This is a genomic window from Treponema sp. (assembly GCF_051883275.1).
GTDB lineage: Bacteria > Spirochaetota > Spirochaetia > Treponematales > Treponemataceae > Treponema_D.
This window is the reverse complement of record NZ_JBJETK010000068.1, coordinates 57,672-112,707: the sequence shown is the minus strand read 5'-3', so window position 1 is coordinate 112,707 and position 55,036 is coordinate 57,672. Positions and strand designations below refer to the sequence as shown.

Genomic DNA, 55,036 nt, shown 5'->3' with positions numbered 1-55,036 from the left:
GTAAAGGCGGACGACCTGCGCTACAGCGATGACGGCGTACGCGACGTTATCAAGAGTATTATTTTGCCTTTGTGGAATTCTTATTCGTTCTTTGTTCAGTATGCGAATATTGACGGAGTTGTCTGCACCGGTCATGAATTTGACAGCAAGCTTCCTGATAATCCTCTTGACCGCTGGATTATTTCTGTTTCTCAGAAAATGGTCAAGGAAGTTTCCGAAGCCCTTGACGACTATGATCTCAGCGCGGCAATAGATCCTATGCTTTCATTTATTGACCAGATTAATAACTGGTATATTCGCCGCAACCGCCGCCGCTTCTGGAAGTCCGGCAGTGATGCTGATAAGCTTGAGGCATACGGTGCGCTTTATTTTGCCCTGAAAACTTTTGCCCTGGTTTCAGCGCCCTTTATTCCGTTCCTTTCAGAGGAGTTGTGGCAGAATCTAAAGACAGCCCAGGACAAGGAGTCGGTGCATTTGATGGATTATCCTGTCTGCAATGAGTGTTTCCGCGACAAGGAGCTTGAATTCCAGATGGCAAGTGTCCAGAAAGCTGTTTCTATGGGAAGAAGCCTTAGAAATCAGTTCAACTTGAAAAACCGCCAGCCACTGGCAAGTGTCGCGCTTGTTACCCGTGATGCCGAGGAGAAAAAAGTTCTTTCCAGCATGCAGGATGCAATCGCTGAGGAGCTGAATGTAAAAGAGGTTGTCTTCCATGAGCGCGAGGCTGAGCTTGTTGAATACAAGGCAAAGGCAAATTTCCGTGTGCTTGGAAAGCAGCTTGGCGGAAAAATGAAGGCTGCGGCATCGGAAATAGAAAAACTTCCGGCTGCCCAGATTGAGCAGATTCTTGAAGGAAAGTCTGTTGATTTGCAGTTTGAAGGCGGAAGCATTTCCTTGAACCAGGACAATGTTATTGTTGAGCGTTTTGAAAAGGAAAATTTGAAAGTTCTGAATGACGGAACGCTGACGGTCGGTCTTGATACACGGATTACTGACGAATTGAAAAAAGAAGGCTATGTCCGTGACTTGGTTCGCGGAATTCAGAATCTGAGAAAAGATAGCGGATTTGAAATTACAGACAGAATTGAACTTTCTGTAGGCGGCTCTGAAGTGCTGAAATCTGCCTTTGAATTTTTCAGGGATTTTGTATCAAACGAAACACTTGCTTCCTCTATTATTTGGAACGAAAAAATTTCCGGCACAGAGATTGACTGCGAGGATGAAAAGTGGGTTGTCGCTGTTAAAAAAATATAGCTGATTTTTGCGAGGTTGTTTTTATGAAGAAACTTTTTCCTGTTTTTTTGCTTGTGTTGTGTTTTTTTGGATGCAAATCTTCTGAGGTGACTACTTTTGTCCCGGAGATAGATCCCCTTTCGCTGCTTGAAGAGGATTCCAGCATTTATATAAGTATTCCTGCAAGCAAAAATCAGGAGCTTGTTTCCGGAATTTTATGCGCGCGTATTTCGGGGCTTGCGCAGAAGGATGCGATGTCCATTGCGGAGAGGACAAAGAATTTGTATGCCGGAGTTGGAACTGTTGAGGATCGTTCGCGCCTACAGATTGTATCAAAAACTTCAATTCCGCATATTGTGCTTCAGTCTGCGCTTTCCAAGAAAAATGGCTGGGAGCGTTCCTATTTTCAGTATGAATCAAAAAACTTTGAAAAATTTATCCATGCAAAAAGTGAATTTCAGGCGGCTTTTCCAGCTTCCAATTTGATTTGCTCTTCACAGAATGTGGATTTGCTTTTGGAAAATTTTGCAGAGAATAAGCCTGCTCCTGATGCCGCATGGAAAAAGTGGATTTCCCAGGAACAGCCGCAGGGCGAAATATTTTTCTACATAACCAGACCGGGGCAGTATCTGCGCAGCCTCATAGGTCAAACTGTGAATGTCGGCACTGATGCTATTTATGGCACTTTGAAACATTCTGCGGAAAAAAATTCTCCGGGACAGTACGAGCTTTCGTTTTTTACCCATCTGACAGACAAGAGAAGCGCTGTTGCATTGAAGGCGCTGCTTAGCCTTTCTTTTGCGATGACGGGCGGAACCATTGAGCAGCCTGATGATTTAACCTTGAAAATATCCGGCATTGAGATTTCTGAAACCAAAATTGCTGATTTGTTCCTGCGCGATCCTATTACAGGAAAACATTACAAAGTTGTGGACGATAAGGTTATTGAAGAGTCTGTGAGGAAATGAAAACTCTGAAAATCTGTTTTTGCCTTCTCTTGGGAATGTTGCCTTGTTTTTTTTGCTGTACTTCAATTCCCTATGAGCGTTCGCTTGCAGAAAAGAATCTTTTTGAAGAATATTTTTCGCTTGCGGAGGCATATAAAAAAATCGAAAAATATGAAAAGGCTGTTGTCTATTATGAAAAATCGCTGGCTTCAGAATCCTTTCATAAATACGCTTTTTATGAAATTGCAGTCTGCAATGTCTATTTAAAAAACTGGGAAAAGGCGGCGGCTTCTTTCAATGAGCTGCTCGAAAATGACCCGGAAAATATAACCTTAAAAAGCTCCCTGGCCTATATAGAAGCGATGCGCGGAAATTTAGCCGGAGCGCAGACTCTTTATTCTGCTCTCTATGAAGAAAATCCTGATGATTCTTCTGTTTTAAAAAATCTTATTTTAGTTCTTATAGCTCAAAAAAATTATACTGAAGCAAGCGAAAAGCTTGTTGTCTTTGAAGAGAGATTTCCTTACGAAGACTCTCTTCAGGAGCTGAAAAAAGCTATTCCGGAAGATTCAAAATAACGTAAAAAAAGGCAGCTTGAAAAATCATCCGCAACGAATTTTCAGGCTGCCAATTTTATTTGCGTGTTTCTATAAAAACTCAAAAGCAAAGGTCTTAGAGTTCCTCTTGAACATTCTCTTTTGAATCTGAATCCTGTTTTTCATCTTGAAATGATTCGGATGCAAGATAATCCTTGTACCGCTCAGGATTCACTCTGAATGCAATTATCGGAGAGTCATTTGTTGTTCTGCTGAGAGCTTCTTCGCTTTCATTTGCAAGTCTTGTTGAAGATATAAGGCGAAGTGATCTGGAAGAAATTCCTATGCCAATAAAGCGGCTTTCATTGTACTTTGAAAGCACTGATGCAATATCCGCATGAAGCTCTTCCGCTATGACAAGAGATTTGTCTGTGTTCTGGTTCTGGAAAATAATGCTTGCGCCGTCTTCTTTATAGTTGAAAACCAAGTCATTGAATTTTATCTTTTCAAGAATCACCCTGCTGATTTCCTTTCCACATTCGGAAGTCCAGCTTATGCCTTTTATTATTATAGTAAACAGCGACAAATCCTGATCGCCTGAAGCGGAGCGTATAAGCTCACTGTCAAGCCTTGTGAGCATATACTGTTCCCATCCAAATCCCGTGTCAGGACAGAAAAGCCCGGATGGCTCTTCTTTTTCATTCTGGCTTTCCTCTGGTTCTGGCTGCTCCGGCTCTTCATTCAAAAATGCAAGGACATCTTCTTCTTCCGGCTGCTCCGGGGACTCTTGCTGTATTTCATCGGATTCCAAAGAAGTTTCATTTTCCTGCGGCATTTCTTCTGTGTCTTCAGGAAAATCGTCATAGGATTCAATTTCAGGATATTCAGTGCTGTTTGCTTCGGCAGGGGCTGGAACTTTGCTGTTCCTTGTGAAAAATACAAGATATACGGCTGTTGATACAGTTGCCAGCAGAACGGCTATAAGAGCAATGCGGCCTCTGTAAAAAATGGAAACAGGCTTCAAAAGATATATAGAAGACATAAGAGAAACAGGTATTCCGTTTTCAGAAAACACTGTTGTTGTATACATTTTTACAAGCGAGGAATTTATCTTTTCCAAATCAGAGACTTTCCCGGGGTAAGAGAAAATCAATTCCTCTCCATATTTTAGCTGAAGTCCCGCAATGTCTGATACGTTTCCAAGTGAAAACAAAAATTCGTCATAGAATTTTTTACTCTGCGGTGTATAATTCTTGCTGATTCTGCTTAAATCCCTGGTAATAGAATTAAAGCGATTTTGAGAATAAAAAATTCCACGCCTGTATTCAGCGGCAAGTGAAACAACGAAAAACAAAACTGACAAGATGTAAACAGCACAAACTGCCGGTATAAAAAATGAACTTCCTTTAGCTCTCATAGCGTATAATTATAACGCAGAGCTTGTTTGTATGCAAGTTTCAAACGCTCAAAAAGTGTGCTGTTTTTAAAAAAAGCAAGTACAGGCAGAATGGCCCGCCCGGTGTTGCTTTGCAAAATTATGTCAGGCTCCGGATTTTCCATAAGAGTCTTCATTTCATCTAAAAAACTGGAAATGAATTCTGAATATATGAATTTTTTCTGCAAAGGCTGCTGAGGCACTTTTCTGTCTGAAATATAGATTCCGTCTTTTATGGAAAAACAATTTGCTTCTGCCCATTCTTGAAGCGAAGCCTTGTATTTTTTTAGGACATCGCTTGTGTAGGCTTCTTTTTTTTCCGGGATTTTTTCAAGCTCGGTTCTGAACATGAGGGCGCAGTATTTTTCTTCAAGCGGAAAAAGTCTGCTGGAGTTTGACATAAACTGGCTTTCAAGATATGTGCCTTTTGCATAAGCTTTTCCGCGGTAGTATGAAAAGTCTGCTCCAAAGAATTTCAGCTTTGAGAATCCGCAGTTTTTTGCCCAGTCAGCAGCGGCGATTGTTACAGTGCCTGCTCCTGAATTTATTTCAGGTATTCCAAGTTCTTTTGTTGCGAGCGATGAAAGAGGGTGCCGCCCTGGACAAAACTGAATTCTTTTTCCGCTCTGAAATGCATGCCTTGCGAATTCTGGATTTGCGGATAAATCAAAAATAAATGCCGTGTCTGATTTGTTTTGACCGCACAGAAAATGTTCTGAAGATATATGCTGTGAGTCGATGCTGATGACTGCGTTTGGAATTATGCCGTGCTTTACAAGCGTGCCGAAAGCGGTGTCGGTTGACACAATGAAAAAATTTCCGTTCCTTATTTCCTCTATGGAATTATCCAATGTCGGGCCGGCTGCTATTATCGCTGCGGTCTTTTTTGTTTCGCTTGAGCTGACGGGAAATGCAAAAAAATTCTTTGCTTCAAAGTGATCTGAAATAAATTTAAGATTCAAGAGAATATTTCTGTTCCATATTTTTCCAAAATGCGCCTGGGTGGAATAGTCGAATAAAATCTGCTCGGCTGAATCTTTTACAATGCTGGCTGTTTCCTGTGCAGTTTCAGCGTTTTCATTTTTCCATGCCCTGTTGAAAACCAGCGTTAGGTTTTTATACAGTGCTGGAAAGTATCGTGTGCACAGAATTTTCTTGAGGGTTTTGTTTTCGCACATCACAACTTTTTTGCATTCTTCAAGTTTTTTTACAGCCGGAAACTGTCTGCAAAATTCAAGGCTTTCGTTGTCTGCTTCTACTGCAATCACAAGGCTGACATTCTCTTTGTTCAGAATTTTTTCTATATGAAATCCGCCTGCGATTCCTGCAACTACAACACAGCCCTCCGGTTCGCTTTCAAAAAAAATCTGCTCCGCATCAGGATTATATTTTGAGGCTGATGGTTTTCCGTTCTTGAATAATGGAACTACGCTTCCGTTTTTTGCGGTGACTGTGTTATCTGAATAAATCATATCGCTGTGCCTTTTCCCAATGCTCCCATTATATCGCAGAAAAATATTTTCATTTTTTCCTGGATTTTTTTTCTTTGCTCTTCTGTTTCCTCTGGAGTTCTGCATCTTTCCAGTGCCACAGTTTCAGAGGGGAGCGCATTTTTTATCCATTCAGGATTTGACATATTTGTTATGATGATGTCACGCAGAAGATTCATTCTTTTTTCTCTGCTGAAATGAGATTCTGACTTTATGATTTCCGGCATTTTTTTTCCGCTGGCTGAATTCCTTTTTTCAAAGAAATCCCAGCTGACGTCCTCTATTTTTCCAAGCCTTGAGCTGTAATAAAAATGGTCGCTTAGCCTGTAAATCCGCCCCTGAAAATCAAAGGACGAAAACCAGTTTCTGTAGATTGCAATGGAGGCCGCATTTATTTCACAGGCGGCGATTCTTGTTTCTGCCGTGTTTATCCTGTTTTCAGCTGCCGCATTCCTTTTTTCAAGCTCATTGGGCTGAACATGAGCAAATCCTTTGGTGTACGCAAGATCAAGTCCGCAGTAAAAAACATTTCCCTCTGTGAGTGAAAGGGCAAGAAGCGCGGCTGTTCCGCTCACACTTCCGTTTCTGACTGCCGAAAGCCCCTGGTACCCTGAGCCTTTCAGAATTTCCTCCGAGCAGCCGTCCCCGTAAAAAAGAGGAACAACAGCGGAATTGCACAGAATGGAAGCAAAGCATGAAGCTTCTCCGGGCAGCGCAAGCGGAATGTTTTTTAGTGCGCACAGCGGAGCAAGATGAAGCTTTGCCCAGTATCCTCCGTCAGTGGAAATGCATAAGTCCGGCTCAATTCCATAGTGAACGAGCGGAGCTGCCGCTGAAGAAACTGCGATTAAAAAGAATTTGTCCCGGTTTTTTTTTAAGAACGGAATGTTTTGCATTAGGCTAGGGCCGCTTGCGCAGACAACAATGTCTGCTGTTCCTTTTTGAATCCGGGCTGTTTTTTCTGTGAACAGGGAAAATCTTATTGCGTTCCTTGTCCATCTTTTGCTGAAAAAAGTTCTGGTTGCAAGAACAGCTCTGCTTTTTAATACTGCGGATTTTATCTCATTCCAGGTGAATTCGTGCAGCTCTTTGAATGCCTTTTCGCTTGGCTTCCATGAAAGAAATAGACAGGCGGAAATTCCTTCGTCGCCCATAAAGCTGAAAATTTCTTCTTCAAGCCGTGTGTTCTTTTTTCCGTCCTCTCCGGATGCATGAAAAACTTTGTCCCAACATTCGTCTGTGCTTGAAAAATCCATTGAAAAGCGGACACAGCATAATATCGCGCCGCTGAATTTTTTTCTAAGAAAGGAACTGCAATAGGATAGCGCCGGTTCAGTTACAAGAAGATAATGCGGGTTAAAATTACATTCTATGTTTTCGCAGAAACGCTCCGCTTCCTTTGTGGGGTTGTATAAGGAATGAAGCTGGAATCCGTTTTCGCAACAGGTTCTTTCTCCGTTCCGTGCTGTTGAAAACTCCATAGTTCCTCCTGAAATTCTTTAGGAAAGCCCTAAAAATTCCAGTAAAATCGCTTGAAATTGCCGTTAAAAGCAAGAGCCACATTTCCTTATAGAAACATGGCTCCTTTTTTAAGTTTCCTTATGCGCTTTCTAAAAATGCATCAGGAAAGACCAAGCTCTGCAAAAAGCTTCTTGTATGTTTCAAACTGCTCTGACTGTGCGAATTCTGCAATCTTTTCCTCTGGAAGATTTTCCAAAAGCTGATCCATGTAGGCAAGAACAGATTTTATTTCTTCCTTTATGTCGCTTGGAATTTCGTTCGAGCGGTCTCTGATTTCTTCTGTTGCAGCAGATTCGGTTTGCGCTGTTTCTTCCTGAACAGGAGTCAGATTCTGCTCTGTTTCCCAGTTTGAGAACACATCTTCCACTGGCTGTTCGCTGATTCCGGTTTCCAGATTTTCATCTTCGTCTTCTTCCTTTATTTCTTGAAGCTCCTCTGGAATTTCGCTTGTGAGGTATTCGATGTTTCCTTCTGTGAGCGGCTCTTCGGAAGCATTTGAATTCTCAAAATTCAGAGATTCAAGAGTAGGGGAAGGAATATCATCATCTGTTATAGTCTGATTTTCATCTTCCGCTGGGGTTTCTTCTGAAATCTGCTCTGGAAGCTCCGGCTCCTGAATGTCCTCTTCTTCTGCGGCTGGAACTGTTATTTCTTCCTCCAGCTCTTCAGCTTCTTCCGCTTCCGGCACTTCTTCCAGTTCAGGCTCAGGCTCAATGTTTTCTGCGTCACGGGAAGTGAATTCAGCTGAATTCAAAATATTGCTCAGCTCATCGCCGCTCAGTGCGATTGTATCATCCTCGTCAGTATTATTGAAGAAACCTGTGTTCTGAGATTCCTCCACAACAGGCGCCGGCTCGTTGATTAGCTCTTCTGTTTCATCGAGAACTTCCTCCGGCTCAGCGATTGGTTCCTCTGGCTCGGCGGATTCAAGCTCCTCTTCCTGCGGCGCTATATTTCCGCTGGCGGAAACACCGTTTTTCTTGAGCTCCTCGAATTCATCTTTTAGTCCGTTTATTTCAGATTTCAAAGAAGCCAGTTCCTCTGCAATTTTATTGAGTATTGCAGAGTTATCAATTTTGTCTACTTCATTCTCAATGTTTTCTGTCTGCATTTTTTCCTCCAGCGGCTGTATGTCTTCAGTTGCCTGGATTTCAGAATCTGTATATGCGGAGTCATTTTCATCCATATTGACTCCATTGTCTGAATTTTCTTTTACCGAAAAGACACTGTATGTCTGCTTTTCTGTCTTATCGCTTCCAGTGTCAAAATTCTCTTCCTCTGAAAGCGAAGCGGCCTCTTCTTCAAATGTGTCTGGAACTGATTCCTCTGCTGGTTCCACGCATTTTTCAAGGTCATCAGGGGTTACCGTTATGCCTGTCATATCATAACTTGGAGGCTCATCTATGTAGTCGCTTGCATTGAATTCTGCTTCCGCTTCCGGCTCTTCCTGCGGCTCGCTTGATTCAAAAATATCAGGAGTTTCAAGAGGCTCGGTTTCTGTAGTTTCAGGAATTTCAAGCTCATCTTCAGAAATTGCAGTTTCCTCCATGATTTCAGGAATTTCTGCAATTTCAGGTTCTTCCAAGTTTTCCATGATTGCTGGCTCTTCTATAGCTTCGGGTTCTTCCAGAATTTCCGGCTCTTCCAGATTTTCCATGATTATTGGCTCTTCTATAGTTTCGGGTTCTTCCACGATTTCAGGCTTTTCAAAATCTTCCACGATTACTGGTTCTTCTATAGTTTCGGGCTCTTCCAAGTCCTCTATGATTGACTCTTCTATAGTTTCAGATTCCTCTGCAATTTCAGGCTCTTTTTCTTCCGGGTTCTGAATCATTGTGCCGTCTTCATTGTACGGACCGGTTACACCAGGGCCTCCGTCGGTAAAGCCTTCTTCTCCCATAAAATCATCAAGTGGAATTTCACTGTTCTGTTCTGAAATTTCAGGCTCTTCCAAGGGTTCAATCTGCTCTGCCTCAAATCCTGTATCGGCAAGCTCAACCGGTGTTTCTGCAAATTCAGCGGAATCTTCAGAGTCTAGTTTTTTTTTCTCTTCATCAGATGAAGAAAAATCTACGGTCTGTCCGTTTTCGTCTTCGATATTGCTGAAAATTGAATCAATGTCAAAGCTGTCGTCCGGGGAAGAAAGGTCTGTAGCCTGTTCTTTCTGGACTGGCTTTTCTGAGTCCTGCGAAATATCAACCTGAATGTCATCGTCCGAAGATTCTGATTCCACAGTGGCCTTTTCTTTTTCCGGCTGCGGCTCGCTTTCTTCCTCGATGTCAACGTTCATTTCGTAGTCAACAGGACCTTCCGGCTGTTTCTTTGTGCCTTCGTCCAGAACAGGATTCAGGTTTTCGCTGCTGTCTTCAAAACCAAAGTCAGAAAGGTCTATCTCTTCTGAAACTCCGGAATCAGACGGGGCAGGGGCTTTTTCTTTTTCATCTGGCATGTCAAAATCAGAAACTTCCACTGTGGTGTCTTTGAGGTTTTCAAAGAGTGAGTCGAAGTCTTCGTTGTCGTCTTCCGCCGCGCCTGCCTGCTCCTGTTCGCTGGAACTTCCCTCGAGCACAGGCTCTTCAAAGTCAAGGTCAATGTCAAGCGGATCGGCTTCTTCTATTTCTGTCTGCTCTTCTTTTTCAGATTCAAATGATTCGCCGTCCATAAACGCATCAAGGTCGATATCTCCGTCGCCAAAGTCAAGGGATTCAGTTGATTTTTCAGACGGCGAGCTGCTTTCCATGAATGAGTCTATGTCAATTTCGCCGTCCTGGAATTCCTGGATGTCAACAGCGGTATCCGGGCTGGCTTCTTCAGCAAGTCCGCTGAAGCTGTCGTCAATTTCTACGGTTTCATCAGAAAGCGGCGCGGCTTCTTCTGCTTCCGGCTCCGGCACTGCATCCGGCTCTGCAAAGTCCACCGGAATATCATCAAAGCTGCCGAGCTTGGAAATTTCATCTGCTATTGCGCTGTCTCCGCTGTCGGAAAAATCCGGCTCCGGCACTTCAAAGGAGTCTTCCCCGATGTCCACTGAGCTTTCAAGGGTTTCTTCAATATCCTGTTCAGGGGAAATTTCAGGAATTTCTATATCTTCCAGCGAAACTGGTTCTGTCAGTTCTTCTGTTTCTATAATTTCAGGTATGTCTTTTTTTTCTGCCGGTGCGGAACTTTTTAGAAATACACCGTATTCATCGAGTTCGCTCTTTTTTTCTGCTGCTTCGCTCATCTGGAATCCTCTTGGTAAGAAATTTCATTTTATAAAAAAAATCTATAACATTATCGGATTTATTATTGTAAATCAATACATTTATTTTACTATATATTGAAAAAAAAATCCACAGAAAAAAAACGCCGCCGCATTTCAGTTTTGAATGTAAAGTGCCGAAATTTTAGGCATAATGGAAAAGTTCAGACTGCTTTCAGCATTTTTCATAGGCACATTTTTCTACACCGTCATGTCATTTATCGGCGGAAGCGACGGAATATGGGCCATGAAGCAGCTTCAGGAGCAAAAGCAGGTTTTGAGCGCGCATACAGCCGCCATCGAGAAGACTTACAGCGAGCTTTCTCTTGAGCAGATTGCGCTGCAGAAAGACCTAGATGTGATTGCCTCCTACGCAAAAAAACTGGGATACGTTTCTGAAAGCGAAAAGCTTGTGAAGATTTCAGGGCTTGCCTCGCGCGAAACTCATATTTTTGACCCCGGAACTGTTGTGCGCCATCATGATGTAAAATTCATCCCCGAATGGCTGTGCAAGTCTGCGGCGTTCACCATAATGATTCTTTCATATTTTGTCCTGTTTCTTGCTGATGTCCAGAAAGGGCTGATTAGATTTCCTGCGGGAAAAAAATGCGCCGGAGGGATAGCAGTGTATGATATGCAATAAGGATGAAAAAGGGATTGAGCTTGCCTCGGAATTTCTGAGGGAAGGCAAAATCTGTGTTCTTCCTACAGACACTGTTTACGGGTTCAGCGGAATTGCGGAAAACACCGGCGCTCCTGTGTTCTACACGGATTCAAAAATCAGAAAAATAAAGGGCAGGGACTGTAGAAAACCGTTTATTCAGCTGGTTTCTTCAGTTGAGGAAGTGGAGCGGTATTCGGCATGCAGAATTCCCGATTTCCTTGCGCAGAAATGGCCCGGAGCACTGACTGTGATTGTTCCCGTGAACCTGTGCTTTGATGAAAGGACGGAAAACATCGCATTCCGCTGCCCGGGGGACGAGTGGCTGAGAAAGCTTATAGAGGAATGTGGACTGCCGATTTACAGCACAAGCGCAAACAGAAGCGGACAGCCTATATTGGAGTCAGCCCGCAGCATTGAAGAGGAATTCGGGGATGAAGTGTCCCTTATTGTTGACGGCGGCGAAAAAAAAGGCGGTGTTCCTTCCACGATTGTTGCTCTTGAGGGCAGCGGCTGGCGTGTTGTAAGACAGGGCAGTGTCACCGTTTAGTCCAGCTGACTTCTATTTCTCCCTCTTTTATTCCGGTAGGCGAATTTTTGTCTTCCACAAGCGTGGTTTTCTTTCCTGAAAGTGTGTTGCCGCTGAGCGTCATGTTCCATTCAATAGGGGAGGCTGTCTGTGCGTTTTTCAGGGCTTCCTGCCGCGGTATTTCCGGGAAGAACGATGCGTTCGGTCTTCCGTTCTGGCGTATTTTTATGGAATCATCCTGCACTGTCACAGAAATATTCATGCTTGCGCCGTTCTTGAAAATCACAAATCCCCGTCCGCCCCTTAAAATCAGAACTTTTTCTATGAGCTCTTCGCCTGTCCATGTTCCTGCTATCGCATCAAGCTGAGTGTCGCCCGGAACAGTGCTCTTTGCGCGCTCCTCCTGGGCTGCTGTGCGCTCCTCGGGAATCTGGATGTTGCCTGTGAGATTTGTCAGCAGGTTTTCCAGCGAGGGTCTTGCGTCAAGGAGAATTTTATAGTAGCTGTCATATTTTTTTGTTGCGCTCACATTCTGCTTTCCGTCCGGCTTGATGGCGTTCAGGGTGCAAAGCCAGCCGCCGTCAGGGTCTTCCTGTATTTCCGCAAAAAATGAAATGTTGGCTGTGCTTGCCCCGGAAATATAGGTTTCGTTGCGCCTGTCTCTTACTGTATATCCGTCCACAGTCTGAAACTGGTTGAAAAGAAGGTCTGTGGTCATTTTTATCATGCCGGTGTCTTTTGAAGATGATACTGTGGCAAAAAAATCCACTGTCTCCGCCGAAAAGCTTCTGGAAGAAGTCAGCGCGAAGAACGCAAACAGGAGAATAATCAGTTTTAAAGCAGGATTTCTCTTTTTCTGCAATTATCTCTCCGTGGCTAACTGTTCAGCCGTTCCCGGAATTCTCTTGCGATGTCGCGCTTTATGTCCCTGTCCTTGATGGATGCGCGCTTGTCGAATTCCTTTTTTCCCTTGCAAAGTCCGAGGCAAATTTTCACAAGCCCCTTTTTCAGGTAAACTTCAAGAGGAACAAGGGTAAAGCCCTTTTCTTCAGTCTTTCTTTGAAGCCTTTTTATTTCCTCTCTGTGAAGAAGCAGCTTTTTTTTTCTGTCCGGCTCATGGTTGAACACCGAGGAGAATGTATATTCTGATATATGGAAATTCTGAAGCCAGACTTCTCCGTTTTCTATAAGAGCAAAACTGTCGCCGAAAGAAATGTTCCCTGCTTTTATTGATTTAACCTCCGACCCCTCAAGCGCGATTCCGCACTCAAAAGTGTCAGTTACAATATAATTGTAATGAGCTTTTCTGTTCTGGGCTACAGTTTTTTTTGCTTCTTCCATAATCATTAATAGTATATTTTTTTTTAAAGATTTTCAACAAGCACCTGCCGCACCGTCTGTGCACGATTCGTGGCATGTCATCACTGTCATTCCGAACTTGTTTCGGAATCTATGTGTGTGCACAGTACAGATGCTGAAACGAGTTCAGCATGACAAGTTCTCAAATGTCGCATGACGGGCACAGTCATACCCTGTCATTCCGAACGAATTGATACTGTCATTCCGAACTTGTTTCGGAATCTATGCGGTGTGCACAGTACGGATGCTGAAACGAGTTCAGCATGACGAGGGGGAAAATGCCGCATGACGAGGTTTTAAACAGCGAAATGACGAGGGTGTAGTCAACGGAATGGCGAGGGTGTAGTCAGTGGAATGGCGAGGGTGCAGACAGTGGAACGGGCGGTTTGGCATTGCTTGATAATTAGATTTTTTTCTGCTATTGTATTTTGCATGAAGCAGAATGTGGGAGATTATTCATTTGAATACAAGAAAAGACAGCAGGTCAAATTTATGCATGCCGTTGTTTTTTTTGTTTCAGTCTTTGTTTTTATTTCTATTTTTTTGAACTGTATTTTGTTTTCGGTTTTTGTAAATTCCTCGTCAATGGAAACTGATATTTGCAGGGGCGGCATTGTTTTTGTTTCTCCTTTTATGCGGAACCCTTCGCGCGGACAGGTGGTCTATCTTTCCAGAATAGACGGACAGGGAGTTTCGGCAGGAAAAAGACTGGTGAATACTGCTGTGAGTTTTTTTTCGCTTTATAAATTCACGCCCTTTGGAAGAAATTCCAGAATGACGGGGAATGACAGCATAAGGCGGGTTGTTGCGCTTCCCGGAGATTCATACTATATGAAGGATTTTGTGCTCTATGTAAAGCCAGCCGGCCAGCCGCATTTTCTTACTGAATTCGAGCTTTCCGCAAGGCCCTATAATATCAGCATTTATTCTGTTCCTGTGGAATGGGACGGAATGGGGTGCTCGGGGCAGATTCCAGAGACAACCCTGGGAAAAGACGAATATTTTGTTCTCGCCGACAACCGCATAGAGGGGCTTGACTCAAGAATTTACGGCGTTATTTCATCCTCGCGGATAAAGGGCCGTGTGCTCTGCCAGGTATTCCCGTTTGGAAAGGCAAAGCTTTTTTAGTTTCTGATGGACAGCGCGGCTTTATACGTTCACATTCCGTTCTGCCTGAAAAAATGCGGCTACTGTGATTTTTTCAGCGTGGAAAGAAGCGGCGGCATAGAGGATTTGTATCTTGACTGCCTTGTGAATGAGGCCCGGTTTTATGCAGAAAAATACAGCATTGGCTCGTGGCGCACGATATACATAGGCGGCGGAACTCCAAGCCTTTTGTCCGCACAGCAGATTCTTCGCCTTGTGCCTGCGTTGAAGGGAGCATGCCTTTTTCCTGAAAATTCTCCTCTGGAAATCACAATGGAAATGAACCCCGAGTCTGTTTCGGCGGAAAAGCTTTCTGCTGCATGGGAAGGCGGAGTTACAAGGCTTTCGCTTGGAATTCAGTCGCTGAGCAGGGAAGCGCTGTGCGCCGCAGGAAGACATTGCAGCGCATCTGTTGCCGCCGGCGCGCTGGAGCTTGCAGGCTCTGCATGGAAAGGGGATCTGAGCGCGGATGTTATTGCCGGGCTTCCCGGATGCGGCGCAGAAGATTTTATTTTTACCCTTGAAAAATGCCTTTTGCATAATGCGTCCCATGTTTCTCTGTACACGCTTACACTTGAGGACGGCACACCCCTTGCGGAGGCTGTTGAATCCGGGGCGGTTCCGTTTGATTTTGACGAAGCCGACTCGCAGTGGATTCTGGGGCGGGATTTTCTTTTAAGCCGCGGATTTGTCCAGTATGAGGTTTCAAATTTCTGCCGTGAAGGGAAAAAAAGCATTCATAACAGCTCGTACTGGGAGCAGAGGGATTATGCCGGTGTCGGATGCGGCGCGTGCGGAACGTTCTACGGAAAAAAAAGCTTCAGGTGGACAAACACAGAGGATATTGCAGCCTACGAAAATTTCTGGGGAAAGGGCAGCCCCTGTGAATCTGGAATTCCGCGCAGAACTGAAATTCTTGGCTTAAAGACCCGTGAATTTGAATTTCTTATGACAGGGCTCAGGACTTCCTGCGGAGTTAATTCGCTTGTCTATAGAAGCAATTTTTCAGACCTTGAGCCGTGGAATGGGAATCTGGAAAGCCGCCTTTGCCCGGCTCTTAAATACGGCATTGAGTCCAGAAAAAAATCAGACGGCTCTGTGAATTTTTTCCTTGGAAGGGATTCCCTGCTGTTTTTAAATAAGGTGCTTCTCTGCCTTTAGAAGTTCTTCCTGAATAAGAAAAACTGAGGTTTTCGCATTTCACTTCTTGACTTAAACTCTGAAATTCCGCATAATAAGAAAACTTATTATAGTAAGGAGTTCTGTTGTGCCTTGTGGAAAAAAAAGAAAGCGCGCAAAGATAGCGACACATAAGCGTAAGAAGAAGCTTAGAAGAAATCGCCATAAGAGTAAGTAAGACGGCTTTGTAACTTTTGCAGGGTTGTCGGATTATTTCGGAAGGCCTTTTTTCATTAAGACCGCGGTTGTTTTTACATTGACTGCGGTCTTTTTTTTCTTTTTTGTGTTGTGGGGAACTTTTGTTTGATTTTAAATGATATTCATTCGCCTGAGGACTTAAAGCTTGTTCCAAAAAAGCTTCTGCCTTTGCTGGCTAAGGAAATACGAAGTAAGATTATAGAGGTTGTGGGGCATAACGGAGGACACCTTGCGAGCAATCTTGGTGTCGTGGAGCTTTCCATTGCCCTTCACCGGAGTTTTTCCAGTCCGCAGGATGCCATTATCTGGGATGTAAGCCACCAGTGCTATCCGCATAAAATTCTTACAGGCCGCTACGGTTTGTTTTCGTCTATACGCATGAAGGACGGAATTTCCGGTTTTACAAAAATCAGGGAAAGTCCGCATGATTATTTTGACGCGGGACACGCTTCCTCTTCTATTTCCTCGGCGCTGGGGCTTTTGTCCGCATGGGAGCTTCAGGGAAGAAACGACAAGGTTGTGGTTGTTATAGGCGACGGCGCGCTCACAGGCGGAATGGCGTTTGAGGGGCTGAGCCATGCTGGGCAGCTTGCCAAGAATCTTATCGTGGTTGTGAACGACAACCAGATGTCAATAGACAAAAATGTGGGTTCTATTTCCCGGTATCTTTCAAAGCTTGCGTTCAGCACAAGCTATCATGGCTTCCGCTACAAGGTTGACAGGCTTATAGACAGAATTCCTTATTTCAACCGCTGCCTCGGAAAGCTTGTGTTCAGGCTGAAAAGAGGGCTGAAGGGCGTGTTCTTTACAAACAATCTCTTTGTCGACCTTGGATTTGAGTACACAGGCCCGATGAACGGGCACAACATAGATGAAATGGAGCGTGTGTTCAGCCGCGCCAAGAAAATTCCGTATCCGGTTGTGATTCATGTTGTTACAAAAAAAGGAAAGGGCTACAGTCCTGCGGAAAACGATCCTTCCGTTTTTCACGGTGTGGGGCCGTTCAATATAAGCGACGGTCTGGTTGAAAAATTCGACACTTTAAGCTTTACGGAAAATTTCAGCAACAAGATGATTGATATGGCGGAAAAGAATCCCCGGATAATAGCGGTGACGGCCGCGATGTCAAAGGGAACAGGGCTTGATGCGTTTTCCAGGAAATTTAAAAGCCGCTTCTTTGATGTGGGAATCGCCGAGGAGCACGCCGTGACTTTTGCCGGGGGACTTGCCGCCGGCGGACTTGTTCCTGTTGTGGCTATTTATTCCACCTTTATACAGCGCAGTGTTGACCAGATTATTGAAGACATTGCGCTTCAGAACAGGCATGTTGTTATAGCCCTTGACCGCGCCGGGGCGGTTCCTTCTGACGGAGAAACACACCAGGGAATTTTTGACATTGCGCTTTTCAGGCCGGTGCCGAATCTGTGCATTATTTCAGTCGCAGGAAAATCCGACATGGACTGCTGCCTTGACTGGGCTGTGAACAGCGCGGACTGTCCTGTTGTGATACGCTGGCCCAAGATGACCTGTCCGTCTGAGCTTGAGCCTTTTTCTGCTCCTGTGGAACCCGGCAAAGGCATTCTTGTGACCAATTCCGACTTTGCGCCTTCAATCTCTTCTTTCGGGCAGGAGGAAAATTCATGGAAGCGGAAAATTCTTCTGGTCTGCACAGGAAGCATGTTCTCTGAAACTCTGACGGCTTCCCGCGCGCTTGTAATGGACGGTATTGACGCGGACATTTATTCGCTCAGATTCATAAAGCCTTTTGACATAAAATATTTTATTTCCATTGCAAAGCTGTATTCCGGAATTGTTCTTGTGGAAGATGGCGTGCGGCTGGGCGGAATTTCAGAGTGGATTGAAAACTGCATAAGACAGTCCGCGGAAACTTCGTTTTTAAAGACCGCGGTGCTGGCGTTTCCCGATTCCTTTGTTGCAAACGGAAACAGGGAGCAGATTCTTGAGGAGGCAGGGCTTTCTCCTGAAAAAATAAGACAGACTGCCCGGGAGCTGATCAGACTATGAGAAATTTGGATTTGGCTTCAAGAAAAATCACGACTGATTTTCCTGCTTTTATAATGGGAATTGTCAACTGCACACCTGACAGCTTTTTCAGCGGAAGCAGAGGTGGCGCGGAAAGAGCCTTTCAGCTTATTGATGAGGGCGCGGACATTCTTGACCTTGGAGGGGAATCCACAAGGCCCGGCTCCGAGTATGTGGATGCGGAGGAGGAAATCCGGCGTGTAATTCCTGTTATAGAGGAAATCCGGCGCAGGAGCGATATTCCTATTTCTGTGGACACAAGAAAAATGTCCGTGATGAAGGCGGCGTTTGATTCCGGGGCGGATATTTTAAATGATGTTTCGGCTCTGGAAGATGATCCGGATATGGCTTTTTTTGCGGCGGAAAAAGAAATTCCTGTTATCCTGATGCATAAGAGGGGAATTCCTTCAACAATGCAGGCTTCCACTGAATATGAGGATGTTTTCAGGGAAGTGAATTCCTATCTTGAGTCAAGGGCTGGTTTTGCGCTCAGCCGCGGCATAAAGAAAAATAAAATCATCGTTGACCCCGGAATCGGCTTCGGCAAGAGCCTTGAGGGAAATCTGCGTCTTATTTCTGGCTGCGGCTCTCTCTGCGGCGGAAAATTTCCGGTGCTTATGGCTCTTTCCCGCAAGTCTTGCATAGGACAGCTCACGGGCAGGGATGTCCAGGACAGGCTTTGCGGCACGCTCGCCGCTGACCTTTTTGCTGTGCTGAAGGGGGCTTTTATGCTCCGTGTGCATGATGTTGCTCCTTGTAAAGATACCCTCGCTGTGTTAAAATCGCTTTTAGAATATGAATCAGTTTTCAGCTTTAATAAGAATATATGATTTTCTAAGACCGGCCATTGATATAGGTGTAATTACATTTCTTCTGTATAAAGCGTATCAGCTTATAACAAAGACAAATGCGATTCAGCTTATCCGGGCTGCTGTTGTGGTTGTGATTTCCTATGCGGCCGCGGTTATCTTGCAGCTCAGGACTCTGCTGTGGGTTTTTTCCGTGATTGCTCCCGGGCTGATGATGGCGTTTGCGATTGTTTTTCAGCCGGAGCTTAGAAAAGTGTTCCTTAAGCTTGGGCAGGCCGAGTGGTTTACGTTTGGAAGCCGGGCAAAACATTCCTATGTTGATTCTGTTCTTATTGCCGCGGAAATGCTTTCCAAGCAGAAAAGGGGAATGCTTGCTGTCTTTATGCGGCGCACAAAGCTTGATAATATTCTTTCCACTGGAACGCGCCTGAATGCGGATCTTTCCTCGAGCCTTCTTGTTACGATTTTCGGGCATAATACACCGCTTCATGACGGAGCCTGTTTTATCCAGGGAGGAAAGGTTATCGCCGCCGGGTGCTTTCTTCCTGTAAGCGAGCAGTACGATATAAAGAAAACTTTCGGAACAAGACACCGCGCTGCTCTTGGACTTTGCGAAGTGAGCGACTGTGTTGTTCTGGTTGTGAGCGAGGAAACAGGGGCGTACAGCCTTGCCTATGACTCAAAGCTTCATTATGACCTTACAATGGATCAGGTTACCAGAATTCTGGAGCGCCAGCTTGATATAACTCCTGAACAGCAGATTATAGAGGATACTATTGATGAGCATAAACCAATTACTGGCAAAAATAACTAAGAACTGGCCTGTAAAAGCAATATGCTTTGTTCTGGCTGTAATGATTTGTTTTTTTCATCAGCTTTCACTTCTTGACAGAAAGACATTTTCAGTTCCGCTTGAAGTCCGCGCAAACGGAAATATGGTTCCTGTTTCGGGGCTTGAGCAGGTCAAGTATATAAGGGTAAAGGTCAGAACAAGACGGGATCAGATTGCGTCGATAGTGGAGAAGGATTTGAGGGCCTTTGTGGATGTGTCCGCGCAGATAAAGGAAGGTGTTTATGATTTTCCTGTTTATATCGAGCTTGACGACAAGATAGTCCAGCTGGATCTGGAGCCTCTGGAAATTTATAATCAGCCTGACATCGTGAGGCTTCAGATTCAAAAGAAAGTCACTAAGCCAGTTCCTCTTTATTCCTCTGTTCTTGGAAAGGCGGCGCACGGATATAAAGCCCTGAGCGCGGAGCTTGAGCCTTCGTTTATAACCTTGTGCGGCCCTGAGTCAATGCTGGAGCAGATAGACAAGATTCCTGTCGGAGCAGTTTCAATAGAGGGTGCGGACAGCAGCGTTTCAAAAATTGTAAGCCCCCTGAACACAAATGCATATATTTCATTCCTCGGGGAAAAAAATTCCGTGAGGGTTTCGGTTCCGGTTGTGGTTGAAGGCAGTGTCCGGGAATTCACAGGGGTTCCTGTTTTTCTTGACAATCTTTCTTCGCAGCTTGCGGTTTCGGGAGAGGCTGTTACGATTGATTTTTCTGTGGAAGGAAAGCTTCTTGATGTTGAAAAGCTTTCTCAGTCTGACTTCCGGGTGTCTGCGGACTGCGCCTTTATCACGGAGCCTGGAATATATGAAGTTCCGGTTCACATAGAGCTTCCGGGGTCGATTTCTGTTTCGTCCCAGAGCCTTACAGTTTATGTTTTGAATATTGTCCACCGGGAGCCTGACGAGAATTTTCCCATGGATAACGGCGGGAGCGAGCCGACAGGTTCCATGCTGAAAATTCCTGTTCTTTCGTGATACGGGGAATCGCTTTTTTTGAATTTTCTGTCTGCTGTTTTTATTTCTTTGAAAGATTTCAGAACAGCGGATATTATTGTGGAATGCTCGAATCTGAAAGTTCGAGAAACTTCCGGATGAATGAGGAAAGAGGAATACATGATTTTTGGTGTCGGCTGTGATATAACAAAAGTGTCCCGGTTTGAAAAATGGGTTTCGTCCCCGGAGCTAATCCGCCGCTTTTACAATGAAAATGAATGTATTTCTGAAAGCGCGGGGCTACAGAGGAAGTGCGAATTTTACGCCAGCCGTTTTGCCGCCAAGGAGGCATTTTCAAAGGCTCTGGGAACTGGAATTTTCGGATTCAGCCTGAGAGAGATTTTTGTTTCAAAGGATGGCAACGAAAAGCCTGAAATGAAAATCATAGGAAATGCCAGAAAAATCCTTGAGGAAAAATGCGGAAAAAACTATAGGGTTCATGTTTCGCTGAGCCATGAGCGTGAGTATGCAATGGCTTATGTGGTTATTGAAACTGATGACCGCCTGGTCTGAATTTTCAGGCGGCGTTTTCATAGATTGCCTTAAAAAACTGAAGTTTTTCGAGGTTTCCATATAAACAGTTTGCGGAGGAAAATATGGCATCGCAATTCAACAGAAAAACTTTTTTATCAGAGCCGGAAAAAAAGCCTGCTGTTTCTTATTGGGCAAAGGAGGACGCTTACTGCCCGGTCTGCCGCAAGAAATTCAGGCAGGAGCTTATGCACCAGGGCGGAGGAAGAACCATCGCCGGAAATCTGACTGATGAGCTTCACAGAAATTATGAGCCGTCCAAAAAATACGGAAGAGTTTATCCGCTGATTTATGAAATCGGCTGCTGTCCGCACTGCCATGCCGCTTTTTTCTGGAAGGACTTCAAGGATATAAAAGATCCCGAAACTTTCGACAGGATAATGCAGGATGAAAGCCATAGAAAAAAGGAAGTGGAGGCAATTTTTCCGTATTACAATTTGAATGACGAGCGGACACTGTTCGATGGCACTGCCATGTATTATCTTGCGCTTCTCTGCTACGAAAAGGTCGATATTGCTTATGCCCCGACTTTTAAGCGCGCGCAGATTTCCTTGCGCCTTGCATGGCTTTGCTCTGAAATTGAGCGTGTTTGCCCTGAGCATAATTATGGCTACATTGCGCAGGTGTTTTACAGAAAGGCCTTGTTTTTCTACCAGCAGACTTTGATAAATGAAACCGGCCGCATAGAGTCCATTGAGTCTGTTGCGAATTTCGGCCCGGACACAGACAAGAACTATGGATATGACGGAGTGATTTACCTGAGCGGACTTCTGGAATTCAAGTACGGCCAGAGGGAAAATCAGGAGCTGAGGCTGAAAAAGCTTGATGAAAGCAAAAAGGCCATCGCAAGAATTTTCGGTCTTGGAAAATCCAGCAAGGCAAAGCCGGGGCCGCTCCTTGAAGTTGCAAAGTCGCTTTACGACAGTATGACTTCCGAGCTTTCTTCAAATAATATTTTCAGCGAAGATGACTAATATACTGCTGAAAATTTCCTACGATGGAACTGATTTCTGCGGATGGCAGCGTCAGGACAAGTCTGACAACGGAAAGCCTGTCCGTACTGTCCAGGGGGAAATAGAGGCGGCTCTGTTCAAAATGTTCCATTCGCCGGTTGCGCTTTACGGCAGCGGAAGAACAGACAGCGGAGTTCATGCGGCGGGGCAGGCTGCCAATTTTATTTCCCCTGTTGATTCTATTCCCGGGGCAAATTATGTGCGCGCCTTGAACGGAATGCTTCCTCCCGATATAAGAATTCTTGGGGCAGCCCCGGCGGCAGATGGATTCAGCGCAAGATTCAATGCGACTTCAAGGGTTTACCGTTACTTTATCCAGACAAAAAATCCGCCTCTTGCAAGCGAAAGCCGATATAGGTGGTTCATTCCATTCCGCCCTGATGCCGGCACTCTGAATGAAATGTGCTCCTGCCTCCGCGGGGAAATTGACTGCGCCGCTTTTGCAGCCGCCGGGGATGCGAGTCTTTCAACAATGCGCTATATAGATTCCGCTTTTTTCAGCTGGGATTTGCAGAATCCTGACCTTCTTGTTTTTCAGATTGAGGCGAATGCCTTTCTGTGGAAAATGGTGCGCTCTGTGACTGGAACTTTGATTCAGCTGGCTCAAAAAAAGGCCGGGGCGGAAAGCTTTAAAGAAATCCTTGAATCCAGAAACCGCTCCAGGGCTGGAATGACTGCACCTCCTGCCGGGCTTTTTCTCTGGGAAGTGAAATTTGACGGAATCCGCCGCCATGTCTGAAATGAAAAAATGGCAAAAGCGCTTATGTGTTTTGTGGAACGGCAAGGCGCATTTGTGTTCTTGATGAAACTCTGCAAATCTTTTATTCTTTTTGTGTTATGAAGCTTGTGAAAAAAATTTTATTTTCCGTTGTTATTGCGGCTGTCTTTTTGGGCTGCAGAAAGGGAAGGGTTGTTTCTTCTGTTGAAAAGGAGAATATTTTTAACTTGAATTATGGAACCTTTGAGGATGAGCTTAATGTCTTCAACCTTGGTTCCGCCGGAAATATATCTATTTCAATAGCCATGCGCGACGGATTTTTTTACATCCTGAATGGCGAATCAAACAAAATAATGGAAATGAACAGCTACGGCGATCTGCTTTCCCTGTACTATAATCCGCAGAAAAATCCCTTTCCGTCTTTTGCAGAAAGCGGCACTGATGTAAATTCAACCCGTGTGGCCGTTCCCTATGCCTTTAATGAGATTTCCAAAATTGCAGTTGATTCCAGAAAATATCTTTATGCGGTTGACAAGCTTCCCTTTGCAAGGCAGGAAACTGACAGCAAAACAAGCCAGGTTCTGAGCCAGGTAATTGTAAGGTTCGACGGGGCGAAAAAATACATGAACTACATAGGGCAGCAGGGGCCCGGCGGAACACCGTTTCCGTATATAAAGGACATTTTTACAACTGACAGAAACGAGCTTGTTGTGCTTTGTACAACTTCCTCTGGCTCCGTGGTCTACTGGTTTTCCATGGACGGCTTTTTGATGTATACGATTCCTATTGAAAAGGAAAATGTCCCGAATCCTTTTGCAGATGAAAAAACTGAAACCTTTTTTTCAGTTGAAAATATTGTGCCCGACTACAGGGAGCGCAAGCTTTATCTGAAAGTGGATTATTTTTCAAGCTATATTGATGAATCAAGCCGCGTTCAGTCCGGAGTGGAATATGTAACGACACTGATTCATACATTCGATGTTGAAAACAACCAGTATGATTTTCCAATCACAATTCCTCCGTATGACGAGCCTGTTTCAGAGGGTTTTTCCAAGGAGAACTATGAAATCCCCTATGATTTTCTTGGAATCACGGACAGCGGCTGGCTTTATTTTATAGTCAGCACGGAAAATGGATTCAGCCTTCAGATGGTTCAGGAAAACGGACAGAGAATTCTAAAGCGGAAAATTTCTCTGGACAGGGAATCCTGCCTGTATTATTCATTCAATCTAAGCCGCGAAGGAATAATTTCCGCCATTGTTGTGGAAAACGAAAAAGCTTCAGTCTGCTGGTGGCGCATTGACTCGCTGATTCAGGCTGTTATAAAAAACTGAATGTAGCAGGAAGCAAAATGGAAATTTTCGATGACGAAAGCAATCCTGAAACACTCAGCCCCGGTGAAGATCTTGTTTTTCATTATAAGCGCGGAGAATTCAGAAACCGTGAGCAGGACATTTTCCGTAATCTTGCCACAGGAAAAACTACGGTAAAACGGGGGCTTTTTAAGGTTCTCTTTTCCACGCGCGGAAATAAAATCGCATTTTTCACGCTGGTGCTGTGCATGGTTTTTCTTTTTATTTTTAGAATCCTGAACGGAGGCGCGGATACAAATTCAATAGCCGGGGTTTCTGTAAAAATTTCAGCCTTTGCTTTTGACGGAAGGGTGTACGCTTCTGCTGAATTTTCAAATTCCGGAGGCAGAGTCCGGGAGGCTTCTTCTGTGCCCCTTGAAATTCAGTTTGAATGTATAAATGAAGAGGGCAGCGTTGCGGACAAGCAAAAAATACTTGTTGATTTTAATCCCGCTTCACCAAAGCCTGTATATGCTGTTTTCAACGATTACGACCTTGTTTCCGTGTCCTGCATTTTAACATGCAATGACGAAAAGGCTGTTGTCCGATGCAGAATTTTAAACAGGGGCGCGCGCTGAAAAATGGCTGGCTTCTGGAATTTATCAGCGCCAGCGGATTTGTCTTTGGCATTTACAATTTTCATGTTTTCATTTATTCTTTAAGGAATCTAGAAAAAGCGATTTTTAGAAGTACCTAATGAGAGGATTTATTTATGGTTCAGTTCTATTTTCTTTCTGTGCTGCTCAATATTTTTGCAGGACTTATTTTGGTGTATGGAAAAAATCTTATTGTGCAGAAGCAGGATTCTTTTGATGATGAAATTGAAAGTGACAAGCGGATTTCTTTTGGCGGTTTGAATTTTGACAGTCCGGGATTCAGGCTCGTTGTTGGAGTTCTTTGTGTTTTTGTCGGTGTTATGAAAATTCTTTCTGTCTTTAGAAATGATGTTCCTGTGGTCGGGGATTTGCTTCCTGTGGCAGCCGGCTTTTTTTCCGGCGCATCGATTCTTCTGGAATACTATATATACACCAGCTCTGAAATTGATTCTGTTCCTCCTGCTGTCTGCAAGGTGTTTATTGACTCAAGAAAAATTATCGGGGCTGGATGTATACTTATTGGCATCCTGCATTTTGTCTTTCCGCAGGCCATGCTTTTGTAGAGGTTGATATGCCAAAAATTTCTATTGCTTGCATTGCACTTAATGAAAAAAAAGTTCTTGTTGCGCGCCGGAATCCTGTAGGACAGATGGGCGGCCGCTGGGAGTTTCCCGGGGGAAAAGTTGAGCCGGGTGAAACCGAATGTGAGGCCTGTATCAGGGAAATGAAGGAAGAATTCGGCGTTGATATAAAAACCGGAGAAATGATAGCGGAAAATTCTTTTTTCCATAACGGTGAAACAGTTCTTTTGCATGCCTACCGGATTTTTTTTCCCCATGACGGAATTGAAAAGAAATTTGCTTTGTCTGAACATTCCGAGTACCAGTGGATTTCGATAGATGATGTTGAAAGCCTTTATTTTGTGGACAGCGATATGCTTATATATCCTGCCGTAAAATCCTATATATCGGGGAATCTTGGAAAATGAAATTTCCTGTTGCTGCTTTGCTTTTTTTGTATATCGCGCTTTTGTGCGGCTGTGTCCAGAAAAAAATAGACCTGGATTTTCAGGAGCAGACAAGCATTGTTCCGGATCAGGAATGGCTTGTTGTGACAGTTCCTTATGCGCCTTTCAGAGTTTCCGCGGATTATTCAAGCGAGGTCTGCTTTCATGCTAGAAGCGGCGATGTTTTTTTGATTTGCGGCAAAAAGAGAGTGAAGTCTGAAGCGGCAGATTCCAAGGAAATAAAGTATAATCTTTGGTACAAGGTTGAACAGGGATGGATAGAAAGTTCTCTTGTCTCGATATATGATACAAAACTAAAGGCTCAGTCGGTGTCAAGGAAGAACTATGGCAGCAAGGACTGAAAAAAATATTGCTGATGTTTTTGCACGGAATTTGAAATTTTTCCGCCAGCGCCGCAGTTTATCACAGGAAAAGCTTTCCGAGCTTATTGGAGTTTCTCCTGTAACAATTTCAAATTACGAGACTGGCGTTATATGGCCTTCACTTCAGAATTTAGCCGGGCTTGTTGAAGTTCTCGACGTGCGCCCCTATCAGCTCTTTATAGATTTTTCACAGGATTTTGATTTATTCAAATGCGACCTTATCGAAAGAGTAGAGAAGGCATTTAGCGAGCCTCTGAAAAATAATTAAATTGAGTTTTTTATCCAGAGCTTTAGAACAGGACAAAAAAAATGCTTTGAATATTAATTCAAAGCATTTGGAGATGGCGGGAGTTGAACCCGCGTCCATGCAAGCAAACCAGGCATCTCTACAGGTTTATTGAAGCGAGGTATTTGTCGGGAAAAGGTAGCGGCTTCAAAGGCGTCTTTTCCTTATCTTGAAAAAATGTCTTGAATAAGACTCAAGATTCTTACTCAACAAGTTCCTGTTAGCAACAGAATATTTCAGCATTAGGAACAGCATGCTGAATATTCCGGCACTGCTTAAGCAGCAAGTGCAAACTGTTCGTTTTCAGACTGTTCGTCTTCTTTACGTTTTGCAGTTATTTTTTTGTCAGTTTAAGGCACCTTCACGCCTACCTGCAACACAAGATTTCTCTTGCTTGTCGAAACCGGGACATCCCCGAAAAAGCACAGTAAAACAATGGAAAACTCTAAAAAACTGCCTTCTGTAATTTTTAGAGATTCCTGCGGCTTTTAAATTGAATTGCTCAACTTAAAACACCGCTTTTTTACTGCCTAAAAACTTAAAGTTTCCAGGCAGTAAATAAATTATTCTCCATCCACAGCAACACCATGGCGTTTCTGCTGGAATCTCTTCAGCATTGCAACACCATTTCTCTTGTCATTGTAGACAAAACCGCCGTTCCAGTATTCCAATGCAGCAAAAAGAGCGTTTCCACCATCCTGCTCATCTGACTTTTTAGTCCGGAATGAAACGTAATTTGAAAGCTCTTCAAAGTTGGAATTATGAAGACAATCCAAACGTTTTTTGTTGAATTCATTCCATTTTTCCAGGTCTTTGAAACCTTCACCTTCATCTTCAACAATTATATGTGCATGTGTCGGGCTGAAAGAATACCATACATGAACCTGCTTGTTTAAGTCGCAGTTGTTTCCATGCTTTACAGCATTCTTTATTACTTCACTTATCTGCTGCTCAAGCAAATTTATTTCCTTTATTTCAAGAGGCGCAGACTGCACAATTAAAAGTGTAAAATATCTTATTTGCCTGAAATTTGAAGGAAATGCTTTGTACAGCATATTTGTTTTATCAAATAACGGATCATTGCCATCTGAACGGAGTTCTTTGAATTCTTCCATTTCAATCCCTCTTATTCATTAATCATTAACAAAGCTTCTTCAACACTATTTGCAATAGGGAAGTAGCCCATTAATTTTGTAAGTTCAATAACTTTCTTTACAGAGCCATGTACATTTGAAATATAGAGCTTCAAATTCATCTTCTTGATTGTAGAACAGATATAAATAAGAGCTCCAATTCCAGATGAGTCAATATAATCTACTTGCTCCAAGTTGATTACAAATGACTTAACATTTTTCTCAAGCATCTTCATTACAAGTTCCTTGAGTTTGTAAGAATTGTACAAGTCCATTTCACCATTTACATCAATGATGTAGACTTCTCCATTCTTTCGTATTTTAAGTTCCATAAGATGTCTCCTTACTGCTGATTTACTTAAAATTTTATTACTAGCAACGACTGATCATCATGTAGAGTACTGTTGCCTATAAACTTCTTAATATCAGACTTTACAAGATTTGCAATATCCTTACCTGTTGATTTTGCATTTGATGAAATTATCTTCAGCAGGGAATCCTTTGGATACTGCTGGCCTTCTTCATTGAGGGCTTCCACCAAACCATCTGTGTATGTAATAAGAATATCACCAGTTTTAATATCTTGCAAGATGTCTTTATACTGAGAATCCTTGTCAACTCCTATTGGCTCGCTAGGAGTTGATATCTTCTGTATTTCATTTTTTTCACTGCTGTAATAATACACAGGAGTTGTGCCGCCTGTTGCGATTTCAGCGGTTTTCTTTACAGGATCATAGTTTATAAGCGCACACGAAGCAAAATGGTCTGTGCTGAAGCTTTCTGCCGCAATTCCATGGTTTACCCATTCAAGTATTGTTCCTGCTGTTTTCTTTGTATTTACAACAAGACGAATCATTGCGCGCAGCATAGACATAACGATAACGCTGTTGATCCCTTTTCCTGCAACATCGCTCATAACAAAGGAAACTCTGTCCTTGCGTGAAACAATAACATCGTAATAGTCACCGCAGACACCTTCCTCTGGATTCCATATTGTTCCCAGCTGAATACCGGGAAGGGGAGGGAGCTTTGCAGGATGAAGCATATCCTGGATTTTTGAGGCGATTTCTGCTTCTTTCAAAAGGTCATTATGCTCAATTATATCTTTTACTGTAACAATGCTTTTTATTGACGTTGCTGCAAAATCTGTAATCAGAGTAGCTGTCTTTAGATTTTCCTCTGTGAACACATCGTGTGCCTTTGTTCTTGCAAAAGCAGCCACACCGATAACAGAATCCTGTGTTTTTATAGGAATCATTATGTAGCTTCCACATTCAAGGAAATCTTCCGGCCCGTTCTGATAGATTCTTGCATCATTTTCAGGCTTTGTAATGAGCTCAGGCTTGCCGGCTGTTGCTATTTCACCGAATATATTTTCTCTGAGCGGGAACGAGGCAAACTTGAAATTCGTTGCTATGCGGATAGGCTTATGGGGCATATCGCTTGGAAGCTTATACGGCGGCGGAAAATCTCCGTCAAATGAGCGCACCGTGATAAGATCCTCAAAGTCATCCACCATGAGGATTGCGCCTCCGTCTGCGTTTATTTCTTCTTTGATTGTCTTGTTTATGTAGTCAAGCAGCGTATTCATTCCATTCTTTTCTGAAAGGGCTTCAGAAGCCTTTGCGGAAAATGAATAGCTGATTTCTATTGCGCGCGACTCAGCTTCGTCCGGCTGATTTAATTTCTGCTGCTGTGCTGTTTGCTTCATTATTGCCTCGGAATAAGATTTTTCCTCTGCTACATTGACATAATGCGGAACAAGCTTTTCAATTTTTTTGGGCTCAAATGTATATAGTATTATACAGTAAGGAATTAAAATCAGAGCTGCGATTGAAACCGCCGCGGAAAAATATGCAAAGTAATTTCCTTCCCCTGCCACTTCCTTTAATGCCGCAACAAGGCTTCCTATGCCTATGATCAAATCTGCCAGAAGTGCTATAAGGCTTACCCTTGCGGTTTTCTTTTTGCGTATCAAAATAAACAACACAAATAAAAATGTGCAAATCACAGAAACCGCAAAAAGAGGAATATATGCAAATTTGTCGTCTAAAATCAAGGTGTCTGCTCCTTGTACAAAATTCTGTTATAGGCACCTCAAAAAACTCATTTCCAACAGCTTTCCGAGGGTTCCTTGAAGCTAAAAACAAAATCTTTTGCTTGCAAAAGGGAGCTAAAGCAAAAGAAATATATATATTTTAGCATTGAACTATTGTACCGTCAAGTTTTTTCATTGAACGAATCTTAAGAAAATTCATGCGGGTTTTAAGTTGTTGAACAGCACAGCTTAAAACATCGTATTTTCAGAATTGTCCGTTCCCCCTGTATTATTATCGGCATAAATAGTGGATTTTAATAGTTCAAAATGCTAAAAATATTCTCCTGTGATCAGCTGTTTTTCAGGTCTTTGCGCATTTTACGGCGCGCAAGGAAATTTTTTATTCGCCTGTAGAGGGAAAGCTTCTTGTATTTCCTTGAAAAATCTTCCGCTGCGGCTTCCAGTGGAAAATCGTTCCCGAGCCTTTTTTTCAACTCGTCCCAGTATTTTATGAGGAACACATAAAGGTCTGAAAGTGTTCTGCCCTTGAAGCTTTTTATGATTTTTCTGCTTTCTATGGCCTTTATCACAGGGAGATATACATTGTTGAACCATGAGAGAATCGCTTCTTCCATGGTGACTTCCTCTGATTTTCCTGAATTTATGTAGTATTTATGGCAGAGGATATGATTGTAGATAAGGTCATACTGTCCGGGCGTGCTGAAATTCAGGCACCAGTAGTCAGTAATGTCTCCGAAGCATGTTTCTGCGTAAAAAACACGCTTTTCGTATTCAATGACCTGCTTTTCCATCTGCTCCCTTGTGCTTCCGGGCTTTAGCTTTATTTCGCTCTGAAGGCTTACAACTTCAGCATCGATGTTTTCTATGCCCTTCATTTTTGCGACAGAGACACGGTGGTTTCCGTCTCTTACAAAATACAGTCCGCCCAGCTCATAAAGGCTTACAGGAGGAAGCGTTATGTCCTTGTAATGCGCCATGTCGACATGCTCCCAGCGGGATTTAAGGAAGTTGCTCTTTGGCAGAAAGTGGTTGTCAAAGTCCTTGTAGCGGCCTTCGCTTCCGACAATAAGGCTTATGGGAACGACCTGCATTCCCTTGTACACTTCGTTGCTTGGCTTGAGCATTTTTTTTATGTCGGTGAATGAAATGAGCTTGGCTTCCTCCGGATTCAGAAGATGCTGTATTTCATTAAAAAACGCCTTGTTTCTTGCTTTTGAAAAATCCTCATCGGTTTGAGAGGATAGAAATGTCTGCTCCAATGTTGGCTCCTTTTTTTAGATTTGGCTCGTATTCTACTACAAGGTGGCTGTATACATTTACAACTGTCGTTTTTTGAGTGACAGTGCACCTTGTGGCCTGGAGATCATACAGATGTATGTGGCCGTGAATCATAAGCCCTGGTGAAAATTTCTTTATAAACCAGTTAAAACAATCAAATCCTCTGTGGCAGGGATCTTCCTTGTCATGAATATGCCTTGGGGATGCGTGTGTCAAAAATACATCGCAGTATCTTCCGTACCTGATTTTGTTCCATAAAAGTCCGGGAATCATTGCGATGAGCTGCCTTTTCATCTGGCTTTCCGTGAACTGCGCCTGGCCGTTGTTATATCTCATGCTTCCTGTGACGCCTGAAATAAGAAGCGGCGTGAATGTTCCGTCCGGCTTTTTGAATTTGAGGTTCTTGCATCTTACGTTTCTGTTGCTCACATAGTCGGCTCCGTGGCCGTGGTCTATGTTGCTTGCCTCGAATTTCATGGCGGCGCCTGAAAAAATGACATCAGAAAGAGTTTTGTTCTTGTAATACTTGTATTCCTTTAAATCGTGGTTTCCAAAAACAAAGAAAGTTGGCTTGTTCAATGAATCTACTATGAAATCCACGTATTCCATGGAAAGGTCTCCGGCGCAGAAAACCGCATCAACGTCTCCGTATCTGTCCTTTACGGTGGAAGAGTAGACTAAGGGGTCAATCTGGTCAGAGACGCAAAGAAATTTCATCAGATACCAGCCTTTATAAACAGTGATTCAAGTGTGTTTTTGGGAATTAGGACAAGCGGCCGGCTGTCTGCATAAACCTGGGCTGCGTGCGAAAAATCGGAACTTGCAAAAAGAAGTCCCTTTATATATCCCTTTTCTTTTATTGTGTCCGCGAGTTTTCTTACCTGGCTTTCTTCCATTGTTTCTGTGGAGCGGTAGAACTGCGCAAGGAAAAACTGCTGCTTTGCATTGAGGAATGTTTCCTGCTTTTTTTCTGTGGCAAGAATCTGGCAGCCGTACGGTGTGATGTCTGATTTCTGGCACTGAAGATTGTAGCCGGACAAAAGTATTGTTTTGCACAGCTCCAGAAACTGCTGGTTGTTCGATGTGAGGTATTCCTTTATGCCGTCGTTTGTTTCAAGCTCCTTGTACTGATTCAGCTTGGACGATACATCCTTGAATTTGCTGTTGTATTTATAGACTGTTTCCCATTGCTCTATTGCTTTTTCAATCTTTCTGTTTTTTTCGTAGCAGATTCCAAGAAAATAGCGGGCAAAAAGGGTTTCCTGCGAATTTGGAATTTTTGAATTTGCAACGGCGCGCTCAAAGCTGTCCATGGCTTTTTCAAGCTGGTCTGCCATCAAAAGACAGACTCCCTTTTCCACAAGAGCCTTCTGCCTGAATTCCTGGGAACGCTCGGCTTTTTCAAGAAGCTTTACTGCTGTGGGAAGCTCCTTGGTTTCCTTGCAGACTTTTCCGAGGTAATAGTAGTTTTCATAGGATTCCGGGTTCAGCTTTATGGACATTTCCAGTGCCTGCTTTGCCTGCTTGTAGTTTTTTGCCCTGAGCAGCAGACGTCCCACGGAAGTATAGGCCTTTGGATTGTGCTTGTTCAAAAGAAGCGTCTTCTGGTAGAAGCCCATCGCAAGCTTTGTGTTGCCCTGTTCTTCAAGAATTTCGGCGGCCTTGAATGTGTTGTCCGGGTTGTTCGGCTCAAGCTTGGTAAGAAGAAGGTATTCCTTCAGGGCTTCCCCGGACTGGTTGAATCTTTGGTACAGCTCTGCCATTTCCTTTCTGAACAGAGCCTCTGGAATTTCGCCGTTGAAAAGTGCATTCTGGTTTACGGTTTTATATTCGATGAATGCAAGCTCCGGCTTTTCGTCCTTGAGATAAGCCTTTCCCAGATAATAATGTGCAACAAAGTTTCTTGGATTCTTTGTGATTACTGATTTTGCGCATCTTTGGGCAGCCTGAAGTCTTCCGTCTTTTATAAGCTTAGGAATTCCGTCGATTTTTGACGGGGTTATTATATTTTTAATCAAAAATATAAAAGCTGTGGCTACAAATGCAATAAGAACACCTATTATAATTACAGATGTCAGATTCATTGAAATTCCGCCTATCAAATTATTTTGAGGAAACCTCTAAAACCTCAGTTCTTCGAGGTGGCTCTAAAAATGCGGCTTTTAAGGCTGAAACAACGGCTTAAAATCCGCCGGCACCTGTAAAAAAATCACTGTAAATGAGTTTTTAAAAGATACCCTGGTAAAAAATTACATTTTTTCTTTAAATATGTCAATTTATCCGCGCCTGGGAAAAAATCCCGGCTGGAAGCACAGAACAATCCGTTTGAGATTATTCTGTGTTTCCTTGGAATGTGGATTTTAGATTGCCTTGAATGCGAGCGCAAATACGAATACAACGGCAAGAATCCATGTGACAACAGGAATTTCCTTTGCTTTTCCGCCTGCGACTTTTGAAATTACATAGGCAATCATTCCGAATGCTATTCCCTTTGAAATTGAATATCCGAACGGCATTACGATGATTGTGATAAATGCAGGAATTCCATCTGTGATTTCAGAAAAATCTATTGAAGTTACAGACTGCATCATCAGGAAGCCTACAAAAACAAGGGCTGGAGTTGTGGCGCAGGATGGAACAAGGTCAAAAAGCGGTGTGAAGAACAGAGCAAGAAGGAAAAATGCCGCTGTGACAACTGAAGCAAGTCCTGTGCGCGCTCCGGCTGCAACACCTGAAGAGGATTCAACAAATGAAGTTACGGTTGAAGTTCCAAGGCAGGCTCCTGTGATAGTTCCGATTGAGTCTGCAAGGAGTGCTTCCTTTGCCTTTGGAATATTTCCGTTTTCATCCACAAGCTTTCCCTGCTCGGCAACACCCATCAGAGTTCCGATAGTGTCAAAAATATCTGTAAAGAGGAATGTAAAGAAAACTCCGAAGAATTTCAGTGAAAGCACGTTCGCAAAGTCAAACTTGAACAGGAATGGAGCCGCCGGCATTGAAACCGGAGAAAAATTCTTTGGCACTGATGTCACGCCGAAAGGAATTCCGATAACGGTGGTTGCTGCGATTCCGATAAGAATTGCGCCCGGAACTTTCAGTATATAAAGCACGATTGTTATTATAAGTCCGGCGATGGCAACAATCACTGAAAGGTGGTTCATGTCGAATGGATTAAAGCTGATGATTGTTCCGTTTGAAGATGAAACGATTCCCGCATTGTTGAGTCCGATCAAGACAATGAAAAGTCCTATTCCGACTGTGACAGCTTTTTTCATTGTAGTCGGAATTGACTTGATGATTGCTTCGCGCACTCCGAAGAATGAAAGCACAACGAACAGAAGTCCTTCGATAAGAACCGCTGTAAGGGCAAACTGATAGCTGCATCCCATTTGTCCGCATACTGTAAATGTAAAAAACGCATTCAGGCCCATTCCGGATGCGAGCGCCACCGGCATATTTGCAAGAAACGCCATGACAAGGGTTGCTACGGCTGCTGAAACCGCGGTTGCTGTGAAAACTCCGCCGAAGGCCATTCCCTTTATTTCGCCGAGCATTCCTGGGTTCAAAGCAAGAATATAGGACATTGCAAGGAATGTTGTTATTCCGCCGATTATTTCACGGCTTACAGTGGAACCCCTCTCCTTGATTTTGAAAAAATGATCCATAAGAGATTTCCTCCAAAAAAATAATATGAAAAAAAGTATATCACGAAAGAAAAAAAAGTTACATAGCGGAAGACTCTAAAAAATTCAGTTTTTCAATTCTCCCTGAAATCGTTTCCAATGCATAAAAAAATTGATAATGCCGGCGCAAAGGAATTTCCGTATCTTTTCCTAAAAAATTGAAGTGAATTTGCAGATAATATATTGATGAAATTTTTTAGGAAAATACATATATTTTTTCTTTCCGCATTTTTTATGTTTTCACAGCATGCTTTTGCCCAGAGCGATGATTTTTCCACGGGCGAATCGCTTTTTAAGGAAAACAGGGCGGAAGAGGCGGTTGTCTATCTCAAGTCTGCTATAAGCACGGGAAAATTTCCCAAGGCATACAATTATCTTGCTCTCTGCTATGAAAAAATGGGGCTTTATAAGGAAAGCCTTGAAGTCTGCACTGAAGGAATGAAAGTTTCAGGCACTGACAAGAAAGTCCTTGCGTTCAATGCAGGAAATGTTTGCTTTGCGATGGAGGATTATTCTTCGGCGGAAAAATGGTACTCGCTTGCCATTGCCGCAAACAGGCTTTATGCGCCTCCTGTTTTGAACCGCGCCAATGCGGAGCTGAAGCAGGAAAAATTCCTTCAGAGTCTGGAGGATTACAAGCTTTATCTTGACCTTTCTCCAAACGACAGGCAGAAGCCGGAAATTGAGCGCATTATAGCTTTGCTTGAAGGATTCAAAAAGGCAGAGGAGGAAAAGCTTGCTGAGGAGAAGCGTCTGAGGGAAGAGGCTGCCCTTATTCAGGCTGCAATGGAACAGCAGGCGGCTCAAAAGCAGATTCAGGACGAAAAGGATAGAACTGCGGAGCTTGAGGCGAAAATGGCTGAGCAGGAAGCCCGTTTGGAGCAGCAGCGCGCAGAGTTTGAGCGGATGCTTCAGGAGCAGAAGGCAAGCCAGGAAGCGGCTCTAAAAGCCCAGAGGGAAGCGGATGCAAGAAAGGCGGAGGAAGATGCCGCACGGAGAAGAAAACTGCTGGAGGATGTGGCTGCTTCGCTACAGAATTCAGAAACATCAAATATGGCTGCTGGTGCAGAAGGAACAATAGACTATGGCTATGAATCAGAACTCGAATAAAGAACTTGAAAATGAAAAAAAAACAACAGTAAGAAGAACTGCCGCCGCAAAAAAAACTGCTGCGACTTCCGCTTCTTCTGTGGCAAAAAAGAAGGCTCCGGCTGAAAAAAAAGCCAGCGATGGGAATACTGAAGAAAAAACTGCTGTCCGCAGAAGAACTGTGGCATCAAAGTCCGTTGCTGAAAAAAAATCAACTGGGCTTTTGGAAAAATCTTCGGCCGTGCGGGCATCTGCGGCTTCAAGCGCGGGCGTAAAAAAAACATCAGCCGCATCAAAAACTTCGGCGGTGAAATCTTCATCTGTAAAAACTACAGCAACAAAAACATCGCCTGCGAAAACTGCTGCGTCAAAAACTTCAGCTGCAAAAGCATCATCTTCAAAAATTTCTGAAGCAAAAATTTCGACAGTAAAAAGCGCATCTGTAAAACCTGCTGCGGCAAAAATTTCCACAGCAAAAACTGTGTCCTCTTCAACTGTAAAAACTACAGCGGCGGCACAAAAGCCATCGGTCTCGGAAGCGAAAAAAATTCCTGATTCAACAGCGGCGGCTTCGGTGGCTCTGGAAAAAGAAAAAAAGGCTGATGAATTTATTTTTGCTTCAGCATCTTCTGCCTTGCCAGATATAAAAGAAAAAACTTCGGCGTCTCCTGTATCATCTGGAAGTGTTCCTGAAGTTCCTCCTGAAAAAAAAGATTCAGGTGGAAAAAAGAATAACGGAAAAAAAGCGGCCGTTCTTATCATGTTCCTTTTGGCGTTGATAGCCGGAGCTGGATTTTTTGTTTTGAAAGGCTCTGGATTTTTCGGAGGAGACGGCGGCGTTGTTTCCAAGATGGATACAGAAGAGCTTCTTGCTTTTGCGCAAAAACTGATTGAACAGGGAAGATACGCGGAAGCCCTGGAAATTCTGATTGGAATTGATGCCAGCGGAAACTCTGAGGCCGCAAGAAATTTGAGGCAAAGAATTTCCGCCTTGATTTCCGAGGCATTTCAAAAGGCCTGTGAAAACGGACGTGAACAGGAGATTTTTGATTTCATTCAGAATCTCATTGACAGCGGAGATGTTGAGTCGGCAATAAAAATTTTAAGCGCGATAAACGTTTCTCCTGACAGTCCCTTGAAAAATAAAATCATGGAGTTGAAAAAGGCTGCTGTTGAAAAATTTATTTCAGAGGGAAGAATCAGTGAGCTTTTGCCGTTGATTCAGAATCTTATTGACAGCGGAATGTACAGCGAAGCTCTTGAGCTTTTGGATTTGATTTCCGTTGACGGTGACAATGAAGAAGCCCGCATGCTCAAGGATCGCATAGAGCGGATGAAAAAACAGGCGAATGTTTTGCAGTCCGCGGCCGGGCTTTCCGAGCAGGAAAAACTGGAGCTTGCCCAGAAGCTTATTGACGAGGGAAAATACGAGGATGCGCTGATTCTTTTGAACAGCCTGGATTCCTCCGGAGAAAACGCAGAAAAAATTTCCGCCCTGAAAAAACTCGCTGTGGAAAAGGCGCTCAGGGACGGAATTGACGTTGGTGAATTCGGCTTTGATGAAAACGGAAATCCTATTCTTTCTGATGCGGAAATATTGCGCCGGCAGAATGAAGCGCAAAAGCATCGCGAGCTGGAAGAGCAGAGGATTCAGGACGAAAAGGCCGCTGCGGAAAAAAAGGCGCTTGAAGAGAAAAAAGAAAAAGAAAGAAAAGCCCAGGAAGCGGAAAGAGCCAGAAAGGCAGCCGCTGCAAAAAAAGCGCAGGAAGAAAAACTCGCAAAGCAAGCCGCAGCAGCAAAAAAAGCACAGGAAGAAAAACTTGCAAGAGAGGCAGCTGCAAAAAAAGCCGAGGCTGAACGAAAGGCCGCCGAAAAGGCTCTTGCTGAACAGAAGGCAAAGGAAGCTGAGCGTATGCGCAAAATGCAGCTTGTGGAAAATTCTATTGCCCAGGGAAAGCGTCTTCTTGCGGAAAACAAGGACAAGGAAGCTGTCGCGGAATTCTACAACGCTGAAAAAAATCTTCTGGCGGATGATCCTGTGTTCTCAGGAAAAAAACTCGGAGAGGCTGCTTCTGCGCTCTTTGAGAATTCGGAAAGAAAATCCGGTGCGGATAAAAAATTTCTGAATGATGAAGCTGTAAAATTCGCTGAAAAATCCTATGAGAAATCTAAGGAAGAACCCAACGTTATGTTTATCCTTGGAATGGATGGAATTGAAAAGCGAAATTATGCTTCCGCTGAAAATTATTTGAGGGGAGCTGTTGAAAAAGATTCTGACAACAGCATGTATTTTTATCAGCTTGGAAGAGTTCTTGCAATGCGCAAGAAATATGCAGACTCTCTTGAAGCTTTTAAGAATTCAATAAGACTGAACGGAAAGTTTGCGCCGGCTCATTATAATTCAGGATTTGTCTGTGAAAAGCTCGGGAAAAAAGATGAAGCCCTGTCGCATTACAGATCCGCCAGCTCTATTAAGCCTGATTACGAAAATGCTTATATGGGCGCAGGTCATATTCTGTTTGAGCAGAAAAATTATCCTGATGCTGTAAAGTCATTTTCCAGCGCACTAAAAATAAATCCAAACCGCGCGCAGACTTATCAGGAGCTTGGCTCTTGCTATTCGGAAATGGGTGAGTATGCCCTGGCTGAACAGAACTTTTTGAAGGCGCTTTCATGTCCTGATTCAACTGCGGAAAAAAATGCCCTTACGTTCTATAATCTTTCTACAGTGATGTTTGCGCAGGGAAAAAAGAATGAAGCTCTTGATTTTGCAAAGAGGGCTTATGACGGCCGGGAAAAAACTTCAGTTGAAGTGAAGGCGAATATTTCATATAACTACGGACTTTTGAACCAGGAAACAGGAAACCAAACTGAAGCGATACGCCTCTATCAGGAAACTTTGTCGCTTGATTCAAAGCATGTAAAGGCAAACACAAACTTGGGAATGATTCTTCTTGAAAACAGAGAGCCTGAAGCTGCTATTGCGCTTTTGCTCAAGGCGTACAAAAGTGATTCTGGGAATTTTGAAGTGAACAATAATCTTGGAAGCGCATACAGAGATACCGGTGACTATAAGAATTCCATAAAGTATTATAAAAATGCCATGGATATAGATCCGCTGAATCTGACAGTTAAGGAGAACCTTGCAAAGTCATACACTTCTGCAAAGGAGTATAAGAGCGCAAGGGAAATTTATGAGGATCTTGTAAAAAAGCAGCCTAATTCATGGCAGCTGTTCCTTGAGCTTTCAAAAGTCTGTCTTGCACAGGGCGACAGCGAGGGAGCTGAAAAATATCTGCTTTATCTTCAGTCCCGCGCTCCTGACTTTAAGGCCGCTGAAGTGTCCGGGCTTCTTTCTGAGCTTCAGTGACAGTTTTGGCGCTTATGTCCTTTTTACAAGTGAAAAAAGCTGCTGCCTTGTTATAGTTGTATAAACAGGGCGGCCATGGGGACAGTGCGGATCAGGCAGCTCAAGCGCGCCCTTGGCAATTTTCCGTGCTGTTTCATCATCCAGAACTGTTCCGTCCATAACTGCGCTTCTGCATGCTGCGGAGGCCGCTGCCGCATTTATCATGTCCGATGGATTTATTCTTCTGTCCAGAACATCCTTCTTCAAGTCTTCTTCCGTGCCTTTCCATCTTACCGGCACTGTTGAAAATTCCCATTTTCCGCTTCCGCAGTCCCTGCATGAAAATCCGGCTTCTTCAAGTTTTTCCTGAATGGCGCGGATAAAATTGTCGTCTGCGGCGGAATCTGTCTGCACTGTATACGGAACAAGAAGAGCCTGCCTTTGTCCGCTTTCCGCCATAATCTGATTGTAAATCATCCTTTCATGCGCTGCGTGCTGGTCGATTATATACAGGGTTTCATCTTTTTCTGCAATTATAAAAGTTCCAAGAGCGCATCCGGTATAATGAAAATTTTCTTCTGTGCTGGAATCAGCGGCTTTTGGCTCTGTAATGTAGTTTGGCTTCATCGGGCGGAAAAAATCTCCGGCTGGCTTCGGCCTGAAAAAGCTGCTTCTGGTATCTCCTGCGGAAAAACTTGATCTTGCCGCGGGTCTTCTTATATCCGGGTAGGCAAGTCCTTCCGGGAAATGTGGCTTTGCATTCGGCTCCTCTATGCAAAAATTGTTTTTTGCTTCCTCCGCAAATGAAAGCTCAGCTGAATGAATGTTTTCACCTTCGTCCGCAGAATTCTGGGAAAGCATGGATTTTACAGTGTACTGCTTGAAAAAATTTCTTGTGGCAGAGCTTACTGCATGATGAAGGGCGTTTATATCCTTGAACCTTGCTTCCCGTTTTGCAGGATGAATGTTGAAGTCCACAAGCGAAGGATCTATGTCGACAAAAAGACATGCCACGGGAAAAGTTCCGTTCGGAAAATATCCCTGTGTGCCGTAAACAATAGCCTGCACAAGGGAATACTCCTGTATTTTTCTTTTGTTTACATAAATCGAAATATCCTTGCGCGAATTTCTTGCCACAGAAGGCTCGCCGATTATGAGCGTGAATGAAAATAAATTTTCGCGGTCTTCATGATTCAGTTCATAAAACAAATCGCTGCTTTCAAACATTCCGCTTGTCTGGACAAAGCGTTCCTTGAGTGATTGTCCTGCTGGAACTGAAAGTTTTTCTTCGCCGTCGCTTGAAAATGAAAATGAAATGTCAGGGCGCGGAAGAATTTTTTCTTCAAATATAAGCTTGCACTGCATTCCCTCTGATGCCGGGCGTTTTAAAAACTGCCTGCGCGCTGGAAAATTTTCAAACAGCCCGGACGACTGTGCGATTGTTCCATCCGTTGCTGCGCATGGCTCAATTACTCTTTCTTCTGCGGCCGCCGCGCTCATTTTCCATCCGCCGCTTTTTATTTCAAGCCGGCTCACTGCCGCGATTGACGACAGTGCTTCTCCCCTGAAACCCAGCGTTGTAAGTGTCAGCAAATCTGTCTCCGCTGAAATTTTACTTGTTGCGTGCGGATGTGCGCATTGCGACAGATCTTCCTTTGTCATGCCGCAGCCGTTGTCTATGACGCGGATTTTTTCGATTCCGCCGCCTGAAATTTCAACGCGGATTCTATTTGCGCCGCTGTCCACGGCATTGTCCATGAATTCGCGGACAATAGCGCAGGGCTTGTCTATTACTTCTCCGGCTGCAATTTTTCTTGCGACTTCGGCATTGAGAATTCTGACTCTCCGCTGCTGTGTCATGCTTTTCTGGTTCCTATGATTTCAGATGATTCGTCAAAAAGCCCCAGTACAGGGCCGCCTGAATCCTTTGCGCCTTGTTTTTTTTCCTGAGCGGATTTTTCATCGTTGTCTGAAGCTGCGGGGCTGCTCATGAGAATCTGAATTTTGCCTTCCATTTCGTCCAGCGTTTTTTCCATGGACTTTGCAAGCTTGATTCCTTCCTCGAAATTTCCGAGCGCGTCCTCAAGGCTGATATCGTTTCTTTTTATTGAAGCTGAAAGCTCTTCAAGCCGCTTTAGTTTTTCTTCAAAATTTGTCATTGTTTTCTCCGTCAGTTTATTTTATGATTCCCGGAAAATTTCAGTTTTCCGAGATAACGCTTTTGTCAACAGTCGCATGGATAATTCCCTTCGCCGGCCGTATCTGAATTTTTTCTCCGCCCGAAAATCCTTCCGCGCTCCTGATTATTTTTCCGCCCTCATCGCAGACTATCGAATATCCCCGGTTGAGAATGTTCTGCGGATTGCAGTTTTCAAGAGCCTGAATGCAGAGATTCAGCCCGACTCTTCTTTCCCTGATTATGTCGAGCATTGTGTCATGGATCGAAGTGACAGCCTTGTCAAATCTCTCCGAGTATTTTTGCTCTATGTTCTGAAGCCTTGTCCTCATGTTTTCAGGGTCGAAGGTTTTGAGCATCAGCCGAAGCGAATTTATTCTGTTCTGCATTTCAGAGAGGATATTTTCCTTGAAAAGTGAAATGCTGTTTTCTATGTCGCTTATTCTTGGGAATGCGAGTTCCGCCGCCGCGCTTGGAGTTGGCGCCCTGACATCTGCTGCAAAGTCGCTCAATGCCCAGTCTATCTCATGCCCGACCGCTGAAATTACTGGAATCTCCGAGTCTGCTACTGCGCGCACAACTTTTTCGTCGCTGAACGGAAGCAGATCTTCAAGCGAGCCTCCGCCGCGTCCGACAATCAGAATTTCGCAGAGCTTGTATCTGTTGGCTGCTTGTATCATACGCGCTATGCTGTCGGCTGCGGTTTCTCCCTGCACAAGGGCTGGAAAAACTACAATGCTGATTTTGCTGTTCCTTCTGCTCCGTATGTTCAGAATATCACGAAGGGCGGCTCCGTTCGGGCTTGTGACAACTCCGACTGTCTGTGCAAAAAACGGAAGGGTTTTTTTTCTGCCGGAATCAAAAAGTCCTTCAGCCGCAAGTTTCCTTTTTCGCATTTCAATCATTTCCAGAATGTTTCCAGCCCCGGCTTCTATCATTGATGAAATTTGAATCTGATAATTTCCGCGCGGACCGTAAACTGTTATTTTTCCCCTTGCCTGAACAAACATTCCGTCTCTTGGGGCAAAGTTGAGAGCGGCTGCTGCGCCCCTGAACATCACGGCTGAAATCTGGCAGTCGGAATCTTTTATTGAAAAGTAAAGATGCCCTGATGCGCTTGGCTTGAAATTTGAAATTTCGCCTTTCAGTATTATGTTCTGGAAAGAGCCTTCGAGCATTGTTTTTATAAGCTCTGTCAGCTGGGAGACTGTAAGCGCGGCATCCTTTTTTGTTTCGTTCTGATTTTCCATTTTCCATAGATTGTAAACATTCCGTTTAATTTAGACAAGGTATACTCCGATAATAAAATGATGAAGAATTTAGTTTTTTTGTATGCGGGCGAAAATGACAGCCGTGCTTTTGACAAAGTGTTTTCCGGAAAATCAGCTTTTGAAAGATGCCTTGAATGGGCTGGCGGAATTTCCGGGTTGTGCGGAATTTCTGTTGCCTGCTGCGGAAATGTCAGAGAGCTTGTGGAGTCCTGCGTGTCGGGAATCTCAGGAAAAGATATAAGCGTTGTTTCAAGAGAAAGCTGGAATACTGCGGAGTTGCTTCAGGAAATGTCATCTCAGGTTTTGAGCCGCTGCGCTGACAACGCCGTTTATTCCATTGCCTCCAGGCCGTTTATTGATTCTGCGCTTACAGAAAAACTTATTAAAAACCACCGGGACTATATTTCAGAATATACATTTGCTGACGGCTATCCCTGCGGCTTTTCTCCAGAAATCATAAGCAGCGGAACTTTAAAGATATTGTCGGCTTTTGCCTGCGAAACCCACCGGGAGCTTGGAAATCTTCCTGTTTCAAATGAATCAGTTTTCAATGTCATGAAGGCTGATATAAATTCTTTTGAAATCGAATCTGTGCTTGCCCCGAAGGATTATAGAATGCTCAGGCTTGATTTTTCGTGTTCGCAGAAGCGTAATTTTGTTGCGTGCAAAAGGCTCTATGAGGCTGCGCTGGAAAATTCAGTTCCATTCACAGCGGATGAGCTTTCTTCGCTTGCTGAAAAAACTGCGTCCGTCCAGCATACACTTCCGGCTTTCTATAATATACAGATTTCTGAAAATTGCCGCGCTGTTCCGTTTTACAATCCTTATCCAGACAGCTTTAAAAATAAATACGGATTTTTTCCGCTTGAAAACGAAAATCCGAATCCCAGAAATCTGAGCCTTGAAAAATTTTCAGCCCTGATGAATCAGATAGAAAATTTTTCAGAAGATGCTGTTGTCGGACTTGGCGCGTGGGGAGAGCCTCTGCTTAATCCGGAGCTTGCGGATTTTGTTGAAGAAGCTTTGCGACATTCAGGGATTTCTGTTCTTATTGAAACTGACGGCACTCTTGTGACTGAGCAGCTCGCATTCAGACTGCATGAAATTTCAGAGCGCGCTGGAAAAAGAAAAGACGGAAAACTTCCTTTGACGTGGATTGTGTCAGTTGATTCATTCAGTGAAGCCATGTACAGCAAAATTTTTTCCGGGGGAAATTTTAATGCGGCGGTGAATTCTGTTTCACTTTTGAATAAATTTTTTCCAGGTGCAGTCTATCCGCAGTTTATGCGCATGAATGAAAATGAAGCTGAGCTTGAAGCCTTCTATAGATTTTGGCATGCAAAGGATTCACCGTCCGGCGGAAATTTGATAATACAAAAATATGATGACTTTTGCAAAATGCTTGGCGCAAGAAAGCCCGCTGATCTTTCTCCGCTGGAAAGAAATGTCTGCTGGCATTTAAAGCGCGATATGACAATTTTGTGCGGCGGCGATGTGCCTTTGTGCCGGGAATTTTTGCTTTCCCCGGTAGGAAATGCATTTGACGAGGGAATTGAAAATATATGGAAGAAAATGTTTTCGCACGTTGAGCTTCAGCTTGAAAAAAAATACGGCGAAAAATGCAGGGAGTGCGATGAATACTATACCTTCAATTTTTAATCAGCGCAAAGTTTCCTATATTGTCCTTGGCGGCTCTGAAAATCCAAGGCAGGCTCTCATGCCGGTTACCTGTGTTGTTCTCAGCAGATCAGGGAGGCACTACAGGGCACGTGTCATTGAAAATCTTCTTCAAAAAAGATTTGAAAAAATTATAAGTGTCAGTCCAAAGTCGGAGCAAAAGTCTGTTGATTTGCTTGCGCGCCAGTTTCCTACCGTGAAATTTCTTGTTGTCTTGGATTCCGTTTCTCAGGGTGAACTTTTGAATCTTGCTTTTTATGAAGCGCAGACTCCCTACGTTCTGGTTGTTCAGGAAGAAATGTGTCTTGATAAATTTTCCTTTGATGCATCCATGGCTGAAAAATTTGCAAGAAAAAAACAGTTCTGTATTGCGCCCAAGCTTTTGTCTTCTTCATTTACAAAGCTTCCTGTTTCATTTTTTCCTTCTGCAAGAAAATCAGTTTTTGAAGTCGGGGTTGATTCTTTTTTTGCTGACGGCCAGCCTTCGTTGTATCCTGCGGATTATGCGGGCTTTTATGATCGTGAAAAATTTATTCTTCTTGGAGGAGCTGACTATACAATTTCATCCGAGTATTGGCAGAAAATAGATTTGTTTTTCAGGGCATGGCTCTGGGGTGAAAAAATAAATCTGTCATCATTTTTTGAGTTTAAATACAGCGGAAATATTCCGGAAGAAAACCTAACGGTGGATATTTCGTACCTTAGGTTTTATTTAAAGAATCTTCTGCCTGTTTTTTTATCAGACCATGCAAAAATTCCTTGGTACTCTTATTTCATTTTTAAACTGAAAAGCTCCTGCGGCTTTGTAGAGTCAATGAGACAGTTCAAGGATGCTGTTAGATGGACAAGGGAAAATCAGTATAGATTTAAGTTAGATGCGGTTTCTCTTATTGAAAACTGGGGAAAAAAATGAATTTAAAAAAAATACAGGATGTCATAAAAAAAATAATTCCTGAAAGAAAAAAAGTTGTTGTGATTGTTCAGTGCAGGCTTTCTTCCACAAGGCTTCCTGGAAAGGCTCTTTTAAATCTTGCTGGAAAACCGATTCTTGAATGGACTTTGGCGGCAATGAAAAAAGTAAAAGCTTCAGCTTATTTTCTTGCTGTAGACAATGAAAGCAAAACTGAGCTTGAGCCTGTTGCTGAAAAGTGCGGATGGAATTTTTATTCCGGTTCACAGACAGATGTTCTTGAAAGATTCTGTGATGTAATAAAACTTTCAAAGGCTGATGTTGTTGTGCGGGCAACTGCCGATAATCCTTTTTTGTTTTATGAAGCTGCGCAGGAACTGGTTGATGAGTATTTTTCAAGATCAAAAAATTCGTCCGTTGATTATATAACTTTTTCAGGTCTTCCGCACGGAAGCGGTGTGGAGGTGTTCACCGCGGCATCTTTGCTTGACGCTGCTTCGCGTACAAATTTGCCTTACGATCATGAACATGTTGGACCTGCTCTCTACAATCATTCAGAAAATTATAACTGCATTTTTTTGAAGGCACCGCAGAATTTTAATTATCCTGAATACAGAACCACAGTTGACACAGTATTTGATTATAGAAGAGCACAAAAAATTGTAGATATTCTTGAAGAAAAAAATGCGCCTAAGCCTTATTCAGCCAGAGATATTATCAGCGCGGTTTCAGTTCCTGCTGTGAAAAATCCTGTTGTTTTGATTCCGTCTTTAAAGAAGGGGCATGGAACAGGGCATTTAAGAAGATGCCTTGAGCTCGCTGTTGAAAATAAATGGGATCTCTATATGCCTGATAACGCTGATTTAACCCAGCGTTTGGATATTCTTGAAAAATACAAAGCCCGCGGTCTTAAAGATTTTCAGATTGTAGAAAAAATCAATGACTTTTCTGAATATTCTCTTGCGGTTGTCGATATGTTCTGTTCTGATACAGAATTTATTGGTTCTGTTGCAGCGGCAGTTCCTGTTGTTGGAATTGATGAAGGAAATTTAACCAACGAATATGCAGAGTATTTGGTAGATGTTCTTCCGAGGCTTAATTCCAATCGAAATGTGAATTTCTATAATCCATCGTTTATTCCCATGCCGGAAAAAAAGCGTTCTTCATTTCCCTCTAAGATAAACACAGCCTTGGTTTGTGTCGGCGGTGAAGATCCTGCCGGACTTCTTTTTAAATCCGCTGTTTCTCTTGCAGAAAATAAAGTTCACGTTTTTGCTGTTGCATCGTCAGAAAATTCCGCCATTGAAATTGAAAAAAATATTCCGGGTGATCTGAAAAAATTTATAACAGTTTCTGCGCCTGTTGAAAATTTAAAGAATGAACTTTTTAAGTATGATCTTGTAGTTACGCATTTTGGATTTACGGCTTATGAAGCTGCTGGCGCTGGATGTGCAGTTCTGCTTTTGTCTTCAACGCCGCTGCATGCGCGTCTGGCTTCTTGCAACGGTTTCAAATGTCTTTCACCTAAAAAAATCAACAGCCGGGAAATAAAGCATCTTCTTGAAAAAACAGAAAATCTTTCAGCTGAAAAACTTGTGGAAAATTCAGAGAGCTTTTCAGGCTTTATGAAAAAACTTTCCATGGGAAAACATTTTGAATGTCCTGTCTGCCGCAGCTGTTCGGGATTCAAAAATAAAATAGCAGCCAGAACAAAGGACAGAACTTACAGAAAATGTCTGTGCTGCGGAATAACCTATATGTCATGGACGTCTGAAACTGAGCAGACTGAATACAGCCATTCTTATTTTTTTGATGACTACAAAAAGCAGTATGGAAAAACTTATCTTGAGGATTTTTATTCTATAAAGACAGCGTGCATGAGGCGCATGTCCTACATAGATTTTTTCTACCGCATAACAAGAATGTCTTCAAGAGATATGCCGTCTGTTCTTGACATAGGCTGTGCGATGGGGCCGTTCCTTTCCGCTGCGAATGATTCAGGCTGGCAGGTTTTTGGTGCGGATGTTTCTCAGGATGCAGTTGACTATGTTCAGCATGAGCTTAATTTTCCTGCTAGCTGCGTGAAATTTCCTGATGCGGATTTTGTTTCAGAATTTGGCGTTGAGCATTTTGATGCCGTGACTATGTGGTATGTGATTGAGCATTTTTCCAGCCTTGACGAAGTTTTGAAAAAGGTTTCATCTCTTGTAAAGGAAGGCGGAATATTCGCATTCAGCACTCCATCTGGCGACGGTGTGAGCGCGCGTTTTTGCACTGATGAATTTTACAGGAAAAGCCCTGCGGATCACTATACAATCTGGAACTCAAAGTGCGCAAAAAAAATTCTGCGGAAATACGGATTTAAAGTTGTAAAAATCGTTTCAACAGGAATTCATCCCGAGCGTCTTCCTCTGGCAAGAAAATCAAAATTTTTTACAAACCCGTTCCTGATGAAAGTTCTAGGGAGCGCATGCAGATTTTTCAGGCTGGGAGATACCTTTGAAGTGTACTGCAAAAAAATAAAATCTTAAAATCCCATGCCTTTCTGTCGAAAATAGAAAGGAAATGAGTGACCGTTTTGTTTTGATTTTAGGCGCGGGACTTATGCAGCGCCCTTCCATAGAAGCCGCAAAGGAACTTGGATACAAGGCTCTTGTTATAGACGGAAATCCGGACGCAGTTTGTGTTCCCTATGCGGATCGCTTTGAAAAAATAGATTTAAAAGATACCGAGGCTGTTGTAAACCTGGCTTTGTCCATGGGCAGCAGTCTTCATGCTGTTTTTACCGCGGGAACAGATTTTTCATATCCTGTTTCAGTTGCCTCCCAAAAATGCGGACTTGCAGCTCACAGTGCGCAGGCAGCTCTCCAGGCCAGCAATAAAATTTCAATGCGCCGCTGCTTTAAAAAGTTCAATATTCCGTCTCCTGATTTTTTTGAAGCTGATGAATCGTTTTTGATTTCAGTTAAGAAGAACGGTGTGTCAGGAATTACTTTCCCTAAGGTTATAAAGCCGGTCGACAACATGGGCGCCAGGGGATGCCGCCTTGCCAGGGATGAATCTGAATTTCTTTTTGCGCTGAATGAGGCGCTGCGTTTTTCACGCTCTGGAAAGGCTATTGTTGAAGATTTTATGGAAGGCCCGGAATTTTCAATAGATGCCCTTGTTGTGGATGGAAAAGTTATTGTAACCGGCTTTGCGGACAGGCATATTTTTTTTGAACCGTATTTTGTGGAGCTTGGACATTCGATGCCTTCTGGAATTCCTGAAAAGCAAAAAATGCAGATAATCAGTGTGTTTACCGATGCTGTCCATGCGCTCGGGCTTTCAAATGGAGCTGCGAAGGGCGATGTGAAGTACACAAGCCGCGGGCCTATGATCGGTGAAATCGCCGCAAGACTTTCAGGCGGATATATGTCAGGCTGGACATTCCCGTATTCGTCAGGATTCAATCTCACAAAGGAGGCTCTGAAAATTTCCCTGGGAGCTTCCTCTGATTTTTCGGGAATAGATGAAATCAAGTCTTCCGGGTTCAGCCATGAGAGGGCTTTTATTTCCATTCCGGGAAAAATAAAAAAAATATACGGGGAAGATAAAGCCTGGGCTTCGCCTTTTGTAAAAAATATTTTCTTCAGGGTGAAAGAAGGCATGAGCGTGGACTTTCCCCGCAATAATGTTGAAAAGTGCGGAAATGTCATATCGGCATCCGCAGGCCGTGAGCTGTCAAGAAAGGGAGCGGAAAATGCAGTGTCCCGGATTGTCCTTCGTCTTGAGCCTTCGAATTCAGAAACCGACCGTTTTCTTTGCGGAGAAGAGCTTCCGTGCGAAAAGGGGTTTCCTGTAAGCGCGTTCAGGCCCGGTTCTGAGCTGAAAAAATTCTTTAATGGAATTGGAAAAAATTTTGCCATTGAAAAAAACTGCCCTGCCGCTGATTTGATTCCTTCTGAACTGACAAAGCCCATGGAGGAAGTCCGCGACTGGAATTTCAGAAGCATAATCGACACTGTGCATCTTTTTGACCGCATTTCTCCTTTGCATCCACGCCTCGGTGCCGCTGAGTTCTGGCGTTGTCTTCTTCGCGGCGGAATTCAGGGAGTTTTGTATTATTCGGATTCTGTCCAGCTGGAGGAGAAATGAAGGTAAAAAAAATTGTTCTTTTTCTGCTTGCTTTTTTATCCTGTTCTGTTTTTTGCCAGAATGGAAAAATGGATTTTATTCAGAATGTGCAGAAAAACGGAATTTCATTTTACTGGGATCCCATGACTTCCTCCGGGCTGCTTGAAAAAAACGGGCATAGAATTTCATTCAGGGCAGGGGATTTGTTTTTTATTCAGGACTACAAGACTCTTGTTTCCGAGGCCGCTCCTTTTTTTGAAGGCGGAAAGCTTGTGTCCACATCTGCTTTTTTCAATCTTGCCGAAAATTTTTTCAAGCTACAGAATTCAGAAACTCCCTATAAAATCGGCGCGATTCTGATAGACCCGGGGCACGGCGGAAAAGATCCCGGCGCAAGCTCCACTCATGTTTCAGGCGGAAAGAAAATCACTGTTGTTGAAAAAGATATAAATCTGAAAGTCGGGCTTATGCTGAGGGATTACCTGAAAAAAGCCTATCCTGAAAAAAACATACTCATGACGCGCAGTACCGATGTTTTTCTTACACTTTCGCAGCGCACTGAAATTGCAAATTCCGTCAAGCTCAAGGAAAATGAAGCGATTCTCTATGTCTCAGTCCATGTGAATTCCAGTATGAGCGAAAAGGTCACAGGATATGAGGTCTGGTATCTTTCGCCCGGATACCGCCGCCAGGTTCTGAATTCCAAGTCAGTTAACGAGGATGCTTCAATCCTTCCGATTTTGAACAGCATGACTGAAGAGGAATACACCACCGAATCGATTCTCATGGCGAAATTTATCATGAACGGAATTGCCGCGCAGGTTGGAAATTTGAGCAACTCCCGCGGAATCAAGGAAGAGGAGTGGTTCGTGGTCAGAAATTCAAACATGCCCAGTGTCCTCATAGAGCTGGGATTTCTTTCCAACAAAAATGAAGGGCTGCTGCTGAACGACACTAACTACTTGCAGAAGCTGTCGCTTGGAATATATAATGGACTTCAGGAATTTGTAACAAATTTCGAGAGAACCCGCGGTTTTACAGGAAACTAAATTGAATAGCAGAAAAAAAAATATTGTTGCGCTTGCCTTTGCAGGTGTTTTCTTTGGCTCCCTGATTGTTTCCGGTGTGTCCTTCTGTTTTTACAGGTACCACTGGAGGCAGATTTTCTACTTTGAATCTTATGAGTCAAGCCGTATATGCACGGAAACAAGGTATGCTGAAAAAAAGAAGGGAAATGATGCCGTGCGTTTCTTTGTGGATGAGCTTCTGCTTGGCCCGATGACAAACAGAGTCAAATTTCTTTTTTCCCCGGGAACAAGAACTGAATTCTGCTTTCTCAGCGGAAAAAATTTGTATCTTGGGTTTACAGCCGATGCTCTTTTTGTAAATTCCGAAACTTTTAATATGAAGAAAAGCGTTTCATTGTTGCACAAAAATATCATGAAAAATTTTAAGAATATTGATAGAATTTATTTATATATAGACGGAAAGCCCGTGCTTTGGGAGGATTGAGTTTTTTTTGGCTGTCAGCTTCTTTGATTTGCCTGGGAAAACTTCAGTTTTTAAAGCTTCCCCTGGGCTGTTTTGGGTAAAAAAAAAATAAAAGAAGTTGACAAAAATGTTTTCTTAATAGATACTATTATAACAAGGCTACATCATATATGTATTAAAAGGAGCTTCTAATGAAGAGGACTTTATTTTTAACCGTTGCTGCAATGATTTTGGCAGGTTCAGTCGCTGTTGCAAAAGAATCAGTTCTTATTGATTTTTCACAGCTTGATGCAGACACTGTAGCAGATGAGAATGGAAATCCAACACAGAATAGCAGAACTGTAATGGATTATTCTGTTGCTGCTGGTGCAACTTTCACAAGTGACCAGAAAACACTGATGAAAACATCATTGGCTCTTCCTGAATGGGAAGTTGTTCTCAACTCTTCTGCCAAGAACCCAGTTTCTGTTGCTCTTTCTCAGGTAGTTGCGGCTCCTGTAAAGGAATCAGCAGATGTTCCTTTTGCTGGAAAGAGTGTAATGGGTGTACGTGTTGTATTCCCAACATGGGCTAACAATGCAAATGCAAAGATTGTTCCTGCATTTGATATTCCTGCTTACGAGCCACTTTCTGATGCTAATGAAAATGGTGAGCGCCAGCAGCCAACTGACGAGCAGAAGGGAAAATATCTTTTTGAAGACGGCTATGGTGTTGTAAGAAATGTAGGCACATTGAAGTCAATCGCTGTTACAACAATGGGTATGAATTATCCACATGCTCTTTATGTTCTTCTCAAGGACAATGATGGAGTAGAGCGCCGCTACCTGATGGGAAATTTGTATTTTGACGGATGGAAGACTCTTATCTGGAACAACCCTGATTATATTTCAGAAGTTCGCACACGTGAAATCAGAGTTTACCCAATCTACCCACGCGGAATTCCGTTTGTAAAGTTCTCTGGATTCCAGGTTGTTCGTGATGCTTCTCATATCGGTGACAACTATATCGGTTACTTCAAGGATGTAAAGGTTATCTATGACCTTGCTATTCTTACTTCTGATCGCGATATTGATGATGAAGACCTTTGGGGAATTATCACAAAGAAAGAAAGAGATCGCCAGAATGGTGAGATGGCTCGCTTTGGAAACAAGCAGGTTAATCGTTATCTCGAAAAATCAAAGATGGCAACAGAAGCAGAATTTACTTCATCACTTGATGCAAATTCTAATTCTAATGCACAGTCATCAACACAGGATGCTGTTCAGTAATTTTTAGTTATTGTCTTGCATGTTAGACCGTCCTTACGGGACGGTCTTTTTTTATGATTTGAAAAAGGTTTTTTATTTTTATTTTCGTATATGTCTGAAAAGAATATTGTTCCCAATAAAATTAAAATTGAAAATTGCTACGAAAGTTATAGGCCCATATTTAATGAAATTTTGGGGAAAATTGAAAATTTATTGAAGCAAAATATTCATTTGCCGTCAAATCCTACATATAAATCAAGGATAAAGTCATTTTCCAGTTATTATAAGAAAATCCTCAGGCAAAAAGCAGAGGAGTCTTCTTCCGGAAAGGGACTTGTTGTGCTTACTGACATGATAGGCATCCGGGTAATTTGTGCTTTTGTGGAGGATCTTGCGCTTGTTGAAAAACAGATTGTGGACTTGTTTTCAGTAAAGGAAATTGAGCGTAAGGGGGCAGAGCAGTCATTTAAAGAGTTTGGCTATGAGTCTGTTCATATTCTTGTTTCTATTCCTGAAAACTGTCTGCCGGAAACAGGACTTTCTGATGATCTCAAGGATAAACTTGTCTGCGAAATTCAGATACGTACAATTTTACAGGATGCATGGGCGGAAGTTGAGCACGAGCTTGTTTACAAGTCTGAATTCAATCCTTTTGACAAGCCGTTGCGCAGAAAACTCGCTTCAATAAATGCAAGCCTTACTTTGGCCGATATTATTTTTCAGGAAATACGTGATTATCAAAAACGCCTTCAGAGTGAACTTGGCGCGCGGAGAAATTCATTTTATGAAAAGGCTGATGAATTTTCAGAGAATTTGCTTGGCTGTTCTAAGCCACAGGGATTCAAAGACATTGCATTGGAAACTTCTTCTTTTTCCAGAAACAGCATAGATGATTTGATTCTTGCCGCGCTGCATGAGCATAATGTTGGAAATTTCAAAAGCGCTATTGAAATTTATACCCAGATTATAAATTCTGTACCTACGCCTTCAGATTTGGTTCTGAGCGTTATTTTTAAGCATAGGGGAATGGCGTATTTTGCGCAAAATCTTTATGAAGAAGCTCTTTCTGATTTCAAGAAGAGCATTGATTATGACCCTAAATGTTTTAAATCCATGTATTATCAGGGGATTGTTTATTCAGTCCAGGGAAAAGACCAGGAAGCTGTCGCCTGCTTTGATAATTCTCTTTTAATTGATGCTTTTCAGAGTCATGTCTATTATAGGCGGGCTTTGTCATATTACAACATGGGCGAGTATTCAAAATCAATGGATGATGTAAACAGTGCTATTATGCTGGGATTGTCAGATAATGATTTGAATGCTTTGAAAATGAAGCTTGTAAAAAAATTTGATATGGGAATGTAAAAAAAATTATTTTTTTAATTTTGCTATTGACACAATATATTGTAATGTGATATATTTTCTACATCGCAATGAATGTTGCTTATGTCTCCCTCGTCTAGTGGTTAGGACATCGGGTTTTCATCCCGACAACATGGGTTCAATTCCCGTGGGAGATGCTTAAGACCCTTTTTTAGGGTCTTTTTTTTATTTAAATTATCTTTTCATTTGCCTTCTTGAACTGTCAAATAAATGTAAATAGAAGTGGAGTATAAAACTAAATCCATTTAAATAGCAGGAAGTTTTTATTCGCCTTTATAGAGGCATGGATGTCTTTTTGAAGAAATTCAACATGAAAAAAATAGCTGACTGAAAAATTTTCAGTCAGCATGTGCATTTTTTTATTCGTGCGGAATGTTTAATACCCCAAATGCTTGCATCGTATAAGGGGTATTAATTCCGACTGCAATACCCTGATATTGGTTGCGAAGTCTATAAAACCATGACAATTATTTTTGCAGTGAGAACGATTGAAACAAGAGCCAAGGGATATGTAGCCGCATACGCAGAAGAAACTTCATCAGTTCCTGCTGCTGCAATCAATGAGCCGAGAGCCGGTGTGCTTGTCATTCCGCCTGTAATTGAACCGAGGTTGTTGAAAATACTGAGCTTGAATACATAGCGGGCTATGATATATCCGGCAACCATAGGAACAGTTGTCATTATTGCTCCATAGATAAAGTAAGAGAACTTCACATTTGAAACAAAATTCACTCCGCCGGGAACTCCTGCGCCTATAAGGAACAGAACAAGCCCCAGTTCTCTCATGAAATTCAAAGTCTGCTTGCTGATTCTACAGTCAAGTTTTCCTATTCTTCCGAAGTGCCCTATTATAAGACCTGATACAAGCGTTCCGCCGGAATTTCCAAGAGAAAAATGTATCTTTGGAATTTCAATCGCGCCTATTACACAGCCCATGGCTACTGCAAGGAAAAACGGGAAAAAGCCGAATTCTTCAAGCTGAACGAGTTTTCCTTTTGGCTCTGGAATAGATATTGAATTGGCTGCCACAAAATGCTCGCGCTCTTTTACAATGTCAACTTTCAGGATTTTGGGAATAATCTGCACAAAAAGAACAACTCCTAAAACTCCGTAAAGATATGCTATTCCGTAGCCTGCGCTCACAGCATCCTGATCAACATTTGGAACTTCCTTTGCTGCTGAAAATCCAGGTGTGCTTGTAAGACCGCCTGTCAAAAGTCCGGCTGCCATTTCCGGGGAAAGATTGCCGTCGCATTTTACACAGATAACCGCAGTGATTCCTCCGATCGCGATTATTATCACTCCGAGAAGAAGGTATGCGATTGATTTTCTGTTGAATGTGCGGAAAAACTTAGGTCCGGCAATAAGTCCTACTGCTGTAACAAATAGAGCAGTTCCGATATTTGAAATAAGGCTGAAATTCGCCTTTATCGAAGAGCCCCACAGGACAATTTTTCTGTCTGCAACATAAAATTCAGGAACGTAGTGTATGGCGATTCCATAAATAATTGCTACAATGAGAACACCTGCCGTTCCAAGTGAAATGCCCTTTACGTTGATTCCGCCAAGCATAAAGCCGAGCACGCCGATAATAAAAATGATGAAAATAACCGACAATGCAGAGGAGCATAATCCGGCAAAATAAGTAATCATTTTTTTGACCTCTGTTAATTAAAGAATAATCTTTGCACACTATAGCACTTTGAGAAAACTTGTACAATCTGTTTGCAAAAATGCCGGGCTTGCTCAAACCAGCGTATTTTTTGACTCCCTTTTTTCTGTAAAATCCTTGATATTCTGAAGTGTTGTGTCTGCGATGGCTTTCAGGGCATTTGTTGTGAGAAACGCCTGATGGCCTGTTATAATGACATTCGGAAACGATAGAAGCCGTGAGAGCATATCGTCCTTTATGACATCCGCTGACCAGTCTGCAAAAAAGTACCGGCTTTCTTCCTCGTAGACATCAAGGGCGGCTCCTCCTATTGTTCTTTTTTTCAGAGCCTTTACAAGCGCATGGCTGTCTATGAGCGCGCCCCGGCCTGTGTTTATTATCACGGCATCATTCTTCATCATGGCAAGCGAGTTTTCATTTATAAGGTGCTTGGTGTCGTCAGTCAGCGGACAGTGCAG

48 protein-coding genes, 1 tRNA gene and 1 other RNA gene (1 of these 50 running past the window's edge) are annotated in these 55,036 nt (G+C 43.1%); 31 read left to right on the top strand and 19 right to left on the bottom strand.

The features are described 5' to 3' along the window. The 3 genes from ACI4L0_RS10855 to ACI4L0_RS10845 form a co-directional block, all read left to right on the top strand. Positions 1 to 1,254: DUF5915 domain-containing protein (locus ACI4L0_RS10855; protein WP_439800190.1), on the top strand; the 1,254-nt coding region annotated here is incomplete at its 5' end. Between the two features lie 23 nt (positions 1,255 to 1,277). Continuing rightward, positions 1,278 to 2,201 carry a hypothetical protein gene (locus ACI4L0_RS10850; protein WP_439800189.1) on the top strand — a complete coding sequence of 308 codons (924 nt, stop codon included), beginning with the start codon at positions 1,278 to 1,280 and terminating at the stop codon, positions 2,199 to 2,201. Continuing rightward, positions 2,198 to 2,758 (top strand): tetratricopeptide repeat protein, encoded by a 561-nt coding sequence (locus ACI4L0_RS10845; protein WP_439800188.1) that lies wholly within the window; start codon positions 2,198 to 2,200, stop codon positions 2,756 to 2,758. Before ACI4L0_RS10850 ends, ACI4L0_RS10845 begins: the two co-directional genes overlap by 4 nt. Before the next feature lie 94 nt (positions 2,759 to 2,852). Here the strand turns inward: ACI4L0_RS10845 and ACI4L0_RS10840 are convergent, their stop codons facing one another. The 4 genes from ACI4L0_RS10840 to ACI4L0_RS10825 form a co-directional block, all read right to left on the bottom strand. After that, a complete protein-coding gene (locus tag ACI4L0_RS10840) occupies positions 2,853 to 4,133 on the bottom strand; it encodes a hypothetical protein (protein WP_439800187.1) in 1,281 nt (426 codons plus the stop codon). Then, positions 4,130 to 5,623, bottom strand: coding sequence for a 6-hydroxymethylpterin diphosphokinase MptE-like protein (locus ACI4L0_RS10835; RefSeq protein ID WP_439800186.1), 1,494 nt, complete (start codon positions 5,621 to 5,623; stop codon positions 4,130 to 4,132). The genes ACI4L0_RS10840 and ACI4L0_RS10835 overlap by 4 nt, the downstream gene beginning before the upstream one ends. Then, a complete protein-coding gene (locus tag ACI4L0_RS10830; protein ID WP_439800185.1) occupies positions 5,620 to 7,122 on the bottom strand; it encodes a 6-hydroxymethylpterin diphosphokinase MptE-like protein in 1,503 nt (500 codons plus the stop codon). The genes ACI4L0_RS10835 and ACI4L0_RS10830 overlap by 4 nt, the downstream gene beginning before the upstream one ends. A 140-nt stretch (positions 7,123 to 7,262) precedes the next feature. After that, positions 7,263 to 10,385, bottom strand: coding sequence for a hypothetical protein (locus ACI4L0_RS10825; RefSeq protein WP_439800184.1), 3,123 nt, complete (start codon positions 10,383 to 10,385; stop codon positions 7,263 to 7,265). A gap of 172 nt (positions 10,386 to 10,557) precedes the next feature. Between ACI4L0_RS10825 and ACI4L0_RS10820 the strand changes: the two genes are divergently transcribed. Both ACI4L0_RS10820 and ACI4L0_RS10815 read left to right on the top strand, forming a co-directional pair. After that, complete coding sequence (locus ACI4L0_RS10820) at positions 10,558 to 11,046, top strand: septum formation initiator family protein (RefSeq protein WP_439800183.1); 489 nt, start codon at positions 10,558 to 10,560, stop codon at positions 11,044 to 11,046. After that, complete coding sequence (locus ACI4L0_RS10815; protein ID WP_439800182.1) at positions 11,033 to 11,614, top strand: L-threonylcarbamoyladenylate synthase; 582 nt, start codon at positions 11,033 to 11,035, stop codon at positions 11,612 to 11,614. The genes ACI4L0_RS10820 and ACI4L0_RS10815 overlap by 14 nt, the downstream gene beginning before the upstream one ends. Here ACI4L0_RS10815 and ACI4L0_RS10810 read toward each other — a convergent pair. Both ACI4L0_RS10810 and smpB read right to left on the bottom strand, forming a co-directional pair. Continuing rightward, positions 11,604 to 12,455 (bottom strand): TP0183 family DNA metabolism protein, encoded by an 852-nt coding sequence (locus ACI4L0_RS10810; RefSeq protein WP_439800181.1) that lies wholly within the window; start codon positions 12,453 to 12,455, stop codon positions 11,604 to 11,606. The two genes, ACI4L0_RS10815 and ACI4L0_RS10810, sit on opposite strands and share 11 nt — an antisense overlap. A gap of 14 nt (positions 12,456 to 12,469) precedes the next feature. Then, positions 12,470 to 12,934, bottom strand: a complete 465-nt coding sequence (smpB, locus tag ACI4L0_RS10805) for an SsrA-binding protein SmpB (protein WP_439800180.1) — start codon at positions 12,932 to 12,934, stop codon at positions 12,470 to 12,472. Positions 12,935 to 13,384: 450 nt separating this feature from the next. On the opposite strand from smpB, the gene lepB reads away from it, so the two are divergent. The 15 genes from lepB (at position 13,385) to ACI4L0_RS10730 (ending at position 26,026) form a co-directional block, all read left to right on the top strand. Further along, the gene (lepB, locus tag ACI4L0_RS10800) at positions 13,385 to 14,080 is read left to right on the top strand and encodes a signal peptidase I (RefSeq protein WP_439800179.1); all 696 of its coding nucleotides are present in this window, start codon (positions 13,385 to 13,387) and stop codon (positions 14,078 to 14,080) included. Between the two features lie 6 nt (positions 14,081 to 14,086). After that, positions 14,087 to 15,259 (top strand): coproporphyrinogen-III oxidase family protein, encoded by a 1,173-nt coding sequence (locus ACI4L0_RS10795; RefSeq protein ID WP_439800178.1) that lies wholly within the window; start codon positions 14,087 to 14,089, stop codon positions 15,257 to 15,259. Positions 15,260 to 15,580: 321 nt separating this feature from the next. After that, a complete protein-coding gene (dxs, locus tag ACI4L0_RS10790; RefSeq protein WP_439800177.1) occupies positions 15,581 to 17,500 on the top strand; it encodes a 1-deoxy-D-xylulose-5-phosphate synthase in 1,920 nt (639 codons plus the stop codon). Beyond that, a complete protein-coding gene (gene folP / locus ACI4L0_RS10785) occupies positions 17,497 to 18,348 on the top strand; it encodes a dihydropteroate synthase (protein ID WP_439800176.1) in 852 nt (283 codons plus the stop codon). The genes dxs and folP overlap by 4 nt, the downstream gene beginning before the upstream one ends. After that, positions 18,314 to 19,141, top strand: coding sequence for a diadenylate cyclase CdaA (cdaA, locus tag ACI4L0_RS10780; protein WP_439800175.1), 828 nt, complete (start codon positions 18,314 to 18,316; stop codon positions 19,139 to 19,141). Before folP ends, cdaA begins: the two co-directional genes overlap by 35 nt. Next, entirely contained in the window at positions 19,107 to 20,141 is a 1,035-nt protein-coding gene (locus ACI4L0_RS10775; RefSeq protein ID WP_439800174.1) for a CdaR family protein, read from the top strand. The genes cdaA and ACI4L0_RS10775 overlap by 35 nt, the downstream gene beginning before the upstream one ends. Before the next feature lie 120 nt (positions 20,142 to 20,261). Continuing rightward, a complete protein-coding gene (acpS, locus tag ACI4L0_RS10770; protein WP_439800173.1) occupies positions 20,262 to 20,672 on the top strand; it encodes a holo-ACP synthase in 411 nt (136 codons plus the stop codon). 83 nt (positions 20,673 to 20,755) lie between these two features. Beyond that, positions 20,756 to 21,664, top strand: a complete 909-nt coding sequence (locus tag ACI4L0_RS10765; RefSeq protein WP_439800172.1) for a DUF2225 domain-containing protein — start codon at positions 20,756 to 20,758, stop codon at positions 21,662 to 21,664. After that, on the top strand, positions 21,657 to 22,442 hold the full coding sequence (gene truA / locus ACI4L0_RS10760; RefSeq protein ID WP_439800171.1) for a tRNA pseudouridine(38-40) synthase TruA: 786 nt from the start codon (positions 21,657 to 21,659) through the stop codon (positions 22,440 to 22,442). The genes ACI4L0_RS10765 and truA overlap by 8 nt, the downstream gene beginning before the upstream one ends. Positions 22,443 to 22,540: 98 nt before the next feature. Further along, positions 22,541 to 23,755: an LIC_12708 family protein gene (locus tag ACI4L0_RS10755; protein WP_439800170.1), complete on the top strand. Its 1,215-nt coding sequence runs from the start codon at positions 22,541 to 22,543 to the stop codon at positions 23,753 to 23,755. 17 nt (positions 23,756 to 23,772) lie between these two features. Then, positions 23,773 to 24,351, top strand: coding sequence for a hypothetical protein (locus ACI4L0_RS10750; protein ID WP_439800169.1), 579 nt, complete (start codon positions 23,773 to 23,775; stop codon positions 24,349 to 24,351). Positions 24,352 to 24,485: 134 nt separating this feature from the next. Beyond that, positions 24,486 to 24,932 carry a hypothetical protein gene (locus ACI4L0_RS10745; RefSeq protein WP_439800168.1) on the top strand — a complete coding sequence of 149 codons (447 nt, stop codon included), beginning with the start codon at positions 24,486 to 24,488 and terminating at the stop codon, positions 24,930 to 24,932. Between the two features lie 8 nt (positions 24,933 to 24,940). Beyond that, a complete protein-coding gene (locus tag ACI4L0_RS10740; RefSeq protein WP_439800167.1) occupies positions 24,941 to 25,357 on the top strand; it encodes a (deoxy)nucleoside triphosphate pyrophosphohydrolase in 417 nt (138 codons plus the stop codon). Continuing rightward, positions 25,354 to 25,737, top strand: a complete 384-nt coding sequence (locus ACI4L0_RS10735; RefSeq protein ID WP_439800166.1) for a hypothetical protein — start codon at positions 25,354 to 25,356, stop codon at positions 25,735 to 25,737. Before ACI4L0_RS10740 ends, ACI4L0_RS10735 begins: the two co-directional genes overlap by 4 nt. After that, positions 25,721 to 26,026, top strand: a complete 306-nt coding sequence (locus tag ACI4L0_RS10730; RefSeq protein WP_439800165.1) for a helix-turn-helix domain-containing protein — start codon at positions 25,721 to 25,723, stop codon at positions 26,024 to 26,026. The genes ACI4L0_RS10735 and ACI4L0_RS10730 overlap by 17 nt, the downstream gene beginning before the upstream one ends. A gap of 67 nt (positions 26,027 to 26,093) precedes the next feature. On the opposite strand, the gene ssrA is transcribed toward ACI4L0_RS10730, so the two are convergent. From ssrA to ACI4L0_RS10690, 8 genes are all read right to left on the bottom strand, one after another. Further along, positions 26,094 to 26,460: a transfer-messenger RNA gene (gene ssrA / locus ACI4L0_RS10725) on the bottom strand. A 147-nt stretch (positions 26,461 to 26,607) separates the two neighbouring features. Beyond that, the gene (locus ACI4L0_RS10720; RefSeq protein WP_013701364.1) at positions 26,608 to 27,159 is read right to left on the bottom strand and encodes an ATP-binding protein; all 552 of its coding nucleotides are present in this window, start codon (positions 27,157 to 27,159) and stop codon (positions 26,608 to 26,610) included. A gap of 11 nt (positions 27,160 to 27,170) precedes the next feature. Next, on the bottom strand, positions 27,171 to 27,509 hold the full coding sequence (locus tag ACI4L0_RS10715) for an anti-sigma factor antagonist (protein WP_013701365.1): 339 nt from the start codon (positions 27,507 to 27,509) through the stop codon (positions 27,171 to 27,173). A 26-nt stretch (positions 27,510 to 27,535) separates the two neighbouring features. Continuing rightward, positions 27,536 to 29,236: a GAF domain-containing SpoIIE family protein phosphatase gene (locus ACI4L0_RS10710; protein WP_439800164.1), complete on the bottom strand. Its 1,701-nt coding sequence runs from the start codon at positions 29,234 to 29,236 to the stop codon at positions 27,536 to 27,538. 329 nt (positions 29,237 to 29,565) lie between these two features. After that, complete coding sequence (locus ACI4L0_RS10705) at positions 29,566 to 30,495, bottom strand: transcriptional regulator (RefSeq protein ID WP_439800163.1); 930 nt, start codon at positions 30,493 to 30,495, stop codon at positions 29,566 to 29,568. Beyond that, positions 30,461 to 31,231, bottom strand: a complete 771-nt coding sequence (locus ACI4L0_RS10700) for a metallophosphoesterase family protein (RefSeq protein WP_439800162.1) — start codon at positions 31,229 to 31,231, stop codon at positions 30,461 to 30,463. Before ACI4L0_RS10700 ends, ACI4L0_RS10705 begins: the two co-directional genes overlap by 35 nt. Next, complete coding sequence (locus tag ACI4L0_RS10695) at positions 31,231 to 32,598, bottom strand: tetratricopeptide repeat protein (RefSeq protein WP_439800161.1); 1,368 nt, start codon at positions 32,596 to 32,598, stop codon at positions 31,231 to 31,233. The genes ACI4L0_RS10700 and ACI4L0_RS10695 overlap by 1 nt, the downstream gene beginning before the upstream one ends. Positions 32,599 to 32,874: 276 nt before the next feature. Further along, a complete protein-coding gene (locus tag ACI4L0_RS10690) occupies positions 32,875 to 34,179 on the bottom strand; it encodes an NCS2 family permease (protein WP_439800160.1) in 1,305 nt (434 codons plus the stop codon). 204 nt (positions 34,180 to 34,383) lie between these two features. On the opposite strand from ACI4L0_RS10690, the gene ACI4L0_RS10685 reads away from it, so the two are divergent. Next, positions 34,384 to 35,307 carry a tetratricopeptide repeat protein gene (locus tag ACI4L0_RS10685; RefSeq protein WP_439800159.1) on the top strand — a complete coding sequence of 308 codons (924 nt, stop codon included), beginning with the start codon at positions 34,384 to 34,386 and terminating at the stop codon, positions 35,305 to 35,307. Next, positions 35,288 to 38,656: a tetratricopeptide repeat protein gene (locus ACI4L0_RS10680; protein ID WP_439800158.1), complete on the top strand. Its 3,369-nt coding sequence runs from the start codon at positions 35,288 to 35,290 to the stop codon at positions 38,654 to 38,656. Before ACI4L0_RS10685 ends, ACI4L0_RS10680 begins: the two co-directional genes overlap by 20 nt. A 12-nt stretch (positions 38,657 to 38,668) precedes the next feature. On the opposite strand, the gene mutL is transcribed toward ACI4L0_RS10680, so the two are convergent. The 3 genes from mutL to xseA are packed head-to-tail and all read right to left on the bottom strand — an operon-like array spanning position 38,669 to position 42,061. Next, entirely contained in the window at positions 38,669 to 40,495 is a 1,827-nt protein-coding gene (mutL, locus tag ACI4L0_RS10675; RefSeq protein WP_439800157.1) for a DNA mismatch repair endonuclease MutL, read from the bottom strand. Continuing rightward, positions 40,492 to 40,794 (bottom strand): exodeoxyribonuclease VII small subunit, encoded by a 303-nt coding sequence (gene xseB, locus ACI4L0_RS10670; RefSeq protein ID WP_439800156.1) that lies wholly within the window; start codon positions 40,792 to 40,794, stop codon positions 40,492 to 40,494. Before xseB ends, mutL begins: the two co-directional genes overlap by 4 nt. Positions 40,795 to 40,834: 40 nt before the next feature. Next, positions 40,835 to 42,061 carry an exodeoxyribonuclease VII large subunit gene (gene xseA, locus ACI4L0_RS10665; protein WP_439800155.1) on the bottom strand — a complete coding sequence of 409 codons (1,227 nt, stop codon included), beginning with the start codon at positions 42,059 to 42,061 and terminating at the stop codon, positions 40,835 to 40,837. Between the two features lie 60 nt (positions 42,062 to 42,121). On the opposite strand from xseA, the gene ACI4L0_RS10660 reads away from it, so the two are divergent. The 9 genes from ACI4L0_RS10660 (at position 42,122) to ACI4L0_RS10620 (ending at position 53,043) form a co-directional block, all read left to right on the top strand. Then, on the top strand, positions 42,122 to 43,741 hold the full coding sequence (locus ACI4L0_RS10660) for a spiro-SPASM protein (RefSeq protein ID WP_439800154.1): 1,620 nt from the start codon (positions 42,122 to 42,124) through the stop codon (positions 43,739 to 43,741). Next, a complete protein-coding gene (locus ACI4L0_RS10655) occupies positions 43,716 to 44,672 on the top strand; it encodes a hypothetical protein (RefSeq protein WP_439800153.1) in 957 nt (318 codons plus the stop codon). The genes ACI4L0_RS10660 and ACI4L0_RS10655 overlap by 26 nt, the downstream gene beginning before the upstream one ends. Then, positions 44,669 to 47,200: a cytidylyltransferase domain-containing protein gene (locus ACI4L0_RS10650; RefSeq protein WP_439800152.1), complete on the top strand. Its 2,532-nt coding sequence runs from the start codon at positions 44,669 to 44,671 to the stop codon at positions 47,198 to 47,200. Before ACI4L0_RS10655 ends, ACI4L0_RS10650 begins: the two co-directional genes overlap by 4 nt. A gap of 34 nt (positions 47,201 to 47,234) precedes the next feature. Continuing rightward, complete coding sequence (locus tag ACI4L0_RS10645; RefSeq protein WP_439800151.1) at positions 47,235 to 48,806, top strand: ATP-grasp domain-containing protein; 1,572 nt, start codon at positions 47,235 to 47,237, stop codon at positions 48,804 to 48,806. Further along, complete coding sequence (locus tag ACI4L0_RS10640) at positions 48,803 to 49,834, top strand: N-acetylmuramoyl-L-alanine amidase family protein (RefSeq protein ID WP_439800150.1); 1,032 nt, start codon at positions 48,803 to 48,805, stop codon at positions 49,832 to 49,834. The genes ACI4L0_RS10645 and ACI4L0_RS10640 overlap by 4 nt, the downstream gene beginning before the upstream one ends. A gap of 1 nt (position 49,835) precedes the next feature. Beyond that, positions 49,836 to 50,297, top strand: a complete 462-nt coding sequence (locus tag ACI4L0_RS10635; RefSeq protein WP_439800149.1) for a GerMN domain-containing protein — start codon at positions 49,836 to 49,838, stop codon at positions 50,295 to 50,297. A 170-nt stretch (positions 50,298 to 50,467) separates the two neighbouring features. Beyond that, positions 50,468 to 51,544 (top strand): flagellar filament outer layer protein FlaA, encoded by a 1,077-nt coding sequence (locus tag ACI4L0_RS10630; RefSeq protein ID WP_439800148.1) that lies wholly within the window; start codon positions 50,468 to 50,470, stop codon positions 51,542 to 51,544. A gap of 90 nt (positions 51,545 to 51,634) precedes the next feature. Continuing rightward, entirely contained in the window at positions 51,635 to 52,888 is a 1,254-nt protein-coding gene (locus ACI4L0_RS10625) for a (p)ppGpp synthetase (RefSeq protein ID WP_439800147.1), read from the top strand. An 83-nt stretch (positions 52,889 to 52,971) separates the two neighbouring features. Then, positions 52,972 to 53,043, top strand: a tRNA-Glu gene (locus ACI4L0_RS10620). A gap of 313 nt (positions 53,044 to 53,356) precedes the next feature. Here ACI4L0_RS10620 and ACI4L0_RS10615 read toward each other — a convergent pair. Next, positions 53,357 to 54,559, bottom strand: coding sequence for a YidE/YbjL duplication (locus ACI4L0_RS10615; protein WP_439800146.1), 1,203 nt, complete (start codon positions 54,557 to 54,559; stop codon positions 53,357 to 53,359). A 93-nt stretch (positions 54,560 to 54,652) separates the two neighbouring features. Beyond that, positions 54,653 to 55,036, bottom strand: partial view of a 2-hydroxyacid dehydrogenase gene (locus ACI4L0_RS10610; protein WP_439800145.1) — the 3' portion only. It continues 624 nt past the right edge of the window; 384 of the gene's 1,008 nt are visible here — the last part of the coding sequence; its start codon lies off the right edge, out of view — the gene reads right to left on this strand; the stop codon is at positions 54,653 to 54,655.

Bases quoted from the DNA above. Each gene is read 5' to 3' on its own strand.
- ACI4L0_RS10740 (WP_439800167.1), top strand. From the start codon at position 24,941: ATGCCAAAAATTTCTATTGCTTGCATTGCACTTAATGAAAAAAAAGTT.
- mutL (WP_439800157.1), bottom strand. From the start codon at position 40,495: ATGACACAGCAGCGGAGAGTCAGAATTCTCAATGCCGAAGTCGCAAGA.
- ACI4L0_RS10715 (WP_013701365.1), bottom strand. From the start codon at position 27,509: ATGGAACTTAAAATACGAAAGAATGGAGAAGTCTACATCATTGATGTA.
- ACI4L0_RS10835 (WP_439800186.1), bottom strand. From the start codon at position 5,623: ATGATTTATTCAGATAACACAGTCACCGCAAAAAACGGAAGCGTAGTT.
- ACI4L0_RS10775 (WP_439800174.1), top strand. From the start codon at position 19,107: ATGAGCATAAACCAATTACTGGCAAAAATAACTAAGAACTGGCCTGTA.
- ACI4L0_RS10795 (WP_439800178.1), top strand. From the start codon at position 14,087: ATGGACAGCGCGGCTTTATACGTTCACATTCCGTTCTGCCTGAAAAAA.
- ACI4L0_RS10815 (WP_439800182.1), top strand. From the start codon at position 11,033: ATGATATGCAATAAGGATGAAAAAGGGATTGAGCTTGCCTCGGAATTT.
- ACI4L0_RS10695 (WP_439800161.1), bottom strand. From the start codon at position 32,598: ATGAATCTGACATCTGTAATTATAATAGGTGTTCTTATTGCATTTGTA.
- ACI4L0_RS10680 (WP_439800158.1), top strand. From the start codon at position 35,288: ATGAATCAGAACTCGAATAAAGAACTTGAAAATGAAAAAAAAACAACA.
- ACI4L0_RS10840 (WP_439800187.1), bottom strand. From the start codon at position 4,133: ATGAGAGCTAAAGGAAGTTCATTTTTTATACCGGCAGTTTGTGCTGTT.
- ACI4L0_RS10630 (WP_439800148.1), top strand. From the start codon at position 50,468: ATGAAGAGGACTTTATTTTTAACCGTTGCTGCAATGATTTTGGCAGGT.
- ACI4L0_RS10745 (WP_439800168.1), top strand. From the start codon at position 24,486: ATGGTTCAGTTCTATTTTCTTTCTGTGCTGCTCAATATTTTTGCAGGA.
- ACI4L0_RS10765 (WP_439800172.1), top strand. From the start codon at position 20,756: ATGGCATCGCAATTCAACAGAAAAACTTTTTTATCAGAGCCGGAAAAA.
- ACI4L0_RS10735 (WP_439800166.1), top strand. From the start codon at position 25,354: ATGAAATTTCCTGTTGCTGCTTTGCTTTTTTTGTATATCGCGCTTTTG.
- ACI4L0_RS10645 (WP_439800151.1), top strand. From the start codon at position 47,235: ATGAGTGACCGTTTTGTTTTGATTTTAGGCGCGGGACTTATGCAGCGC.
- ACI4L0_RS10685 (WP_439800159.1), top strand. From the start codon at position 34,384: ATGAAATTTTTTAGGAAAATACATATATTTTTTCTTTCCGCATTTTTT.
- ACI4L0_RS10720 (WP_013701364.1), bottom strand. From the start codon at position 27,159: ATGGAAGAATTCAAAGAACTCCGTTCAGATGGCAATGATCCGTTATTT.
- ACI4L0_RS10750 (WP_439800169.1), top strand. From the start codon at position 23,773: ATGGAAATTTTCGATGACGAAAGCAATCCTGAAACACTCAGCCCCGGT.
- folP (WP_439800176.1), top strand. From the start codon at position 17,497: ATGAGAAATTTGGATTTGGCTTCAAGAAAAATCACGACTGATTTTCCT.
- ACI4L0_RS10625 (WP_439800147.1), top strand. From the start codon at position 51,635: ATGTCTGAAAAGAATATTGTTCCCAATAAAATTAAAATTGAAAATTGC.
- ACI4L0_RS10650 (WP_439800152.1), top strand. From the start codon at position 44,669: ATGAATTTAAAAAAAATACAGGATGTCATAAAAAAAATAATTCCTGAA.
- ACI4L0_RS10615 (WP_439800146.1), bottom strand. From the start codon at position 54,559: ATGATTACTTATTTTGCCGGATTATGCTCCTCTGCATTGTCGGTTATT.
- ACI4L0_RS10755 (WP_439800170.1), top strand. From the start codon at position 22,541: ATGAAGCTTGTGAAAAAAATTTTATTTTCCGTTGTTATTGCGGCTGTC.
- ACI4L0_RS10655 (WP_439800153.1), top strand. From the start codon at position 43,716: ATGAATACTATACCTTCAATTTTTAATCAGCGCAAAGTTTCCTATATT.
- ACI4L0_RS10850 (WP_439800189.1), top strand. From the start codon at position 1,278: ATGAAGAAACTTTTTCCTGTTTTTTTGCTTGTGTTGTGTTTTTTTGGA.
- xseB (WP_439800156.1), bottom strand. From the start codon at position 40,794: ATGACAAATTTTGAAGAAAAACTAAAGCGGCTTGAAGAGCTTTCAGCT.
- acpS (WP_439800173.1), top strand. From the start codon at position 20,262: ATGAGGAAAGAGGAATACATGATTTTTGGTGTCGGCTGTGATATAACA.
- lepB (WP_439800179.1), top strand. From the start codon at position 13,385: ATGAAGCAGAATGTGGGAGATTATTCATTTGAATACAAGAAAAGACAG.
- ACI4L0_RS10640 (WP_439800150.1), top strand. From the start codon at position 48,803: ATGAAGGTAAAAAAAATTGTTCTTTTTCTGCTTGCTTTTTTATCCTGT.
- ACI4L0_RS10700 (WP_439800162.1), bottom strand. From the start codon at position 31,231: ATGAAATTTCTTTGCGTCTCTGACCAGATTGACCCCTTAGTCTACTCT.
- truA (WP_439800171.1), top strand. From the start codon at position 21,657: ATGACTAATATACTGCTGAAAATTTCCTACGATGGAACTGATTTCTGC.
- cdaA (WP_439800175.1), top strand. From the start codon at position 18,314: ATGAATCAGTTTTCAGCTTTAATAAGAATATATGATTTTCTAAGACCG.
- ACI4L0_RS10845 (WP_439800188.1), top strand. From the start codon at position 2,198: ATGAAAACTCTGAAAATCTGTTTTTGCCTTCTCTTGGGAATGTTGCCT.
- smpB (WP_439800180.1), bottom strand. From the start codon at position 12,934: ATGGAAGAAGCAAAAAAAACTGTAGCCCAGAACAGAAAAGCTCATTAC.
- ACI4L0_RS10825 (WP_439800184.1), bottom strand. From the start codon at position 10,385: ATGAGCGAAGCAGCAGAAAAAAAGAGCGAACTCGATGAATACGGTGTA.
- ACI4L0_RS10820 (WP_439800183.1), top strand. From the start codon at position 10,558: ATGGAAAAGTTCAGACTGCTTTCAGCATTTTTCATAGGCACATTTTTC.
- ACI4L0_RS10690 (WP_439800160.1), bottom strand. From the start codon at position 34,179: ATGGATCATTTTTTCAAAATCAAGGAGAGGGGTTCCACTGTAAGCCGT.
- ACI4L0_RS10660 (WP_439800154.1), top strand. From the start codon at position 42,122: ATGAAGAATTTAGTTTTTTTGTATGCGGGCGAAAATGACAGCCGTGCT.
- ACI4L0_RS10830 (WP_439800185.1), bottom strand. From the start codon at position 7,122: ATGGAGTTTTCAACAGCACGGAACGGAGAAAGAACCTGTTGCGAAAAC.
- xseA (WP_439800155.1), bottom strand. From the start codon at position 42,061: ATGGAAAATCAGAACGAAACAAAAAAGGATGCCGCGCTTACAGTCTCC.
- ACI4L0_RS10730 (WP_439800165.1), top strand. From the start codon at position 25,721: ATGGCAGCAAGGACTGAAAAAAATATTGCTGATGTTTTTGCACGGAAT.